The 57,671-nt window shown below is 59.7% G+C and carries 51 protein-coding genes and 1 tRNA gene (2 of these 52 cut by a window edge); 29 read left to right on the plus strand and 23 right to left on the minus strand.

The genetic code is table 11. The annotated features are described in order from the left end of the window. The 3 genes from dnaG to J7E41_RS27060 form a co-directional block, all read left to right on the plus strand. A protein-coding gene (gene dnaG, locus J7E41_RS27050) for a DNA primase (RefSeq protein WP_214997300.1) crosses the window boundary here: on the plus strand, positions 1 to 907 show its final stretch. The gene continues 1,055 nt to the left of window position 1, outside the view; only the last 907 of its 1,962 coding nucleotides appear in the window; the start codon falls outside the window, past its left edge; the stop codon is at positions 905 to 907. Positions 908 to 974: 67 nt separating this feature from the next. Next, complete coding sequence (gene rpoD, locus J7E41_RS27055; RefSeq protein WP_214997301.1) at positions 975 to 2,825, plus strand: RNA polymerase sigma factor RpoD; 1,851 nt, start codon at positions 975 to 977, stop codon at positions 2,823 to 2,825. A 219-nt stretch (positions 2,826 to 3,044) separates the two neighbouring features. Then, positions 3,045 to 3,121, plus strand: a tRNA-Ile gene (locus J7E41_RS27060). A 95-nt stretch (positions 3,122 to 3,216) separates the two neighbouring features. On the opposite strand, the gene J7E41_RS27065 is transcribed toward J7E41_RS27060, so the two are convergent. Together J7E41_RS27065 and J7E41_RS27070 are read right to left on the minus strand one after the other, a co-directional pair. Further along, positions 3,217 to 4,500, minus strand: coding sequence for an amidase (locus J7E41_RS27065; RefSeq protein WP_214997302.1), 1,284 nt, complete (start codon positions 4,498 to 4,500; stop codon positions 3,217 to 3,219). Between the two features lie 10 nt (positions 4,501 to 4,510). Continuing rightward, entirely contained in the window at positions 4,511 to 4,936 is a 426-nt protein-coding gene (locus tag J7E41_RS27070) for a VOC family protein (protein WP_214997303.1), read from the minus strand. Positions 4,937 to 5,048: 112 nt separating this feature from the next. Here J7E41_RS27070 and J7E41_RS27075 point away from each other — a divergent pair, with 112 nt between their 5' ends. Beyond that, entirely contained in the window at positions 5,049 to 5,921 is an 873-nt protein-coding gene (locus J7E41_RS27075) for a LysR family transcriptional regulator (protein WP_214997304.1), read from the plus strand. Positions 5,922 to 5,998: 77 nt separating this feature from the next. Here J7E41_RS27075 and J7E41_RS27080 read toward each other — a convergent pair whose 3' ends face one another. The 3 genes from J7E41_RS27080 to J7E41_RS27090 form a co-directional block, all read right to left on the minus strand. Continuing rightward, entirely contained in the window at positions 5,999 to 6,400 is a 402-nt protein-coding gene (locus tag J7E41_RS27080) for a type II toxin-antitoxin system HicB family antitoxin (protein ID WP_169356678.1), read from the minus strand. Between the two features lie 55 nt (positions 6,401 to 6,455). Next, positions 6,456 to 6,623 carry a type II toxin-antitoxin system HicA family toxin gene (locus J7E41_RS27085; RefSeq protein WP_353049435.1) on the minus strand — a complete coding sequence of 56 codons (168 nt, stop codon included), beginning with the start codon at positions 6,621 to 6,623 and terminating at the stop codon, positions 6,456 to 6,458. Positions 6,624 to 6,874: 251 nt separating this feature from the next. Then, a complete protein-coding gene (locus J7E41_RS27090) occupies positions 6,875 to 9,235 on the minus strand; it encodes a glucose/quinate/shikimate family membrane-bound PQQ-dependent dehydrogenase (RefSeq protein WP_214997305.1) in 2,361 nt (786 codons plus the stop codon). A gap of 196 nt (positions 9,236 to 9,431) precedes the next feature. On the opposite strand from J7E41_RS27090, the gene J7E41_RS27095 reads away from it, so the two are divergent. From J7E41_RS27095 to pqqE, 10 genes are all read left to right on the plus strand, one after another. Continuing rightward, the gene (locus J7E41_RS27095) at positions 9,432 to 10,343 is read left to right on the plus strand and encodes a sugar ABC transporter substrate-binding protein (RefSeq protein ID WP_214997306.1); all 912 of its coding nucleotides are present in this window, start codon (positions 9,432 to 9,434) and stop codon (positions 10,341 to 10,343) included. 49 nt (positions 10,344 to 10,392) lie between these two features. Then, positions 10,393 to 10,875, plus strand: coding sequence for an Lrp/AsnC family transcriptional regulator (locus J7E41_RS27100; protein ID WP_214997307.1), 483 nt, complete (start codon positions 10,393 to 10,395; stop codon positions 10,873 to 10,875). Between the two features lie 146 nt (positions 10,876 to 11,021). Next, entirely contained in the window at positions 11,022 to 12,713 is a 1,692-nt protein-coding gene (locus J7E41_RS27105) for a flavin monoamine oxidase family protein (RefSeq protein WP_214997308.1), read from the plus strand. A gap of 11 nt (positions 12,714 to 12,724) precedes the next feature. Further along, positions 12,725 to 13,519: a carbon-nitrogen hydrolase family protein gene (locus tag J7E41_RS27110; RefSeq protein ID WP_214997309.1), complete on the plus strand. Its 795-nt coding sequence runs from the start codon at positions 12,725 to 12,727 to the stop codon at positions 13,517 to 13,519. Between the two features lie 50 nt (positions 13,520 to 13,569). After that, on the plus strand, positions 13,570 to 15,996 hold the full coding sequence (gene pqqF / locus J7E41_RS27115) for a pyrroloquinoline quinone biosynthesis protein PqqF (RefSeq protein ID WP_214997310.1): 2,427 nt from the start codon (positions 13,570 to 13,572) through the stop codon (positions 15,994 to 15,996). Positions 15,997 to 16,155: 159 nt separating this feature from the next. After that, a complete protein-coding gene (pqqA, locus tag J7E41_RS27120; protein ID WP_003194766.1) occupies positions 16,156 to 16,230 on the plus strand; it encodes a pyrroloquinoline quinone precursor peptide PqqA in 75 nt (24 codons plus the stop codon). A gap of 74 nt (positions 16,231 to 16,304) precedes the next feature. Continuing rightward, positions 16,305 to 17,216: a pyrroloquinoline quinone biosynthesis protein PqqB gene (gene pqqB, locus J7E41_RS27125; protein WP_214997311.1), complete on the plus strand. Its 912-nt coding sequence runs from the start codon at positions 16,305 to 16,307 to the stop codon at positions 17,214 to 17,216. Between the two features lie 11 nt (positions 17,217 to 17,227). Beyond that, complete coding sequence (pqqC, locus tag J7E41_RS27130) at positions 17,228 to 17,980, plus strand: pyrroloquinoline-quinone synthase PqqC (protein WP_214997312.1); 753 nt, start codon at positions 17,228 to 17,230, stop codon at positions 17,978 to 17,980. Next, positions 17,977 to 18,252, plus strand: a complete 276-nt coding sequence (gene pqqD / locus J7E41_RS27135) for a pyrroloquinoline quinone biosynthesis peptide chaperone PqqD (RefSeq protein ID WP_214997313.1) — start codon at positions 17,977 to 17,979, stop codon at positions 18,250 to 18,252. The genes pqqC and pqqD overlap by 4 nt, the downstream gene beginning before the upstream one ends. Then, a complete protein-coding gene (gene pqqE / locus J7E41_RS27140) occupies positions 18,245 to 19,375 on the plus strand; it encodes a pyrroloquinoline quinone biosynthesis protein PqqE (RefSeq protein ID WP_155584479.1) in 1,131 nt (376 codons plus the stop codon). The genes pqqD and pqqE overlap by 8 nt, the downstream gene beginning before the upstream one ends. A 5-nt stretch (positions 19,376 to 19,380) precedes the next feature. Here pqqE and J7E41_RS27145 read toward each other — a convergent pair whose 3' ends face one another. The 3 genes from J7E41_RS27145 to J7E41_RS27155 form a co-directional block, all read right to left on the minus strand. Next, positions 19,381 to 19,539 carry a YqaE/Pmp3 family membrane protein gene (locus tag J7E41_RS27145; RefSeq protein WP_214997315.1) on the minus strand — a complete coding sequence of 53 codons (159 nt, stop codon included), beginning with the start codon at positions 19,537 to 19,539 and terminating at the stop codon, positions 19,381 to 19,383. Positions 19,540 to 19,637: 98 nt separating this feature from the next. Next, complete coding sequence (locus J7E41_RS27150) at positions 19,638 to 19,946, minus strand: helix-turn-helix domain-containing protein (RefSeq protein ID WP_214997316.1); 309 nt, start codon at positions 19,944 to 19,946, stop codon at positions 19,638 to 19,640. A gap of 171 nt (positions 19,947 to 20,117) precedes the next feature. Then, complete coding sequence (locus tag J7E41_RS27155; RefSeq protein WP_214997317.1) at positions 20,118 to 21,398, minus strand: aspartate aminotransferase family protein; 1,281 nt, start codon at positions 21,396 to 21,398, stop codon at positions 20,118 to 20,120. Positions 21,399 to 21,607: 209 nt separating this feature from the next. On the opposite strand from J7E41_RS27155, the gene J7E41_RS27160 reads away from it, so the two are divergent. Beyond that, complete coding sequence (locus J7E41_RS27160; RefSeq protein ID WP_214997318.1) at positions 21,608 to 22,507, plus strand: LysR family transcriptional regulator; 900 nt, start codon at positions 21,608 to 21,610, stop codon at positions 22,505 to 22,507. Between the two features lie 227 nt (positions 22,508 to 22,734). Here the strand turns inward: J7E41_RS27160 and J7E41_RS27165 are convergent, their stop codons facing one another. The 10 genes from J7E41_RS27165 to bioB all read right to left on the minus strand — a co-directional run bounded on the left by J7E41_RS27165 (position 22,735) and on the right by bioB (position 35,158). Next, positions 22,735 to 24,513 (minus strand): acyl-CoA dehydrogenase C-terminal domain-containing protein, encoded by a 1,779-nt coding sequence (locus J7E41_RS27165; protein ID WP_214997319.1) that lies wholly within the window; start codon positions 24,511 to 24,513, stop codon positions 22,735 to 22,737. Positions 24,514 to 24,738: 225 nt separating this feature from the next. After that, a complete protein-coding gene (locus tag J7E41_RS27170) occupies positions 24,739 to 26,523 on the minus strand; it encodes an acyl-CoA dehydrogenase C-terminal domain-containing protein (protein WP_214997320.1) in 1,785 nt (594 codons plus the stop codon). A gap of 90 nt (positions 26,524 to 26,613) precedes the next feature. Continuing rightward, the gene (locus J7E41_RS27175) at positions 26,614 to 27,906 is read right to left on the minus strand and encodes a GGDEF domain-containing protein (RefSeq protein WP_214997321.1); all 1,293 of its coding nucleotides are present in this window, start codon (positions 27,904 to 27,906) and stop codon (positions 26,614 to 26,616) included. Between the two features lie 204 nt (positions 27,907 to 28,110). Next, positions 28,111 to 29,916 carry a phenylacyl-CoA dehydrogenase gene (locus tag J7E41_RS27180; RefSeq protein WP_214997322.1) on the minus strand — a complete coding sequence of 602 codons (1,806 nt, stop codon included), beginning with the start codon at positions 29,914 to 29,916 and terminating at the stop codon, positions 28,111 to 28,113. A gap of 260 nt (positions 29,917 to 30,176) precedes the next feature. After that, positions 30,177 to 30,458 (minus strand): pyrroloquinoline quinone biosynthesis protein PqqE, encoded by a 282-nt coding sequence (locus J7E41_RS27185; RefSeq protein WP_214997323.1) that lies wholly within the window; start codon positions 30,456 to 30,458, stop codon positions 30,177 to 30,179. A 106-nt stretch (positions 30,459 to 30,564) separates the two neighbouring features. Further along, positions 30,565 to 31,245, minus strand: a complete 681-nt coding sequence (bioD, locus tag J7E41_RS27190) for a dethiobiotin synthase (protein ID WP_214997324.1) — start codon at positions 31,243 to 31,245, stop codon at positions 30,565 to 30,567. After that, positions 31,242 to 32,054: a malonyl-ACP O-methyltransferase BioC gene (bioC, locus tag J7E41_RS27195; RefSeq protein ID WP_214997325.1), complete on the minus strand. Its 813-nt coding sequence runs from the start codon at positions 32,052 to 32,054 to the stop codon at positions 31,242 to 31,244. The genes bioD and bioC overlap by 4 nt, the downstream gene beginning before the upstream one ends. Then, positions 32,047 to 32,778, minus strand: a complete 732-nt coding sequence (locus J7E41_RS27200) for an alpha/beta fold hydrolase (RefSeq protein WP_214997326.1) — start codon at positions 32,776 to 32,778, stop codon at positions 32,047 to 32,049. The genes bioC and J7E41_RS27200 overlap by 8 nt, the downstream gene beginning before the upstream one ends. Further along, the gene (gene bioF, locus J7E41_RS27205) at positions 32,771 to 33,949 is read right to left on the minus strand and encodes an 8-amino-7-oxononanoate synthase (protein WP_214997327.1); all 1,179 of its coding nucleotides are present in this window, start codon (positions 33,947 to 33,949) and stop codon (positions 32,771 to 32,773) included. Before bioF ends, J7E41_RS27200 begins: the two co-directional genes overlap by 8 nt. 150 nt (positions 33,950 to 34,099) lie before the next feature. Then, positions 34,100 to 35,158, minus strand: coding sequence for a biotin synthase BioB (gene bioB, locus J7E41_RS27210; protein WP_214997328.1), 1,059 nt, complete (start codon positions 35,156 to 35,158; stop codon positions 34,100 to 34,102). 90 nt (positions 35,159 to 35,248) lie between these two features. Between bioB and J7E41_RS27215 the strand changes: the two genes are divergently transcribed. From J7E41_RS27215 to rarD, 5 genes are all read left to right on the plus strand, one after another. Further along, on the plus strand, positions 35,249 to 35,986 hold the full coding sequence (locus tag J7E41_RS27215; RefSeq protein WP_214997329.1) for a ComF family protein: 738 nt from the start codon (positions 35,249 to 35,251) through the stop codon (positions 35,984 to 35,986). A gap of 65 nt (positions 35,987 to 36,051) precedes the next feature. Continuing rightward, positions 36,052 to 36,816 carry a TOBE domain-containing protein gene (locus tag J7E41_RS27220; protein ID WP_214997330.1) on the plus strand — a complete coding sequence of 255 codons (765 nt, stop codon included), beginning with the start codon at positions 36,052 to 36,054 and terminating at the stop codon, positions 36,814 to 36,816. A gap of 69 nt (positions 36,817 to 36,885) precedes the next feature. Beyond that, positions 36,886 to 38,790 (plus strand): PhoX family protein, encoded by a 1,905-nt coding sequence (locus J7E41_RS27225; RefSeq protein ID WP_214997331.1) that lies wholly within the window; start codon positions 36,886 to 36,888, stop codon positions 38,788 to 38,790. A 114-nt stretch (positions 38,791 to 38,904) separates the two neighbouring features. After that, positions 38,905 to 39,879, plus strand: coding sequence for a serine/threonine protein kinase (locus tag J7E41_RS27230; RefSeq protein ID WP_214997332.1), 975 nt, complete (start codon positions 38,905 to 38,907; stop codon positions 39,877 to 39,879). 252 nt (positions 39,880 to 40,131) lie between these two features. Continuing rightward, complete coding sequence (gene rarD, locus J7E41_RS27235; RefSeq protein WP_214997333.1) at positions 40,132 to 41,016, plus strand: EamA family transporter RarD; 885 nt, start codon at positions 40,132 to 40,134, stop codon at positions 41,014 to 41,016. A gap of 223 nt (positions 41,017 to 41,239) precedes the next feature. Here rarD and J7E41_RS27240 read toward each other — a convergent pair whose 3' ends face one another. Next, on the minus strand, positions 41,240 to 41,758 hold the full coding sequence (locus tag J7E41_RS27240) for a glycine cleavage system protein R (RefSeq protein WP_214997334.1): 519 nt from the start codon (positions 41,756 to 41,758) through the stop codon (positions 41,240 to 41,242). 434 nt (positions 41,759 to 42,192) lie between these two features. Between J7E41_RS27240 and J7E41_RS27245 the strand changes: the two genes are divergently transcribed. Continuing rightward, positions 42,193 to 44,370 (plus strand): malate synthase G, encoded by a 2,178-nt coding sequence (locus J7E41_RS27245; protein ID WP_214997335.1) that lies wholly within the window; start codon positions 42,193 to 42,195, stop codon positions 44,368 to 44,370. Positions 44,371 to 44,433: 63 nt separating this feature from the next. Here the strand turns inward: J7E41_RS27245 and J7E41_RS27250 are convergent, their stop codons facing one another. Together J7E41_RS27250 and J7E41_RS27255 are read right to left on the minus strand one after the other, a co-directional pair. Continuing rightward, positions 44,434 to 44,859 (minus strand): hypothetical protein, encoded by a 426-nt coding sequence (locus J7E41_RS27250; protein ID WP_169356710.1) that lies wholly within the window; start codon positions 44,857 to 44,859, stop codon positions 44,434 to 44,436. 137 nt (positions 44,860 to 44,996) lie between these two features. Then, entirely contained in the window at positions 44,997 to 45,443 is a 447-nt protein-coding gene (locus J7E41_RS27255) for a response regulator (protein ID WP_214997336.1), read from the minus strand. Between the two features lie 247 nt (positions 45,444 to 45,690). On the opposite strand from J7E41_RS27255, the gene J7E41_RS27260 reads away from it, so the two are divergent. The 8 genes from J7E41_RS27260 to J7E41_RS27295 all read left to right on the plus strand — a co-directional run bounded on the left by J7E41_RS27260 (position 45,691) and on the right by J7E41_RS27295 (position 54,800). Then, positions 45,691 to 47,613 carry a putative nucleotidyltransferase substrate binding domain-containing protein gene (locus J7E41_RS27260; protein ID WP_353049436.1) on the plus strand — a complete coding sequence of 641 codons (1,923 nt, stop codon included), beginning with the start codon at positions 45,691 to 45,693 and terminating at the stop codon, positions 47,611 to 47,613. Then, on the plus strand, positions 47,610 to 48,317 hold the full coding sequence (locus tag J7E41_RS27265) for a 3'-5' exonuclease (RefSeq protein ID WP_214997337.1): 708 nt from the start codon (positions 47,610 to 47,612) through the stop codon (positions 48,315 to 48,317). The genes J7E41_RS27260 and J7E41_RS27265 overlap by 4 nt, the downstream gene beginning before the upstream one ends. Positions 48,318 to 48,652: 335 nt before the next feature. After that, positions 48,653 to 49,171, plus strand: a complete 519-nt coding sequence (locus J7E41_RS27270; protein ID WP_214997338.1) for an RNA polymerase sigma factor — start codon at positions 48,653 to 48,655, stop codon at positions 49,169 to 49,171. Beyond that, positions 49,168 to 50,148 (plus strand): FecR domain-containing protein, encoded by a 981-nt coding sequence (locus tag J7E41_RS27275; protein WP_214997339.1) that lies wholly within the window; start codon positions 49,168 to 49,170, stop codon positions 50,146 to 50,148. Before J7E41_RS27270 ends, J7E41_RS27275 begins: the two co-directional genes overlap by 4 nt. 220 nt (positions 50,149 to 50,368) lie before the next feature. Continuing rightward, positions 50,369 to 52,795 (plus strand): TonB-dependent siderophore receptor, encoded by a 2,427-nt coding sequence (locus tag J7E41_RS27280; protein WP_214997340.1) that lies wholly within the window; start codon positions 50,369 to 50,371, stop codon positions 52,793 to 52,795. Between the two features lie 63 nt (positions 52,796 to 52,858). Continuing rightward, positions 52,859 to 53,962: a PepSY-associated TM helix domain-containing protein gene (locus J7E41_RS27285; RefSeq protein WP_214997341.1), complete on the plus strand. Its 1,104-nt coding sequence runs from the start codon at positions 52,859 to 52,861 to the stop codon at positions 53,960 to 53,962. Then, the gene (locus tag J7E41_RS27290; protein ID WP_214997342.1) at positions 53,959 to 54,135 is read left to right on the plus strand and encodes a DUF4175 domain-containing protein; all 177 of its coding nucleotides are present in this window, start codon (positions 53,959 to 53,961) and stop codon (positions 54,133 to 54,135) included. The genes J7E41_RS27285 and J7E41_RS27290 overlap by 4 nt, the downstream gene beginning before the upstream one ends. A gap of 35 nt (positions 54,136 to 54,170) precedes the next feature. Next, complete coding sequence (locus tag J7E41_RS27295) at positions 54,171 to 54,800, plus strand: glutathione S-transferase (RefSeq protein WP_214997343.1); 630 nt, start codon at positions 54,171 to 54,173, stop codon at positions 54,798 to 54,800. A 262-nt stretch (positions 54,801 to 55,062) separates the two neighbouring features. Here J7E41_RS27295 and creD read toward each other — a convergent pair whose 3' ends face one another. Continuing rightward, a complete protein-coding gene (gene creD, locus J7E41_RS27300) occupies positions 55,063 to 56,439 on the minus strand; it encodes a cell envelope integrity protein CreD (RefSeq protein WP_214997344.1) in 1,377 nt (458 codons plus the stop codon). A gap of 52 nt (positions 56,440 to 56,491) precedes the next feature. Then, on the minus strand, positions 56,492 to 57,671 hold the 3' portion of the coding sequence (gene creC, locus J7E41_RS27305) for a two-component system sensor histidine kinase CreC (protein WP_214997345.1). The gene runs 260 nt beyond the window's last position; only the last 1,180 of its 1,440 coding nucleotides appear in the window; its start codon lies beyond the right edge, outside the window; it ends in the stop codon at positions 56,492 to 56,494.

The raw sequence follows: 57,671 nt of genomic DNA on the forward strand, positions 1-57,671 counted from the left end.
CCGCTCCGAAGGCACCGACGCATTCCGTGCGCGTATCAATCAGCATGCGCAACCCTTGGCCGATTACTTTTTCCAGCAACTGACCGAAGAGTCCGATCCACGCTCCCTCGAAGGTAAGGCCCACATGGTCACCCTCGCAGCACCGCTGATCGACAAGGTTCCAGGTGCAAACCTGCGCACACTGATGCGTCAGCGCCTGCTGGAAATCACCGGTTTGAGCGGCGAGGCCGTCAGCCAGCTGGTACACAGCGCCCCTCAAGAAGCGCCGCCAGCCTACGACCCAGGCATCGATTACGACGCCATGCCGGACTACACCGACTTTCACCAACCGCAGGAGGCTTACACGCCTCAGCAGGAGTGGACGCCGAAGAAACCTGGCGCTGGCGGCAAGAAATGGGACAAGAAACCCTGGGATAAAAACGGCAAGCGCGGCGGTGACCGTGACGAACCTCGCGGCCCGCGCGTCCCAGCAGCGGTAGAGCCACCCACGATGGCGGCGCTGCGCACTCTTTTGCATCACCCGCAGCTGGCACAAAAAGTTGAAGACGCCGGGCACTTTGCGGCCGAAGACCACACCAATACTCAACTGTTGGTGGCCCTGCTCGAAGCCGTGCAGAAGAATCCTAAGCTAAACTCATTCCAGCTGATTGCCCGCTGGCATGGCACCGAACAGGGCCGCTTGCTCAAGGCATTGGCGGAAAAGGAGTGGCTGATTGATGGCGACAACCTTGAACAACAGTTTTTCGACACCATTACTAGCTTGTCAGCTCGTCAACGCGAGCGAAATTTGGAACAACTTCTTCGAAAAGCACGTCAGAGCGAATTGACTGCCGAAGAGAAAAATCAACTGCGCGACCTTTTAAGTCGCAATGTTTCCGCATCAAACCCGACCTCAGCTGGCGTGTGAGGTCATAGCTCGGGTATAATCCTCGGCTTGTTTTTTGCCCGCCAAGACCTTCAGTGGATAGGGTGTTATGTCCGGAAAAGCGCAACAGCAGTCTCGTATCAAAGAGTTGATCACCCTTGGTCGTGAGCAGAAGTATCTGACTTACGCAGAGGTCAACGACCACCTGCCCGAGGATATTTCAGATCCTGAGCAGGTGGAAGACATCATCCGCATGATTAACGACATGGGGATCCCCGTACACGAGAGTGCTCCGGATGCGGACGCCCTTATGTTGGCCGACGCCGACACCGACGAGGCAGCCGCTGAAGAAGCAGCTGCCGCGTTGGCTGCGGTAGAAACCGACATCGGTCGCACGACTGACCCTGTTCGCATGTATATGCGCGAAATGGGTACGGTAGAGCTGCTGACACGGGAAGGCGAAATCGAAATCGCCAAACGTATCGAAGAAGGCATCCGTGAAGTGATGGGCGCAATTGCGCACTTCCCTGGCACGGTTGACCATATTCTGTCCGAGTACACTCGCGTCACCACCGAAGGTGGCCGCCTGTCCGACGTCCTGAGCGGTTATATCGACCCGGACGACGGCATTGCGCCGCCTGCAGCTGAAGTTCCGCCACCTGTCGATCCGAAAGCCGCTCCAGCTGCCGACGAGACCGAAGATGACGACGCTGAAGCCAGTAGCGACGACGAAGACGAAGTCGAAAGCGGTCCTGATCCGATCATCGCAGCACAGCGTTTTGGCGCCGTCTCCGATCAGATGGAACTGGCTCGTAAAGCCCTGAAGAAGCATGGTCGCGGCAGCAAGCAGGCAATTGCCGAGCTGCTGGCACTGGCTGAGCTCTTCATGCCGATCAAACTGGTACCGAAGCAATTCGAAGGCCTGGTTGAGCGGGTTCGTAGCGCCCTTGAGCGTCTGCGTGCACAAGAGCGTGCCATCATGCAGCTCTGTGTCCGTGATGCGCGCATGCCGCGTGCCGACTTCCTGCGCCAGTTCCCGGGCAACGAAGTTGACGAAAGCTGGACCGACGCACTGGCCAAAGGCAAAAGCAAATACGCTGAAGCCATTGGTCGCTTCCAGGCCGACATTGTTCGTTGCCAACAGAAGCTGACTGCGTTGCAGACCGAAACCGGTCTGACGATTGCCGAGATCAAGGATATCAACCGTCGCATGTCGATCGGTGAGGCCAAGGCCCGCCGCGCGAAGAAAGAAATGGTTGAAGCGAACTTGCGTCTGGTGATCTCCATCGCCAAGAAGTACACCAACCGTGGCCTGCAATTCCTCGATCTGATCCAGGAAGGCAACATCGGCTTGATGAAAGCGGTGGACAAGTTCGAATACCGTCGCGGCTACAAGTTCTCGACTTATGCCACCTGGTGGATCCGTCAGGCGATCACTCGCTCGATCGCCGACCAGGCCCGCACCATCCGTATTCCGGTGCACATGATCGAGACCATCAACAAGCTCAACCGTATTTCCCGGCAGATGTTGCAGGAAATGGGTCGCGAACCGACCCCGGAAGAGCTGGGCGAACGCATGGAAATGCCTGAGGATAAAATCCGCAAGGTATTGAAGATCGCTAAAGAGCCGATCTCCATGGAAACCCCGATCGGTGATGACGAAGACTCCCACCTGGGTGACTTCATCGAAGACTCGACCATGCAGTCGCCAATCGATGTTGCTACCGTTGAGAGCCTTAAAGAAGCGACTCGCGACGTACTGTCCGGCCTCACTGCCCGTGAAGCCAAGGTACTGCGCATGCGCTTCGGCATCGACATGAATACCGACCACACCCTTGAGGAAGTCGGTAAGCAGTTCGACGTGACCCGTGAGCGGATCCGCCAGATCGAAGCCAAGGCGCTGCGCAAGTTGCGCCACCCGACGAGAAGTGAGCATTTGCGCTCCTTCCTCGACGAGTGATCACAAAACCCCCAGGCCAAGGCCTGGGGGTTTTGCTTTGTGCAGATTAAAACCTCCCCATGCGCGCCCCGCCCAGCAAGCTTTCCTCGCAGATGCCAGACTGCACCGTCAGCCTGCCCTGCCCCCGACATCTTCACCGCCACCTTCCTTCACATGACCCTTTCGGATTTTTCGGATAGCACCGCGGAGAAACCATCGCTATAATCCGCGACCTACTGAGGGCCTATAGCTCAGTTGGTTAGAGCAGGGGACTCATAATCCCTTGGTCGTAGGTTCGAGTCCTACTGGGCCCACCATCTTGAAAGCCGCGCATTGCGCGGCTTTTGTCGTTTCTGGTCAGTCATCCCCGATCGGGCACCTTGCTTATGGCCCGTGGCGTACGCTGGTTGTTCTACACACCGCGCTTTTTGCTGCTTCCTGCCTCTCGATGCAAGCCTTGGCTGATAGCGTGTGCAACCCTCAATAACTGCGCATCATCCCTGAACGCCCCAACCACCTGCAGCCCCACTGGCAACTCCCCTTCCCCTGACCACAGCGGGATATTCATCTGCGGCCAACCAAACGCGCCCCAGAATTTGATGAAGTCCGAGGGTCCGGTCGATGCCAACCCTGTCGGCGCGAGCATGCCGCAACTGACACTCAACACACCATCAAACGGCCGGCAGATTTGCGTGAGCAACGGCGCCAGTTTCGTCAGGCGGGCCTTAGCCGCAGATTCTTGCTCCCACGTCGTAACCTTTGCGCGTTCGAACATTGCCAAAGTCGAATCACTGAGCAGTTCGGGGTGAGCCTGAAACTCCTTGGCCAATGACCGGGCGCCCTCGCAATCGTTGATCAATTGGTGGTCGTCGAACACACCGGCGAAAGCTTCCGGGAGTGTCACCTCGCTGATTTGATGCCCCTTGGACGCTAAAAGGTTGATCGCCTGTTCAATGGCTTTTGCCACCACGGGATCGACATCCTGCCAGCGATCGGTTCGGTAGAACCCAAGGTTTAATGGGCGCTCCACAGGTTCTACTGGAGGAAAACCAGGGATCAATACCCGGGCCAGTCGCTCAAGGTCTCGCACGGAGCGGCCGTACCAACCCACGGTGTCGAAACTCGGCGCCAACGGTTTCACGCCTTCCAGTGAGACCAATCCCAATGATGGTTTGAAGGCATACAACCCGCAATAGGCCGCCGGCTTGAGTAACGAGCCCGCCGTCTGCGTACCCAGCGCCAACGGGAAGAAACCGGCCGCCATGCCTGCCGCCGAGCCCGCGCTGGAACTGCCGGGGGTGCGGGACAAATCGCGTGGGTTGCGGGTCGGCCCAGTGTGCATGTAGGCAAATTCAGTGGTGTGGGTCTTCCCTATAATTACCGCCCCGGCCAAACGCAACAGCGCCACCACATGAGCATCTCGGGACGGGCGATTGCCCTGGTAAATCGGCGAATAGAATTCGGTGGGATGGTCGGCTGTATCAAAGATGTCCTTGATGCCTACGGGCACCCCCGCCAACGGCCCGTCAGTGCTTCGGAGTTGCTGGCGTACCGCTTGAGGATCAAAGGATGCAAATGCCTGAATAACCGGCTCATGGCGTTCAATCTGCCCAAGAAAATGCTCCGCGACCACCGCCGCTGTCGTGGCTCCAGAGCGCACCGCCTCGGCAATGGCCGTTGCGTCGAGGTGGTTCATGATCGCCTCCTCACTTGGCAAACAACTGCCCGAGATCCTTGAATGCCTTGAACTCCAGGGCATTACCGCAGGGGTCAAACAAAAACAGGGTCGCCTGCTCACCCACCTGTCCCTTGAAACGGATATGCGGCTCCAGCACAAACCGCGCTCCACGCGCTTGCAGGCGCTGCGCGAGGGCATGCCAATCGTCCCAGCCCAGCACCACGCCAAAGTGCGGGACCGGCACGTCATGACCATCTACCGCGTTGGTGTGGGCAGCCTCCTGAGAAGCAGTTTTCGGGTGTTCATGGATCACTAACTGGTGGCCGAAGAAGTTGAAGTCGACCCAATGCTCGCTGGAACGGCCCTCCTCCAGGCCGAAGAGGTCACCGTAGAACAGCCGTGCTGCGGCCAGGTCGAACACCGGGATTGCCAAGTGGAAAGGTGCAAGGGTCATCAGGTCAAACCTCTGGGGTATTAAGTCTGTCCGAGTCTAGCCTTGCCTTTTACGATGAAAAGAAGATAGTTTTTGTGCTGAGCTCAAATTATTTTGATTAATCGAGACACCGATGCTACGAGAGCTGAAAACCTTCATCGCCGTCACCCGCCATGGCACGTTTGCGGCAGCAGGGATGCATATCGGGCTGACGCAATCGGCGGTCAGTGCCCAGATCCGTCAGTTGGAACACGCACTCGGCGTGCAATTGTTCGACCGCACCGGGCGCCAGGCCATTCTCAATGCAGCGGGTATACGGGCGTTGCCACTGGCACGGGAAATCCTGGATACCTTCAATCGCATGGCCGTGCCGGTGGACGCCAATGAGTTTCGCGGAGAATTGAAAGTCGGCGCCATCACGACCGCCCAGACCGGCATGCTCCCTCAGGCCCTGGTGCACCTGCGCCAAATGGCTCCTGCGGTGGAATGCAAACTGGTTCCGGGCGTGTCCCTGGAGTTGCTCAGCCAGGTGGACGCTGGCGAGCTGGACCAGGCAATCATCATTCGCCCGCCTTTTGATCTGCCCAAGGAGCTGCACGTTAAGGTGCTGCGCAGGGAACCGTTTGTGCTGATCGTGCCCAACGCCGTCGAGGGCGATGATCCGCTGCAACTGCTCGACGCTCATCCCCATGTGCGCTACGACCGTACTTCATTTGGCGGACGGCTGGTCAGCCGCTTCCTGCGCGAACAAAAGCTGGAAGTGCAGGTAGCACTTGAGCTGGATGAACTGGAGGCCATTGTGAAGATGGTCGAATGCGGCCTGGGCATCTCGCTGATTCCCCATGCAGGCCTGTGGCTGGAGCGGGAAGCAAAGATCCGTGTCATCCCGCTGGACGAGCTGACTTTTCACCGGGAAATCATCCTGCTGAGTCGGTACAGTCAGCGCAAGCTGCCAGTACCGCAATTATTTGCCCAATGCTTGATGGGCGGTGCCGACGACACCTGAGCCACAAAAAAGCCGCACATCTGTGCGGCTTTTTTGCTGATTGCCTGAAGTGCTCGATCTTTCTTCTAAACGAGAGGCTATACCGCCAATTCCCTCAATGCAGCTGTCGCCAGAAATCCTGAACGTGAAGCGTAGCGGTGATCCTTTTGTACTCGCTCGTCAATGCGACTCAGCAGGTGCTCCGGCAACGAGGCGTTGAATCTAACCGACTTCCCCAAATACGGAGTCAGGTCAAAATCGATCACAGCCCACACACCGCCGGTGAAGTCCGGGTTTTCCAAGTGGGCATCAACTTCTTGCGCCTGAGGCAGCGCCTCCTCGTCGGCCACCAAGCCCTCCAAGTGCAATGCCAGCGCCTCGCGAACGTTATCCAGCGCTTCGGAAAACGAGGTGCCGGCAGAGAAGCAACCCGGCACATCAGGTACCGTCACGCTGTAATCTGAGTCAGCGTCTTTATGTACAACCACGGGAAATTTCATTTTTCCTCCAGCGAAGGCCACCCTGAGGCGCCTTCGAAAACATCTACTCTCGCCATCATTTGAGACCAGCGGATTTCAAAATACTGTGCAACGTGCCTTTTGCTATTTCTGACTTCGGGTGCGGAACGGTTACCCGGCCTGGCTTGGTTGAATGCTTGAATTGATGGTGACTCCCCTTGACCGCTACTTCAAACCATCCATCCACCAGTAATAAATCAATCACCTATCTACTTCGCATCCCCACCCCCCCCCAGTGTGTATATTACACACCACAGCTCCACTCGCAATTTTTATACACATCACACACAAAAGTCTGCTCAGTTTCTGAACAGGCTCGCAAGAAAACATCATGGCAACACACCGATCATTTCCGCCAACAGCGTCATGTGAGCTTTTGTGTAGTGAGGCTCGGACTCCGTCGCCAATAACAAAAAAAGCCGCACATCTGTGCGGCTTTCTCATGCCCATCACTCTCTATTTTTTGGGCAACGCATAAGCAATCACATAATCCCCACGATCCGGCGACTGCCGCGCGCCACCTGCTGTGAGCACGATGTATTGCGTGCCGGTTTTCGGCGAGACGTAGGTCATCGGGCCAGACTGGCTACCCACCGGTAAACGGGACTTCCAGATTTCGTTGCCGTTGGCGGTGTCGAAAGCGCGAAGGTAGAAGTCCTGGGTGCCGGCAAAAAACAGCAGGCCCGACTGTGTGGCCAGGGACGCGCCGAGGGTCGGCATACCGATAGGAATCGGCATGTGCATGCGGATGCCCAGCGGCCCGGTGTCTTCAACCGTACCCACCGGTACTTGCCAGACCAGCTTGTGGGTTTTCAGGTCGATGGCCGACATGGTGCCGAACGGTGGCTTCTGACACGGAATGCCGGCGGCCGAGAGGAAGCGCTCGCGCATGGCACCGAATGGGGTGCCTGCTTGCGGCACCACACCCATTTCGATGCCACTGGCGCCCGCTGCGATTTTGTCCCGCGGGATCATGTAGTTGGCCAGGCCCAGGCGCATGTCGTTGACGAACATGTAGTGGGTGTTCGGGTCCACCGACACACTGCCCCAGTTCATCCCACCCAGGGAGCCGGGAAATTGCAGCGCGCGGTCCAGGCCCGGCGGGGTGTACACACCTTGATGGCGCATGCCTTTGAACTGGATACGGCACATCAACTGGTCAAACGGCGTGGCGCCCCACATGTCAGACTCGGTCAGTTGTTGATTGCCGATCGAAGGCATGTCCACCGAGAACGGTTGAGTCGGCGAATAGCGTTCGCCGGGCACGTTGCCCTGAGGCACTGCGCGCTCTTCGACCCGGGCGATGGGCACACCGGTTTCGCGGTTGAGCAGGAAGATTTCACCTTGTTTGGTGACCTGGGCCAACGCCGGTTGCACCCCGCCCTTACCGTCCGGAATGTCATAGAGCAGCGGTTGTGCCGGCAGGTCGAAGTCCCAGAGGTCATGGTGCGTGGTCTGGAAGTGCCAACGTACCTGGCCGGTCTTCACATCGATGGCGACGATGGACGAACTCCATTTGTCATCAAGGGCCGTGCGCTCGCCGGCGAAGAAGTCTGGCGTGGCATTACCGGTCGGCATGTAGACCAGGCCCAGCTTGGCGTCATAGGACATGGCCGACCAGACATTAGGGGTGCCACGGGTATAGGTTTCACCCGGTGGCGGCCGCTTGGTGGTGTTCGGGTTGCCCGGATCCCAGGCCCAGATCAACTCACCGCTGTGTACATCAAAGGCCCGCACCACACCTGGCGGTTCGCCGGTGGAGAAGTTGTCCGCCACACGACCGCCAACGATCACCACATTGCCCGCCACAAGCGGCGTCGAGGTCTGCTGGTAATAGCCGGCTTTGACTTCACCCATGTCGGTTGTCAGGTCCACCGTACCGTGGTCACCGAAGTCGTCACAGGGCGCGCCGGTTTCGGCGTCGAGTGCAATCAGGCGAGCATCACCCGTGGGAAGAAACAGGCGTTTCGCACACGCAGCAGGCGCTACGGGCTGGGCGCTGAGGCTGCTGTCGAAGTAACCCAGCCCGCGGCAACGCTGCCAATTTGGCCCACTGCCCTGAGGATCGAACTTCCAGCGCTGGGCACCGGTGTCTGCGTCCAGGGAAAAGACTTTGCCGTAGGCGGTGCAGACGTAAACATTGTCGCCAATCTGCAACGGGGTGTTCTGGTCTTCGGCGCCGGAGCCGTTGCTCTCGGGAATGTCACCGGTGTGGAAGGTCCAGGCCACCTGGAGCTTGTCGATATTGCCTTTGTTGATCTGGTCCAGCGCGGCAAAACGATTACCGGCGGTGGTATTGCCCCAGTGGGCCCAGTCCTTTTGCTCAGCGCCCGGTGCAACCGGAGTGACGGCAGGCTCACTCGTGGCCTTGACCACATGGGTCGGCACAAACATATACGCTAACGTCGCGATCACTCCAACGCCCAGCAACCCGACCACACCATAGGCGCCGCGCCCAGGCGTTGCACCCGACGCACGGGCCAGCTGTGGATAAATCAGCGCGACCACCAAGCCGATGACCGCAAAAGTCAGCACTCTCGACACCAGCGGCCAGTATTCCAGCCCGGTGTCCCAAACCGCCCAAATGGCCGTCAAGATCAGCGCTACACCGTATAGCCACGCCCCCGCAGGTTTACGTTTAGCGATCAGCAGGCCAGAAACAAGCATGGCCAGGCCCATCAACACGAAATACTGACTGCCACCCAACGCAACCAGATAACCGCCACCGGCCACCAAGCCCAGGCCGATCAAGGCAATCAACAGCCCCAAGCCAACCAGCAACCATTTGCTGCCGACGGCAGCCCCAGAGTTATTCATCGAGCTAACGTCCTTCCAGTAGTCACATCGGGAAAGAATGTACCAAATAGTTACTTTTAACAATCTGACACAGATAAAGCCGTGCGATCATCGGCGGAAATAAATTCCAGCACTTGCTTGAATTGGAATTTTATTTCCAATAATGTTCATTTTAGAAATCCCCTCGCACTCATAACAATAAAAAGGAAACTCCCTGATGAAGCGTCTGTTCGGCTGCCTCTGTGCCCTGCTGCTGTCTACTGCCGCCCATGCCGAGTTGCGCATCGGGGTCAGCGTCGGACAGTTCGATAACTACGTTTCCTACCTGGTGCAAGCCATGCAGGACCGGGCCAAGGCCTCACCTGATGAAGTGAAGTTGCAAGTGGAGGATTCCGCCAGCGACGTGGTCCGCCAGTTGAACCAAGTGGAAAGTTTTATCAGCCAGAAAGTCGACGCGATTATCGTCAACCCGGCAGACACCGCCGCTACCCGAAAAATCAGCGAGAAAGCCAGTGCCGCCGGCATCCCGCTGGTGTACATGAACAGCCGGCCGGAAGTGGATTCATTCCCGCCAGGTGTAGTCTTCGTCGGCACCGACGAGCGCGCCATCGGCCGGATGCAGATGGAATACCTGGCCGAGAAGATGGGCGGCAAGGGCAACCTGGCAATCATTCTCGGCCGCCTCGCCCACAGCGACACCGGCAAACGCACCAGTGGGGTCAAGGACGTACTGGCCAAATACCCGGACATCAAAGTCGTCGAGGAACAGTCCGGCGACTGGCAACGAGAGAAAGGCATGGACCTGATGAACGACTGGCTGACCAAGGGCAAAACCATCAATGCCGTGGCCTCGAACAATGACGAAATGGGCATCGGCGCCGCCATGGCCCTGCGTCAAACCGGGCACCAGGAGATTCTGGTAGGCGGTATCGACGGCACACCGGACGGTTTACAGGCGCTGAAAAAGGGCCAACTGGCGGTCAGCGTGTTCCGCGACCCGGTGGCCATCGGCGCCGGCTCGGTGGACGCCGCGCTGATGCTGATCCAGCATGCCGCCCTGCAAGGTGACATCTGGGTTCCGACACAACTGGTCACGCCGGAAAACTACCAGCAATTTCTGCGCAAGTAGGCCGTTGCGAGCATCGATGAGGACGAGCCTGTAACATGTTCGCCCATTGATGCCCGTGCCGGAGAACACCTTGCCCGTCCACCGCCCTCCCGTCCTCGATGAAATCGATCGCCAGTTGATCGCCGCCTTGCAAATCAACGCCCGCGAGAGCGTGGCCATGCTTGCCCGGCAACTGGGGATCGCCCGCACCACCGTCACTTCGCGGCTGGCACGCCTGGAAAAGACCCACGTGATCACCGGCTATGGCGTGCGTCTGGGCCAGCGTGTGGTGGATGGCGGCTTGCAGGCCTATGTCGGGATCACCGTGCAAGCACGTTCCGGCAAAGAAGTGCTGCGTCGGCTCAGTGCCATGGCGCAGGTCCAGCAACTCTGCGCGGTCAGCGGCGAGTTTGATTACGTGGCGTGGTTGCGCACCGATTCGCCGGAGCAGCTTGATCAACTGCTGGACCAGATCGGCAGTGTCGACGGTGTGGAGAAGACCACCACCTCGATCATCCTCAGTAACAAATTGGACCGCGGACAACCAATCTGACCACCAATCTCGTCACTCCGACTAAAAACAACTCAATACGACGACACTTTGCGTCTTATTAACGAACGCTACGCTCCCTAGAATGGCTGCCATCTTTTCCTATACTCAGCGGGTCGTGCACCGCCGAGTTGCCAGCAAGGTCAGCCATGAACATTACCCACAAAAACAATCGCCACCCTGCAGACGGTAAAAAACCCATCACCATCTTTGGCCCGGACTTTCCGTTCGCCTTCGATGACTGGATCGAGCACCCCGTCGGTCTGGGCAGTATCCCCGCCGCCAACCACGGCGCCGAAGTGGCGATCGTTGGCGCCGGGATTGCCGGGCTCGTCGCCGCCTACGAGCTGATGAAGCTGGGACTGAAACCGGTGGTGTACGAAGCCTCGAAAATGGGCGGACGCCTGCGCTCCCAGGCCTTCGAAGGCGCCGAAGGCATCATCGCGGAACTGGGCGGCATGCGCTTCCCGGTGTCCTCCACGGCCTTCTACCACTATGTAGACAAGCTTGGTCTTGAGACCAAACCCTTCCCTAACCCGCTGACACCGGCGTCCGGCAGCACGGTCATCGACCTGGAAGGCCAAACCCATTACGCACAGAAACTTGCCGATCTGCCTGCGCTGTTCCAGGAAGTGGCCGACGCCTGGGCCGATGCCTTGGAGGCCGGCTCACAGTTCGCCGATATCCAGCAAGCTATCCGCGACCGCGATGTGCCACGCCTGAAAGAATTGTGGAATACGCTGGTACCACTGTGGGATGACCGCACCTTCTATGACTTCGTCGCCACCTCCAAGGCCTTTGCCAAGTTGTCGTTCCATCACCGCGAAGTGTTCGGCCAGGTCGGTTTCGGCACCGGCGGCTGGGACTCGGACTTTCCCAACTCGATGTTGGAAATCTTCCGCGTGGTGATGACCAACTGCGACGATCACCAACATCTGGTGGTCGGTGGCGTGGCACAAGTGCCTCTGGGCATCTGGCGTCATGTACCAGAGCGTTGCGCGCACTGGCCGGAAGGTACCAGCCTCAGCTCCCTGCACAACGGTGCGCCACGCACCGGGGTCAAACGCATCGCTCACGCCGCCGACGGCCGATTCGCCGTCACCGATAACTGGGGCGATACCCGGGAATATGCGGCCGTACTGACTACCTGCCAGAGCTGGTTGCTGACCACCCAGATCGAGTGCGATGAAACCCTGTTCTCGCAAAAGATGTGGATGGCCCTGGACCGCACCCGCTACATGCAATCGTCGAAAACCTTCGTCATGGTCGACCGGCCATTCTGGAAGGACAAGGACCCGCAAACCGGTCGCGACCTGATGAGCATGACCCTCACCGACCGCCTGACTCGCGGCACTTACTTATTCGACAACGGTGACGACAAACCCGGTGTCATTTGCCTGTCTTACTCCTGGATGAGCGACGCCCTGAAGATGCTGCCGCAGCCCATCGAAAAACGGGTGAAGCTGGCCCTCGATGCACTGAAGAAGATCTATCCGAAAGTCGATATCTCCGCGCGGATCATCGGCGACCCGATCACCGTCTCCTGGGAAGCCGACCCGCATTTCCTCGGGGCTTTCAAAGGTGCGTTGCCGGGACACTATCGCTACAACCAGCGTATGTACGCGCACTTCATGCAGAAGGATATGCCCGCCGAACAACGCGGGATCTTCATCGCCGGTGACGACGTTTCATGGACCCCGGCGTGGGTCGAAGGCGCGGTACAAACCTCGCTGAACGCGGTGTGGGGCATCATGACCCACTTCGGCGGCAGCACTCATCCAGAGAACCCGGGGCCGGGTGATGTGTTCGATGAAATCGGGCCGATCGCTCTCGCCGAATAAGGAGTCAAGCCATGCGTGTCGCCCTGTACCAATGCCCGCCGCTGCCGCTGGATGTGGCCGGTAACCTCAAGCGCCTGCACCAACTGGCTCAAGAGGCGTCCGGTGCTGATGTGCTGGTGTTGCCGGAAATGTTCCTCACCGGCTACAACATCGGTGCCGAAGCCGTTGGCGCGCTGGCCGAAGCGCAGGATGGGCCATCGGCGCAAGCCATCGCCGAACTGGCACACAGCGCGAAGCTGGCAATTCTGTACGGCTACCCGGAGCGGGCCGAAGACGGGCAGATCTACAACGCTGTGCAACTGATCGATGCCAATGGCCAGCGTCTGTGCAACTACCGCAAGACTCATCTGTTTGGTGACCTTGATCATTCGATGTTCAGTGCAGGGGCGGATGATTTTCCGCTGATTGAGCTGAACGGCTGGAAGTTGGGGTTTCTGATCTGCTACGACCTGGAGTTCCCGGAAAACACGCGACGCCTGGCCCTGGCCGGTGCCGAACTGATCCTGGTACCCACCGCCAATATGGTGCCGTTCGACTTTGTCGCCGATGTCACCGTGCGGGCCCGGGCGTTTGAAAACCAGTGCTACGTCGCCTATGCCAATTACTGCGGGCACGAGGGTGAGATTCAGTACTGCGGGCAAAGCAGCATTGCCGCACCGGATGGCCAGCGGATCGCCCGGGCCGGCCTCGATGAAGCCTTGATCGTCGGCACCCTGGATCGGCAGACGATGATCAATGCCCGAGCCGCCAACCACTACCTGCAAGACCGTCGCCCCGAGCTTTACAAAGCGCTGCACAAGCCCTGACGGGCCGGGTTTGCGCTAGCATAGGCACTTCCTACGTTTCGGAAGTGCTCATGCCTGCGGCCCACCCTCATCACCTTCATCTGACCCTGGCCAACGGCTTGCGGGTTTCCTTGCATCATGCGCCGCGCTTGAAGCGTGGTGCTGCTGTCTTACGGGTGGCGGCTGGCAGCCATGACGTGCCTTCGGCGTGGCCAGGATTGGCGCATTTTCTTGAGCATCTGTTGTTTCTCGGTACCGAACGCTTTCCCGCAAACGAAGGGCTGATGACCTACGTGCAGCGCCTCGGAGGCCAGGTCAATGCGAGCACTCGCGAGCGCATCACCGACTTCTTCTTTGAACTGCCCGTGGCGAACGTTGGTGACGCACTGGAGCGTCTGGCGGACATGCTGGCCCATCCGCGCCTGGCGCTGGAAGATCAACGGCGTGAACGCGAAGTGTTGCACGCGGAGTTCGTGGCCTGGTCCCAGGATGCCAAGGCGCAGCAGCAGATAGCGCTGCTGGAAGGTCTGGCCGCCGATCATCCAATACGGGCTTTTCATGCGGGCAACCGCGCCAGCCTGCCGGTGGAGCGTGAGGACTTTCAGCAAGCCTTACGGGGTTTCTACGAACGCTTCTATCAAAGCGGGCAAATGACCTTGAGTCTTGCGGGCCCGCAGCCCTTGGTCGAACTGGAAGCACTGGCGCAACGGTTCAGCGAGGATCTGACGTCAGGGCCTTTGCGCTCGCAAGAGGCTCCACCGGCATTGATGACCGGCCATGAAGGGCGTTATCAGCACACTGACACAGGCCACCTGCACCACGTCATCACCTGCGACATCCCTCGCGAGGCGCTGGACTTTCTCTGCACCTGGCTCAACGCTGCGGCCCCCGGAGGGTTACTCGCCGAACTGAGAGCACGACAACTGGCCACCGCGCTGCAGGCGAGCGTGCTCTACCACTTTGATGGGCAGGCGGTGCTGGATATCGACTTTACCCTCGGCACACAAAGCGAACCGGCGACGCAAATCGAAGCGCTTTTGCACGACTGGCTGAGCTTTTTCGCACACGGCGACTGGACTCCACTGCGAGAAGAGTTCGCCCTGTTGGTCGCTCGTCAGCAACAGACTCAAGGTGCCTTGGCATTGGCCAGGCGCGATAGCGAAGATCTGGAGCCGCAACTGTCCGAACACCACGCCGCAGCCCTCAAAGCCTGGCTGGGCTCGCTGCACCTGGAGCCTGCCCGGCACAGCTGGAGACTGCCGCCGAATAACCCATTCCTGCGTCCAGCCCCCAAGGAAGAACGAGCCGGGCTGATTCGCGGCCAGACCAGCGCCCATCGTGGCTTGCGTACCTTTGCCCAGGATCGCTCACGCGGGCGAAAAGATCTGTCAGCACTGACCTTCAGCCCCGCCTTGCCGGATAACACAGGAGAAGGCGTCCTGTACCTGCGCTGGCGCCTGGATTCAGCGCCACACACAGACCTTTTCCCACGCCTGGAAAGCAGCCTGCAGACACTGCGCGACGATGCTCGCCAAGCGGGTGTCGACCTGTCCTTCGAGACGCTGGGAAATGACTGGCAGTTAAAAGTGAGCGGCCTGCACGAACCCATGCCGGCGGTGCTGGAACAGCTATCGCGCAGCCTGGCTCAACCTGATCAACAGGCCTGGCAAGCAACGCTGCCGACTGCCGAGCCGCTGATCGCGATCCGCCAACTGCTCGCGCTATTGCCGGGCTTTTGCGCCGACAACCATCCCGTCGCCGCATTGCCCACCGCAAGCCTTGCGGACCTGAAAGACGCCTGGTCAACCGCGCGCTGGTACGGGTTTGCAGCCGGTTTGCCTACTGCCTACGAGATGGCGATCAAAAGCGTGGCGGGAAGCTTGCCGGGCCAGCCCACACACCGTGTCGATAAAACTGCTTCGGTCAACGGACAGTACCGTTGGCACTCGGTCGAGACGGACTCCAGCGAAGCCGCCTTGTTGCTGTTCTGCCCGACCCCGACGCAATCCCTGGCCGACGAAGCCGCCTGGCGACTGCTGGCGCACCTCGGGCAGGCACCGTTCTATCAGCGGCTGCGGGTCGAGCTGCAATTGGGCTACGCCGTATTCAGCGGTGTCCGACAAATCAACGGGCAGACCGGCCTACTGTTTGGCGTGCAATCTCCCAGTGCTTCGCTGGAAGAAATACTCGGTCATCTCCAGGCCTTCCTTCAAAGCCTCCCGACGTTGATCGCTGGATCTGACGAACAGGCAGCCCACACCCTGGCGAACCAGTTCTCTCCAGAGTCGTTACCAACCACCCAGGCCGCCGAGTGGCTGTGGCAGGCCCAACTGGCCGGCCATCCGTCGGATTACATGGAGCAGTTACAAAATTTCATCCGCAGCTGCACGCAAGAGAACTTATTGCACGCCGCCAAACAACTGAATCAGGCCGACGGCGGCTGGCATTGCTTGGCCAGCGGGCCTTGCCCGGGTGAGCCGTGGCAGCCGGTGAAATGATCATTACCAACCTTGCAACGAGCTTTCTTCGCCAAGCTGAAGCGAGCGCGGTGAAAAATTGAGTAACATAGCTGCCTAAGCATCTGAACATCTCCGACCGGAGGTGGACTATATGTATAGCTAGTAGTAAACGTCCCACCCATCCACAGGAGAATTCCCATGACTTGGTCCAAACCTGCTTACACTGATCTGCGTATCGGCTTTGAAGTCACCATGTACTTCGCCAGCCGTTAATTGATTTGTATTGCAACGCAACGCCTCGGCTCGCCGGGGCGTTTTTATTTTGAGTTTTGTGTGATGGAGCGAGCATGTTCGTCCAGATTCTAGGGTCCGCCGCCGGCGGTGGTTTTCCGCAGTGGAATTGCAATTGCGTGAATTGCGCCGGCTTTCGCGAGGGGACGTTGCGAGCCCAGGCGCGCACGCAGTCTTCCATTGCGATCTCCGATGACGGCGTGAACTGGGTGCTGTGCAACGCCTCGCCAGATATTCGCGCCCAGTTGCAGAGTTTTGCCCCGATGCAACCCGGCCGTGCCCTGCGGGATACCGGCATCAGCGCGATCATCCTGATGGACAGCCAGATCGACCACACCACCGGCCTGTTGAGCCTGCGTGAAGGCTGCCCGCACCAAGTGTGGTGCACCGACATGGTCCATGAAGACCTGAGCACCGGCTTTCCATTGTTCACCATGCTGACCCACTGGAACGGCGGCCTGGCCTGGAACCGTATCGAACTGGATGCCAGTTTCACCATCCCCGCCTGCCCCAACCTGCGCTTCACTCCGCTGCCGCTGCGCAGTGCCGCACCGCCCTACTCGCCCCATCGTTTCGACCCGCACCCGGGCGACAACATCGGCTTGATCGTTGAAGACCTGCGCACCGGTGGCAAGCTGTTTTACGCCCCGGGCCTGGGCAAAGTGGACGCCCCGTTGCTGGAGATCATGGCCGGCAGCGACTGCCTGCTGGTGGACGGCACGATGTGGGATGACGACGAAATGCAGCGCCGTGGCGTGGGCACCCGCACCGGTCGGGAAATGGGCCATCTGGCACAAAACGGCCCCGGCGGCATGCTGGAAGTGCTGGAACAACTGCCCAAGCAACGCAAGGTGCTTATCCACATCAACAACACCAACCCGATTCTGGATGAGGACTCGCCCGAGCGAGCCGAATTGGTGCGACGCAATGTGGAAGTGGCGTACGACGGCATGAGCATTGAATTGTAGGAGTGAGCCAAATGACTGACACACCGCTGACCACCGTCGAGTTTGAACAGGCCCTGAGGGCCAAGGGCGCCTTCTACCATATCCATCACCCCTATCACGTGGCGATGTACGAAGGCCGGGCCACCCGCGAGCAAATCCAGGGCTGGGTCGCCAATCGCTTTTACTACCAGGTGAACATTCCCCTGAAGGACGCCGCGATCCTGGCCAACTGCCCGGACCGGGAAATCCGCCGCGAGTGGATCCAGCGCCTGCTCGACCATGACGGAGCCCCCGGCGAAGACGGCGGCATCGAAGCCTGGTTGCGCCTGGGCCAGGCGGTCGGGCTCGACCCGGATCAACTGCGCTCCCAGGAACTGGTGTTGCCCGGCGTGCGCTTTGCCGTCGATGCCTACGTCAACTTCGCCCGCCGCGCCAGTTGGCAGGAAGCCGCCAGCAGCTCCCTGACCGAGCTGTTCGCCCCGCAGATCCACCAGTCGCGCCTCGACAGTTGGCCGCAGCATTACCCGTGGATCGACCCTGCCGGCTACGAGTATTTCCGCACACGCCTGGGCCAGGCGCGACGGGATGTCGAGCACGGTCTGGCGATCACGCTGCAGCACTACACCACCCGCGCGGGCCAGGAGCGCATGCTGGAAATTCTCCAGTTCAAACTGGACATCCTTTGGAGCATGCTCGATGCCATGAGCATGGCCTATGAACTGAACCGTCCGCCGTATCACAGCGTGACCAGCGAGCGGGTCTGGCATAAGGGAATCACTCTATGAGTTTCGATCGCAGCAAAAAACCGACCTGGCGCCAGGGCTATCGCTACCAGTACGAGCCCGCGCAAAAGGGTCATGTGCTGCTGTATCCGGAAGGCATGATCAAGCTCAATGACAGCGCCGCCTTGATCGGTGGTTTGATCGATGGCGAGCGCGACGTAAGCGCCATCATTGGCGAACTGGAAAAGCAGTTCCCAGGTGTGCCCGAGCTCGGTGGCGACATCGAGCAATTCATGGAGGTCGCCCGTGCAGAGCACTGGATCACCCTTGCCTGAAAAGCCTGAAATCGGCCTGCCGCTATGGCTGCTCGCCGAGCTGACCTACCGCTGCCCACTGCAATGCCCGTATTGCTCCAACCCGTTGGACTTTGCCCAGCAAGGCAAGGAGCTCAGCACCGAACAGTGGATCAAAGTGTTTCGTGAGGCCCGGGAAATGGGCGCCGCGCAACTGGGGTTTTCCGGCGGTGAACCCCTAGTGCGCCAGGACCTTGCCGAACTGATCGGCGAGGCCCGCAAGCTGGGGTTCTACACCAACCTGATCACCTCCGGCATCGGCCTGACCGAACAGAAGATCAGCGACTTCAAGAAGGCAGGCCTGGACCATATCCAGATCAGCTTCCAGGCCAGCGACGAACAGGTGAACAACCTGCTGGCCGGCTCGAAAAAAGCCTTCGCGCAAAAACTGGAAATGGCCCGTGCAGTGAAAGCCCACGGCTATCCGATGGTGCTGAACTTCGTCACCCATCGGCACAATATCGACAAGATCGACCGCATCATCGAGCTGTGTATTGCCCTTGAAGCGGACTTTGTCGAACTCGCCACTTGCCAGTTCTACGGCTGGGCGCAGCTCAATCGTGTCGGCCTGTTGCCGACCCAGGAACAATTGGTCCGCGCCGAGCGCATCACCAACGAATACCGTGCCAAGCTTGAAGCCGAAGGTCATCCCTGCAAGCTGATCTTCGTCACCCCGGACTACTACGAGGAACGTCCGAAAGCCTGCATGAATGGCTGGGGCAGCATCTTCCTGACGGTCACGCCGGACGGCACCGCGTTGCCATGCCACGGCGCCCGCCAGATGCCGGTGCAGTTTCCCAACGTGCGCGATCACAGCATGCAACACATCTGGTACGACTCATTCGGCTTCAACCGCTTTAGAGGCTATGACTGGATGCCCGAGCCGTGCCGCTCCTGCGACGAGAAGGAAAAGGACTTCGGCGGCTGCCGCTGCCAGGCGTTCATGCTCACCGGGGATGCCAGCAACGCCGACCCGGTGTGCAGCAAATCCGAACACCACGGCATGATCCTCAAGGCGCGCGAAGAAGCCGAACACGCCACCCAGACCATCGAGCAACTGGCCTTTCGCAATGAACGCAACTCACGGCTGATCGCAAAAGGCTGAACGCTTTAGCGTTTGGCGATGATGTACACCGCGTGCACGATGCCCGGGATATAACCGCACAAGGTCAGCAGGATATTCAGCCAGAACGCGCCGCCGAAACCTACTTGCAGGAACACACCCAGGGGAGGCACCAGAATGGCGATGATGATGCGAATGATGTCCACAGTGTCAGCTCCTTAAAATCGGCTCGTGTAAGCCGTACAGCTAATCGACCTTGGCCATTCGGCAGGGTTCAGTGGAATCTGGCTTGTGGCCATCTCCGTCAGGCCAGAATCTCCAACCCGTGCTTCTGCACGATGCTCAGTAGCTTGAGCGCCATACCACTGGGCTGTTTTTCACCCGACTCCCACTGCTTCACGGTGGAGGCGCTGGTGTTCAAGTAACCGGCAAACACCGGCTGGCTGACATGACTGCGCTCGCGGATCTGCTTGATTTGTTCAGCGGGTATTTGTACCGGGACAGGGGCCAGGCATGCCTCGTCGAACTGACGCAGAGTGGTCTTGCTGATAGCGCCGATTGAGTACAGTGCAGCGGCCGATTCGTGAATCGACTTGAGGCTGTCTTGGCTCATGATTAAACCTCTCTGACTTTTCAGAAAACTACCACTCAGTGGTAGATAAAGACAAAAGCATTCTCTCCGTACCAATCAAACTCAAACCGCCGAGACAAAAAAACGCCCCCAACCAAAAGAATCAGGCTGGAGGCGCCGCGTATACCGCGAGACGGTTCAGGGAATAAGGGCTTAAACGGCGATGCCCTTGCGGCATTGCAGTTGTGCGGTGTGTACACGAGCAAAGGCACGGGCCAGGCGCAGGAGCATTTCGTCGATGTTGCTCTTGCTGACGGTCAAGGCCGGGGTGAAACGCAGGCAGTTCGGCTGTGGGGCGTGGAGGATCAGGCCTTCGTAGAGCGCCGCCTTTACCACGGTATCGGCGGAATCATCCGACAGGGTCAACCCCCAGAGCAGTCCTTGGCCACGCAGCTCGCCTTGGTCGTAGCGATAAGCCAGGCGGGCGAGACCTTCCTTCAGGTAGTGACCGGTCTCGCGGATGTGTTCGAGAAAGCCACTGCCCAACACAGTGTCGAGTACCGCCGCACCGGCCGTCGCCATCAGCGCGTTACCGTGATGGGTGCCTTTCAGTTCGCCGAGTTCAAAACAACACGCCTTGCCTCGGGCCAGCAAGGCTGCCAGGGGTACACCACCGCCCAGGCCTTTACCGAGGGCGATGATGTCGGCGCGCACGCCATAACGTTGTTCGGCCAGCAAAGTGCCGCAGCGGCCGATGCCGGTTTGTACTTCGTCGAAAATCAGCAGGATCCCCAGCTCGCGGCACAGACGTTCGACGCCCTTGAGGTAATGCTCGGTCGCAGGAATAACCCCGGCCTCACACTGGATCGGCTCCAGCATGATGGCGACCGTTTGCGCATCCACTGCGGCATGCAACGCCGGCAGGTCGTTGAACGGGACATGGCTGAAGCCAGGCAACTGGGGTTCGAAGCGGTTTGCGCCAGCGGCGTCTGACGCCGACATCGTGGCAAAGCTGCGCCCGTGGCAACCGTTGCTGGCGGTGATGATGTGATAAGCGCCGCCGCGATGCAGTTGGCCCCATTTACGTGCCAGCTTGATCGCCGCCTCACAGGCTTGCGCACCGCTGTTGAGCAGGTAGGCCTGGTCGCTGCCAGTGCTGTGACACAGGCGGCTAGCCAGGTTCAACTGACTGCGATTGTGCAGACCGTTGCCGGGATTGAGCAGCGTGTATGCCTGGTCAGCGAGGGCTTTGGCCAATACTTGCGGGCTGTGGCCGAGGCTGTTGGCACCGCCGCCTTGGGTGAAGTCAAGGTACGCATGGTCGTCGCTGTCCCAAAGCCAGGAACCCTGGCCACGCACAAAAACCTGAGGCGGTCGGGCCACGCTGGGCATCAGGCAGTCACTGGACAGTTCGTCCCGCAGCATCGGCGTTTCAGGTTCCCGTATCAGGTCATCAAGGCTGGGGGCAGGACGGCGCAGATTGAACAGGTTCATGGGCATGACCTTTTGGCAACCCGACGTTTGTCGCTATCGCCGATCAACCTCTGCTTGAGATTTTTTGCATTGCCTATGTAAACAGCATCAACATAAACAGTATTCATCGTGCGCTCTGGCCCTGTAAGCCTTGTGAATAGGCGCTAGACTAGGCGTCTTGGGGTCACACGGCCATTTCGATTTTCCAGCTTTTTCGATAAGCATTACTTATGGATTTCAAGCAACTGCGTTATTTCGTCGCGGTGTATGAGGAAGGCCACGTAGGCCGTGCGGCGGAGCGCCTGTCGATATCACAACCGGCTTTGTCGCAGCAGATCCGCCAGCTCGAACAGAACCTCGACGTCAGCCTGTTCGAACGCAGCAGCAAGCGCCTGCTGCCCACACTAGCCGCCCACACGCTGTACAACCACGCCCTGCCCTTGCTCGATGGCATGCAGCAAGCGGTCGAGGCCCTGCGCAACTTCAAAGGCCAGGCCTTGCGCACCTTGGCCATCGGCGTACTGCAAACCGTGCACACCAGCCTGGTGCCGAAAATGCTGGAGCGGGTACGCAAGGCCCATCCGCACCTCGTGGTGCAGATCTACGAACTGACTGGCATTGAGATCGAGCGCCGCCTGCTCAACGGCTCGTTGGACATCGGCATCAGCTACCTGCCGCCGCGCCAGCCAGGCCTGCACGGCGTGCTGCTGTACGAAGATGAATTGAAGGTGGTGATTCCTGCCGACCACCCGTTGCGGGCGTTCAAGAAGGTCTCCCTGAAACAGGCCGCCGAGTTGCCGATGTTGCTGCTGGGAGAAGAGTTCCAGGTACGACAGATCTGGCAGGGCCAATTGGCCAACCTCGGTCGACGACCTCAGGTGCAGGCAGAGCTGAATACCATGGCAGGGATTCTCGACAGCCTGCCTCATACCAAACTGGCTACGGTGTTGCCCGGGCGCTCCCAAGATGAACACAACAGCAAGGCGTTGCTATGGAAACCCCTGAGCGAACCACGGGTTCCGTTGAAAGTGGGGCTGGTGTGTCGGGATGTGCAACGCCAGCAGGCAACACTTGAGTTGCTGCGCACGCTGCTGGAAGACGTGATGAATGCCCCGGACGTGCAGGCCTGAACTTTTTCGCAGGCAAAAGAAAACCCCGCCGAAGCGGGGCTTTGCAGACTGTTTCCCTGACATCCATTTCACTCCACCATCCTGGCAGAATCCTACGTGTCCCTGTTGTTGCTTTGCGCTTCCTGCGCGACGTCCATGTGAAGTAGATTATCCGTGGATCCAATCCAGCGATAGAGGACGATTAGCAGCACGTCATGTAAGAGAATGCTTACATGACCACTCCCCAATCAGAACTGTGCTTCATCCAGCAAATACAGCGATTCACTGCCTGCTCTCACCGACGCGCTAAGGGACTGAATCCGCGGCAACAAACGGGCAAAGTAGAAGCGCGCGGTTCCCAGTTTGCTGGCGTAGAAGTCTTCCTGCTGCTCTTTGCCCAACGCCGCCTTGGCCATCAGCGCCCACATGTAGGCATAGGCCATGTAACCGAACGCATGCAGATACTCCACCGAGGCCGCCCCAATTTCATTGGGGTTGGATTTGGCGCGGTCCAGTACCCAAGCAGTCAGCTCATCGAGGTCATCCACCGCCGCATTCAGCGGTTGGGTGAACTCGGCCAGTTCGGCACCGGCGGTCGCGGTAAAATGGCGAATCTCGTCAGCGAACAAGGTGTAGAACGCCCCGCCGCTGCCAACGATCTTGCGTCCCACCAAATCCAGAGCCTGAATACCGTTGGTACCTTCGTAGATCTGGGTGATGCGCACATCACGTACCAGTTGCTCCTGGCCCCACTCGCGAATGTAGCCGTGGCCGCCGAAAATCTGCTGGCCGTGAACGGTGGTTTCCAGGCCCAGGTCAGTCAGGAACGCTTTGGCCACCGGTGTCAGCAATGCCACCAGGTCATCGGCACGCTTACGGGTCGCCGCGTCTTCGCTGAACTTGGCGGTGTCCAATTGCATCGCCACGTAGGTGGAGAATGCACGGCCGCCTTCGTTCGAGGCTTTCATGGTCAACAACATCCGTCGCACATCGGGGTGGACGATGATCGGGTCAGCTACTTTGTCCTTGGCTTTTGGACCTGTCGGCGAACGGCTTTGCAGACGGTCACGGGCGTACTCGATAGCGTTCTGGTAGGAGCGCTCGCCGGACGCCAGGCCTTGGATGCCGACGCCCAGACGTTCGTAGTTCATCATGGTGAACATCGCCGCCAAACCACGGTTTGGCTCGCCCACCAGATAGCCCACGGCTTCGTCGAAGTTCATCACGCAGGTCGCGGATGCCTGGATGCCCATCTTGTGTTCGATGGAGCCGCAGGTCACCGGGTTGCGCGCACCCAGGCTGCCGTCGGCATTGACCATGAACTTGGGCACCAGGAACAGCGAGATGCCTTTGGGCCCGGCCGGTGCATCCGGCAGCTTGGCCAGTACCAGGTGGATGATGTTGTCGGTGAGATCGTGTTCGCCACCGGTGATGAAGATCTTGGTGCCGCTGACTTTGTAGGAACCGTCAGCCTGAGGCTCGGCCTTGGTGCGGATAATCCCCAGGTCGGTCCCGGCATGGGGTTCAGTCAGACACATGGAACCGGCCCACACGCCGGAGTACATGTTCGGCAGGTAAGTCGCTTTGAGCTCTTCGCTGGCGTGGGTGTTGATCGACACACACGCGCCGGACGTCAACATCGGGTACAGACCGAAGGCCAGGCCCGAGGAGTTGATCATCTCTTCAACCTGGGCCGATACCGCCTTGGGCATGCCCATGCCGCCATAGGCCGGATCGCCGCCAACACCGACCCAACCGCCTTCAGCGTAGGTTTTGTAGGCATCCTGGAAACCGGCTGGGGTGCTGACCGCGCCATTCTCCCAGCGGCAGCCTTCTTCGTCGCCGCCACGGCTCAGCGGGGCAATTGTTTTGGCAGTGACTTTGCCGGCTTCCTCAAGGATCGCCTCAACGGTCTCGGCATCGACCGTGTCCGCCAATGCCGGCAGTTGGGCCCAAAGTTTGGCGACCTCGAAAACTTCGTTAAGGACGAAGCGCATATCGCGCAGCGGCGCTTTGTAGTCAGCCATGGCAAACCTCGTGAGACTTTAAAGTGATTCGGGTAGTGTCGGTTTTATAGACCCTGAGTGTACCCGAACAACTTTTGAGACACATAGGGTCCAAACATGACCGCAAAGTATTTGTCGGTCACAATAATATCCTGTCGCCGATGCCGAATGCTGCGATAAGACCGAAGGTCTTCAGCGATCCTGAATCCTTGCGCCTCTGCGAGGCGATCGCAGCTTCGCCAGCGGCTACAAGGCAAACAACTCCGCCGGCAGACTCATCAAGCACTCACTCCCCGCCTCCACCGCCGCGCGATGCGTGGCCGTGCGCGGCAGCAGGCGCTTGAAGTAGAACTCACAGGTGGCCATCTTGCCCCGGGCATAGTCACTGTCGCCGCTACCGTCCTCGAGTTGCGACTGAGCCACCAGTGCCATGCGCAACCACAGGTAGGCCAGGATGATGTAACCGCTGTACATCAAATAATCCAGGGCCGCCGCACCGACTTCATCGGGGTTTTTCATGGCGGCCATGCCAACCTTCACCGTCAGCTCGCCCCACTGCTGGTTCAGCTCATTGAGCTGCGCCACATGGGCCTTGAGTGACGGGTGATCGGCATTGGCGGCGCAGAACTTATGAACGATTTTGGTAAAGCCCCGCAGCAGTTTGCCCTGGCTGCCGAGCACCTTGCGCCCCAACAAGTCCAGAGCCTGAATGCCATTGGTGCCTTCATAGATCGGCGCAATCCGGCAATCACGCACCAGTTGCTCCATGCCCCATTCGCGAATAAAGCCGTGGCCGCCAAACACCTGCATGCCGTGATTGGTCACTTCCAGACCGGTTTCGGTCATGAGGGCCTTGCAGATTGGCGTGAGGAACGCCAACAGGTCCTCGGCCTCTTGGCGCTGGCCTGCATCGCCGCTCAGGTGTGCGGTGTCGAGTAATTGCGCAGTGAAATAGGTCAGCGCCCGGTTGCCTTCGTTAAAGGCTTTCATGGTCAACAGCATCCGCCGCACATCGGGATGCACGATGATCGGGTCGGCGACCTTATCCGGGGCCTTGGCGCCGGTCAGGGAGCGCATCTGCAAGCGGTCGTTGGCGTACTTGATCGCGCCCTGAAAGCTCGCTTCTCCCAGGCACAAGCCCTGCATCCCGGTGCCCAGCCGTGCGTGGTTCATCATGGTGAACATGCAGTTGAGGCCCTTGTTGGCCTCGCCAATCAGGAAGCCCTTGGCGCCGTCGAAGTTCAGCACGCAGGTGGCCGAGGCCTTGATCCCCATCTTGTGTTCGATGGAGCCGCAGCTTACGCCGTTGCGTTCACCTGAATCGGGCAGGAACTTGGGCACGATAAACAGCGAAATGCCTTTGGTGCCGGCGGGCGCGTCCGGCAGCTTGGCCAGCACCAGGTGGATGATGTTTTCACTCATGTCGTGCTCGCCGGCCGAGATGAAAATCTTGCTGCCGGTGACCGCATAGCTGCCGTCAGCCTGGGGCACGGCGCGGGTCTTGATAATCCCCAGGTCCGTGCCGCAGTGGGCTTCAGTCAGGCACATGGTGCCGGTCCATTGGCCAGCGGTGAGTTTGCTCAGGTAGGTGCTTTTCTGCTCCTCGGTACCATGAGCGTGAATCGCCGACATGGCGCCATGGGTCAGGCCCGGGTACATGCCCCACGAGGTGTTGCTGGAGGCAATCATCTCGCTGAGCACCAACCCCAGGGACGACGGCAAGCCTTGCCCTCCATACGCCGGGTCTGCCGCCAAGCCGTGCCAGCCACCTTCCACGTACTGCGCAAAGGCTTCCTTGAAGCCCTTGGGCGTGGTTACCACGCCATTGTCAAAATGACAGCCTTCTTCATCACCCGGCCGATTCAGCGGTGCGAGGACGTTTTCGCAGAATTTCGCGCCTTCTTCGAGGATCGCGCTGACCATGTCCGGGCTGGCATCGGTCGCACCCAATTCAGCGTAATGGCCATGGAAGTCAAAGACGTGATCGATCAGAAAGCGCATGTCGCGCAGGGGAGCTTTATAGTCAGGCATGATGATTTCTCCGGCAGCAGATGGCTTCAAGCTACTGCTGCACGATGCCTCGGACAATCACTGTAGGGCCGCTGAATACAGCGCCATCACTCAACTGGCAGCGGTGTTCATGCGTACCGCGCCCCGGCGATTCAGCCCCGACGCCACCACGCAGTTACGCCCGGCACCCTTGGCGTTGTACAGCGCCTGATCAGCGGACTTGAGCACTTCCTCCGGGCTGCGCTGCTCGGCCTGGCGCTCGGCAACTCCGATGCTCACCGTCACCGAAACACTGGAGGCGCCACTGCCGATCCGTCGCTGGCGACCTTGCTGGTCGTCATGGGGACGGTTGTCCGGGTTGCGCAACTTGATGTCGTAGTTGGCGATGATCTCGCGAATCTCTTCCAGGTGCGGCAGGCACTCGTCCAGAGTCTTGCCGGCGAACACCACGGCGAACTCTTCGCCGCCATAGCGATAGGCACGACCACCGCCGTTGATCTTCGACAGTTTGCTGGCAACCAGACGCAACACCTGATCCCCGACATCGTGACCGTGGGTGTCGTTGAACCGTTTGAAATGGTCGACGTCGCTCATGGCCAGCACATAGTTGCGCCCCAGCCGCTGCATGCGTTCATTGAGAGCGCGACGGCCCGGCAAGCCGGTCAGTTCATCGCGGAAGGCCATTTGATAGGCCTCATGGGCAACACCGGCGGCGATCATCAGCATCACCTGGCTGCACATGATGTTCAGGGTAAAGGGCAGGATGAAGGTCTGGGGCAGCATCCAGAAAAGCCCCAGAAACCCCACCAGTTGCGCGGCGTGCAAGGGCCGTGGCTGACGCCAGTACTGTACCGCCAGCGCGAGAAATCCCATGAAAAACATCGGGTACGACAGCTGGATCAAACTCATCCAGTTGCCATGCAATGCCGGCCAACGGATCTGCGCCAACCAGTTCAATACTGCCTGGGGATAACTTTGCTCCAGCGCCAGCGCCACGCCACCAATCGCCAACAGCACCGCACACCGGGCAACGAAGTCACGAAACAGGTGGGTGCGCTCCTGCCACAGCGCATAGATGCTGAACAACAGCGGCAGCAACAACGAGCACAGGTGGAATACCACCGCAGCATCTTCTCGGACGCGGCCATTGTCGCGGTAGTAATCGGTCTGGGTGTCGAGCAGGAAATAAGCGACGTACACCGTGATCATCAGGAACAGCTCACGCTGGCGACGGTAAACCGCGCAATACGCGCCGCCCAACAACAGCACCAGCGTTGGCAGGACATTGAACAGCGAGGTGAAGAAGACGTTGAGGTCCTTGACGTACGCAGCCGATAACCCCGCCAGCAACAACAGCAGTGAGGGCAGAAAATGGCTGAAACGTACAACAGACACGCGTGACAAGGGTAAAGCTCCGGGACGACCATAAAAGATGGCACTGTGCCGTCATGCAGCACAGTTAAGCATACTCAATGTGACCTGTGTCACATTGCCATCACTTTAACGGCAGCCTGCGCCAATCCCTGAGCGTTGTGCCTGGTTTTTTATCGCGCATAAAAAAACCGCCGCTCCCGAAAGAGCGGCGGCTTCAGATGAATCCGATAAGGCTTAGTAGCCCAGGCCGAAGTTCTCTTCTTTCATGTCCATCAGGTTGTTGGCGCCCGACAGCATGGTTGCAACGTGAGTGCGAGTACGCGGCAGGATGCGCTGGAAGTAGAAACGCGCGGTCTGGAGCTTGGCGGTATAGAAAGCCTCTTCGCTGGTACCGGCAGCCAGTTTCTCGGCAGCCAGGCGGGCAATGTCAGCCCAGAAGTAAGCCAGGCAGGCATAACCGGAGTACATCAGGTAGTCCACCGATGCCGCACCCACTTCTTCACGGTCCTTCATGGCAGCCATGCCGACCTTCATGGTCAACTCGCCCCATTCCTTGTTCAACGCGGCCAGCGGTGCAACGAACTCTTGCACGGCTGCGTTGCCTTCGTTGGCCTGGCAGAACTTGTGGACGATCTTGGTAAAGCTCTTGAGCGCTTCGCCCTGGGTCATCAACACTTTACGGCCCAGCAGGTCCAGAGCCTGGATGCCGGTGGTGCCTTCGTACAGCATCGAGATACGGCTGTCGCGAACGTTCTGCTCCATGCCCCACTCGGCGATGAAACCGTGGCCACCGTAGATTTGCACGCCATGGTTAGCTGCTTCAAAACCGACTTCGGTCATGAACGCCTTGGCGATCGGGGTCATGAAAGCCAGCAGCGCGTCAGCCTGTTTCTTGGCTTCGTCGTCGGTACCGTACTTGACGATATCGACCTGTTTGGCGGTGAAGTACACCATCGCGCGGTTGCCTTCGGCGAAAGCCTTCATGGTCAACAGCATGCGGCGTACGTCGGGGTGCACGATGATTGGGTCAGCGGCCTTGTCCGGCGCTTTCGGGCCAGTCAGGGAGCGCATTTGCAGGCGGTCGCGGGCATATTTCAGGCCGCCCTGGAAACCGATTTCGGCATGGGACAAGCCTTGCAGCGCGGTCCCCAGACGAGCGGTGTTCATAAAGGTGAACATGCAGTTCAGGCCTTTGTTCGGCGGGCCAATCAGGAAACCCGTGGCCGCGTCGAAGTTCATCACGCAGGTGGCGTTACCGTGGATGCCCATCTTGTGCTCCAGGGAGCCACAGGAAACAGCGTTGCGTTCGCCAACCGAACCATCGGCGTTCGGCAGGAATTTCGGAACGATGAACAGCGAAATACCTTTGGTGCCAGCCGGTGCGTCCGGCAGGCGGGCCAGTACGATGTGGACGATGTTGTCGGCCATGTCGTGTTCACCGGCCGAGATGAAGATCTTGGTGCCGGAAACCTTGTAGGAACCATCAGCCTGAGGTTCAGCCTTGGTGCGCAACATGCCCAAGTCGGTACCGCAGTGTGGCTCGGTCAGGCACATGGTACCGGTCCACTCGCCCGACACCAGTTTGGTCAGGTAAGCGTCTTGCTGTTCGGGAGTGCCGTGCTCGGAAATGGTGTTCATCGCACCATGGGACAGGCCTGGGTACATGCCCCACGACCAGTTGGCTTCGCCGACCATCTCGCTCACTGCCAGGCCGAGGGACTCCGGCAGGCCTTGGCCACCGTGCGCCACGTCATGGGCCAGGCTTGGCCAGCCGCCTTCGACGAACTGTTTGTAGGCTTCTTTGAAACCAGTAGGGGTTTTAACGCCTGACTCGCTCCAGGTGCAACCTTCGATGTCACCCACGCGGTTCAGCGGTGCCAGCACCTGCTCACAAAACTTGGCGCCTTCTTCGAGAATGGCGTCAACCATGTCCGGGGTAGCGTCCTGGCAAGCCGGCAGGCTCTGATAGTGCGCTTCGTAGCCGAGCAGTTCGTCACGAACGAAGCGAATATCACGCAAGGGGGCCTTGTAGTCAGGCATAGCGATAAACCTCTGCTGATGTATCTGGAATGAACAACCGCGTGGATTTGTTGTGGCGGTCAAACAGTTGTTTGAAACATACGTTTACGACCTATCCTTGTCAAGCATCCGTCAGATGCCGTTTGTCATGACGCGGATCAACGCCAGGCACGGCAAGGCCTGCAGCGAAATGCCGCATAAGATTTTAGAGATCAAGGGAGCCGTGAATGATAACGCAGGGGATCAGGCGCCCTGTGGCGCCCAAATTTACAGGCGGGGGATCAAGCGTAGGTATCGATCAACGTACCCAGCATTTCATTGGAGGCCTTGGCGACTTTTGCCCCCAATTCCACCTGAAACTTGCCTTGGGCCATCTCGACCCTATTGCTGGCCGAATTCGATTGCTGATTACCATCCGCCGCCCGCAAGCGATCATTCAGAGCATCCGAGGGTTGGCTGGTGGCGGCGCTGGCAATTTTGCCGGCGGCGGCGTCCACACGGTTCTGCCCGGACTGAATACTGCTCAGCCCCGAATAAAACGCGCTGCTTCCAGAGATTTCCATGGCTTGAGCCTGCCTTCAGAGAATCGTGAACTGTTATTGAAGCAGACATCCTGGGAAAAGCCTCGTCAAAAACACTAATGGCATAATGCCTTATCCATAGGCAAAACTAGTCAAGCAGATCCAGTTGCAAGAACTCGGCGACCGCTGCGGCGCTTGGTTGCTTGAGTTTCGGCACCCTTCCCAGGCAGGGCGCAGGCAGTCGTTCGGCCAGGGTGGCGAGGTTTTCTTCCAGACGGGAGGTCTTGGGGTCGATGATGTTGGCCACCCATCCCGCCAGTGACAGGCCGTCTCGGGCGATGGCTTCGGCGGTCAGCAGGGCATGGCTGATGCAGCCCAGGCGCACGCCCACCACCAGAATCACCGGCAGTTGCAACGCCTTGGCCACGTCCGACAGATTGTCCTGATCAGCCAATGGCACACGCCAGCCGCCCGCCCCTTCAATCAAGGTGAAATCCGCCTGCTTGGCGAGAAGATGTTGCATGGGCTTGAGCAAGGATTGAACCGTCAGCAAAACACCGGCTTCACGAGCTGCCAGATGCGGCGCAATGGCAGGCTCGAACGCCACCGGATTGACCTCGGCATAACTCAGCGGCAATGAACACTCAGCCAGCAAGGCCAGGGCGTCAGCGTTGCGCAGGCCCTTGGGCGTCACCTCACAGCCCGAGGCGACCGGTTTGCCGGCTGCCGTGGTCTTGCCCTGTTGCCGGGCAGCATGCAGCAGGCCCGCAGCGATGGTGGTTTTGCCGACATCAGTGTCGGTACCCGCAATGAAGTACGCAGCATTCATAGTGGTTTCTCCAGCACGGCATACACCACCTGATAGGTGGCCGGCAGTCCTTGAGACTCGCGGAACTGCTCGTAGGCTTCAACCAGTGCAACAATTCGTGCCCGTCCGGTCAAGCCACCCGGGCGCCCTGGATTCAGATTGTGCGCACCCAACGCTTTCAATTCGTGGGTCAGGCTGCGCACGTCCGGGTAATGCAGTACGTGGGGACATTGCTCCAGGCTCAGCACTCGCAAACCACTGCTATCGCACAGCTGTTGATACATGCTGAACGGCCGGAAATGATTGACGTGAACCATGCCATCCGCAGCCCGCCAGCTTTCACGCAGTTCATCCAGCGTCCCCACACACAGGCTCGCAAACGCCAGCGCACCACCGGGCTGCAACACTCGCTGCGCTTCCCTCAATACGGCGGCGAAATCGGAACACCACTGCACCGCCAGGCTGGAGAAGATCAACTCGCAACTGCCATCCTGTAACGGCAACCGTTCGGCATCACCGGCAATAAAGTGCTCGGCGCCACCCAAGGGTCGGGCGTGGTTGAGCATGCCCTCGGCGATATCCAGCGCCAGGCCTTGGCTCGCTGGAAACGCCTGGCCCATGACCCGGCTGAAATACCCGGTGCCGCAGCCCAGGTCCAACCAGCGCCGTGGCGTAAACCCTTGAGGCAAGCGCTGCAACAACTCACCGCCGACCGCACGTTGCAACTCGGCAACGCTGTCATAACTGGCCGCCGCACGGGAAAAGGACGCCGCCACCTGGCGCTTGTCCGGCAAGGCGCCTGGCAGGGGAGGATGGGACAAATCAGTCATCACTGCACTCATGCAAAAAAGCCTGGATCGCCCCCGCCACACCGTGGGGATCTTCCAGAAGAAAAGCGTGACCGGCCTGTTCAATCAGACCGATTTCAACATCCGGCAGTAACTTCAGCAGATGACTGGCAGCCTCGGCAGGCACCAGGCCGTCCATCCCGGCAAACAGATGCAACTGCGGACCACGAAACGCATGCAAAGCGTCCCGTGTGTCCATCTGGGCGAGCAACTCAAGGCCGGTCATCAATACCGAAGACGGCGTATTCGGCGCACTGCTGACCAGCAAGCGCGCCAGCCCCCGTGGGTCTTCGGCACCCTTGGCACACAGCAGGCCAAAGCGCTTTAGGGTGACTTGGGAGTCGGCATGGCAGCCGGCGAGGAACGCGTCGAAGGTTTCGGCAGGCATTGCGCTCGGCCAGCCGTCGTAGGCGACAAAACACGGGTTACTGGCCAGGGTCAGCAAGCCGCAGCAACGATCTCCCCTGCGCGCCGCCAATTCGGAGGCGAGCATGCCCCCCAGAGACCAGCCACCGAGCCAGGCGTTATCCGGCAACGTGGCGTCCAGTTCATCAAGCCATTCGCCGAGGTCACTGGAGTCCATCTCCGGCAACGGTTCGACCTGCACCCGCAAGTGCTCGTCCAACCCTTGCAACGCCGCTGCCAGCGGTTCCATTGGCGATACACCGAGGCCCCACCCGGGCAGCAGTATCAGTCGATCACGCATGGTCGGGCTCCTCGCCTAACAAGCACAAACACGCTTCCAACGCGTTTAACAATAGCTGGACCTGGGCTTCACTGTGGGCTGCCGACAAGGTCACCCGCAGGCGAGCACTGCCGGCGGGCACGGTTGGCGGTCGAATCGCCGTCACCATCAGCCCGCGCTCGCGCAGCATCTGTGACAAACGAATCGCCCGGGCGCTGCTGCCAATCATGATCGGCTGGATCGGCGTGAAGCTGTCCATCAACTCCAGACCAATCTGCTCTGCACCTTGGCGGAACTGGCGGATCAAGCCATTGAGGTGCTCGCGACGCCAGTGCTCGGTGCGCAGCAATTCCAGGCTTTTGAGCGTCGCGCAGGCCAGCGCCGGCGGCTGGCTGGTGGTGTAGATGTAAGGACGGGCGAACTGGACCAGACTTTCGATCAGTTCCTCGCTGCCCGCGACAAACGCACCAGCGGTGCCAAACGCTTTGCCCAACGTACCTACCAACACCGGCACGTCCTCCTGGCTCAAGCCAAAATGCTCGACGATCCCGCCACCGTTGGCACCCAGCGGACCAAAGCCGTGGGCGTCGTCGACCATCAGCCAGGCACCCCTGGCCCGGGCTTCGCGGGCCAGGGCCGGCAAGTCGGCAAGGTCGCCGTCCATGCTGAACACACCGTCGGTCACCACCAGGGTATTGCCGGTGGCTTTCTCCAGACGCTTGGCCAGGCTGGCGGCGTCGTTGTGCAGATAACGATTGAAACGCGCACCGGACAACAGGCCCGCGTCCAGCAGCGAGGCGTGATTAAGACGGTCTTCCAGCACCGTATCGCCCTGCCCCACCAGCGCCGTGACCGCACCAAGGTTGGCCATGTAACCGGTGGTGAACAGCAGTGCGCGGGGGCGACCGGTCAGGTCGGCCAAGGCTTCTTCCAGTTCATGGTGTGGGGTGCTGTGGCCAATCACCAGATGCGAAGCGCCACCGCCGACACCCCAACGGGTCGCGCCGGCGCGCCAGGCTTCGATCACTTGCGGGTGATTGGCCAGGCCCAGGTAGTCATTGTTGCAGAACGCCAGCAGCGGTTGGCCATCCACCACCACTTCAGGACCTTGAGGGCTTTCCAGCAGCGGGCGTTGGCGATAAAGGTGTTCGGCACGACGGGCAGCGAGACGCGCGGCGAGATCGAAAGACATGCAGGCCTCGGTAGGTCAGGTTGACCGCGGTTAGAAATGTGGGAGCGGGCTTGCTCGCGAATGCGGTGGGTCAGTCAAATAAGTATCAACTGACCCACCGCATTCGCGAGCAAGCCCGCTCCCACATGTTTGATCGCGTTCCAAATGAAGTTATTGAACAGCCGCGTTGTAAAACTGCTCGCTGCTCTTTTGCTCCACCAGCGCCTGCTCGATCGCCGCCTGATGCACTTCATCGGCGTGCTCTTCACGCGCTTCCGGCAGGATCCCCAAACGCGAGAACAGTTGCATGTCCTTGTCAGCCTGCGGGTTGGCGGTGGTGAGCAGTTTGTCGCCATAGAAAATCGAGTTGGCGCCAGCGAAGAACGCCAGGGCCTGCATCTGCTCGTTCATGGCTTCACGGCCGGCGGACAGACGAACGTGAGATAGCGGCATCAGGATGCGCGCCACGGCCAGCATGCGGATGAAATCGAACGGGTCGATGTCTTCGGCATTTTCCAGCGGGGTACCGGCGACTTTCACCAGCATGTTGATCGGCACCGACTCCGGATGCTCCGGCAGGTTGGCCAGTTGGATCAGCAGATTGGCGCGGTCGTCGAGGGATTCGCCCATACCCAGAATGCCGCCGGAGCAGATCTTCATCCCCGAATCACGTACGTAGGCCAAGGTTTGCAAGCGCTCGCCGTAGGTGCGGGTGGTGATGATCGAGCCGTAGAACTCAGGCGAGGTATCAAGGTTGTGGTTGTAGTAGTCCAGGCCCGCCTGGGCCAGGGCTTCGGTCTGGTCCTGATCGAGGCGGCCGAGGGTCATGCAGGTTTCCAGGCCCATGGCCTTCACGCCTTTGACCATCTGCAGCACGTAGGGCATGTCTTTGGCCGACGGGTGTTTCCAGGCAGCGCCCATGCAGAAACGAGTCGAACCGATAGCTTTGGCGCGTGCAGCCTCTTCGAGGACCTTCTGCACTTCCATCAGCTTCTCTTTTTCCAGGCCAGTGTTGTAGTGGCCCGACTGCGGACAATATTTGCAATCTTCCGGGCAGGCGCCGGTCTTGATCGACAGCAAGGTGGAAACCTGGACCCGATTGGCGTCGAAATGCGCGCGGTGCACGGTCTGCGCCTGGAACAACAGGTCATTGAAGGGCTGGACGAACAGCGCTTTGACTTCGGCGAGAGACCAATCGTGACGCAGGTTGGCAGTGGTGCTGGCGCTCATGGGCGATTCCTTGATTATGCTTTGGCAAACGCTGTGGGAGGCAATACCCACAGGCACGACACGGATGCTCGGCATATTTAAGGAAGATTCATGCACTGTCAACCCAACTACAAACACGAAGTTTACATCTGGTTAAAAAGCAACCAAACCTGTTTAGTCTGCGATGAACACACAGAAACAGCCCATTCGATCTGTAACGCCTGCGAAACCGAACTGCCGTGGCTGATGGATCACTGCAACGTGTGCGCCCTGCCCTTGCCCATGGAAGGTTTGATCTGCGGCCAATGCCAACGGCAGCCACCGGCGTTTAAACAGGTCATCGCGCCATGGAGCTATAGCTTCCCCATCGACAGCCTGATCAGCCGTTTCAAGCATCAGGCCAAATGGCCTATGGGGCATTTGCTGGCGCACCTCTTGGGACAGTTCCTGCAAGACCATTATGAAAACGCCGAACTGACACGCCCTGATTGCCTGCTGCCGGTACCCATGGCCCGTAAACGCCTGCGAGAAAGAGGTTATAACCAGGCGTCGATGCTTGCGCGATGGCTGGGCAAAAACCTGGATTTACCCGTTGAAGAGCACCTGTTATTACGCCCTCATGAAACGGTGGCACAGCAGGACCTGGACGCCAAGGCCCGCCAACGCAACCTGCTCCACGCCTTTGCCTTGAACCACAGTGATCGGGTCAAGGGCCGCCACCTGGCCCTGGTGGACGACGTTCTGACCACCGGTGCCACCGCCGATAGCCTGGCCCGCCTGCTGATGAACGCTGGCGCGCGGCAGGTCGACGTGTACTGCCTGGCCCGCACGCCGAAACCCGGCACATGACTTGACTCCTACGCCCCCTGGCCGCAACGTCCCGTCCATTCCATCCCAGCGTGTAACCGTTCGCCATGCCTTTACCGACTCTGCTGAGCCAACACATCGTGCGTCGCCCCCAGCGTATTGCCTTGCTGCAACACATCGCCGAGCAAGGCTCCATCACTCGCGCAGCAAAAAGCGCCGGTTTGAGCTACAAGGCCGCTTGGGACGCCATCGACGAGTTGAACAACCTGGCGCAAAAGCCGCTGGTGGAACGCAGCGTCGGCGGCAAAGGTGGTGGAGGCGCGCGGTTATCGGCTGAAGGCGAACGGGTGTTGCGCCTCTATCAACGCCTGCAAGTGCTGCAAGCTCAAGTATTGGATGCCGCCGAGGACGCCAGCGACCTCGATCTGCTCGGCCGCCTGATGCTGCGCACCAGCGCCCGCAACCAACTGCACGGCAAAGTCATCGCCATCGACAACCATGGCCGCAATGACCTGGTGCGTCTGGAACTGGCCGCTGGATTGACCCTTGAGGCACAAATCACCCACGACAGCACCCTGCACCTGGAACTGGAGATCGGTACCGAGGTGGTCGCGCTGATCAAGGCCGGTTGGCTGGATGTCGTGGCGACCGAGCATCCTGCAACACTTGGACACAATTGTATGTGCGGCAACATTGAGGCAATTCTCGATGCCGACGATGGCCCCAGCGAGGTCAGAATCACCCTGCCCAACGGCCAGGTTTTATGTGCCCTGGCGCAGCCCGCCGAGCTCAAGGCGATTGGCGCCAAGCAAGGAAAAACCATTCAGGTGCAGTTCGCCCCCAGCAACGTCCTACTGGGCACGCCGGTATAGATTAAAACTGCAACAATTTGGTCACGAGCGCTCCTTAAGGTGTCTGCAAAAACCCGCAGGGAGCCTGATATGAGCCTATTAGAAGAAAACCAAGCCACCGACCTCGAACAGATGGTCGGCCTCAGCCGCCGTCGCTTTATCGGCGCCGGTGCCCTGTGTGGTGCCGCGATGTTCCTCGGCGGTAACCTGCTGACCCGCAGCGCTCTGGCCGCCGGTGTCAGCGCCGCATCCGGCAGCCCATTGCTGGGTTTTACCAGCATCGCCGCGGCCACCAGTGACACCATCACCCTGCCGCCGGGTTACACCTCATCGGTGCTGATCAGTTGGGGCCAGCCCCTGCACAAGAACGCGCCGGCCTTCGACCCCAGCGGCAATGGCACGGCCAAGGCCCAGGAACAACAGTTCGGCGATAACAACGACGGCATGAGCTTGTTCCCGTTCCCCGGCGACAACAACCGGGCGCTGATGGCGATCAACAACGAATACACCAACTACCGCTACCTGTTCGCCCACGGCGGTGCGCCGCAATCGGCCGAAGACGTGCGCAAGGCCTTGGCCAGCGAAGGCGTATCAGTCATCGAAATCAAGCGCCAGGGCGACAGTTGGCAATTCGTCCAGGACTCGCGCTACAACCGGCGCATCCACGGCAACTCGCCGCTGCGCCTGAGTGGCCCGGCGGCCGGCCATGCCTGGCTGAAAACCCGCGCCGACAAGAGCGGCAAAAAAGTCCTGGGCACGTTCCAGAACTGCGCCAACGGCAAGACGCCGTGGGGCACTTACCTGACCTGCGAAGAAAACTTCACCGACTGCTTCGGTAGCAGCAACCCACAACAGTCCTTCGACGCCGGGCAAAAACGCTACGGCGTAGTGGCGGCCAGCAAAGAGATCAACTGGCACCCGCACGACCCGCGCTTCGACATGGCCAAGAACCCCAATGAGCTCAATCGCCATGGCTGGGTGGTGGAAATCGATCCCTTCGATCCGCAATCCACTCCGGTCAAGCGCACCGCCCTGGGCCGCTTCAAGCATGAAAACGCCGCCCTCGCCGAAACCCGCGACGGCCGAGCCGTGGTGTACATGGGCGACGACGAGCGTGGCGAGTTCATCTACAAGTTCATCAGCCGCGACAAGATCAATCACAAGAACCCCAAAGCCAATAAAAACCTGCTGGACCACGGCACCTTGTACGTGGCGATCTTCGACGCGGGCGACGGCAATGCTGATCATCCCAAGGGCCAAGGCCAATGGGTCGAATTGACCTTCGGCAAAAACGGTATTGATGCCAACAGCGGCTTCACCAGCCAGGCCGAAGTACTGATCCACGCCCGTCTGGCCGCCAGCGTGGTGAAAGCCACACGCATGGACCGCCCGGAATGGATCGTGGTCAGCCCCGCCGACGGCCAGGTCTATTGCACCCTGACCAACAACGCCAAGCGCGGCGAAGAAGGGCAACCGGTGGGCGGGCCGAACCCGCGGGAGAAAAACGTCTACGGCCAGATCCTGCGCTGGAAGGCCAACGCCGATGACCATGGCGCCATGGACTTCTCCTGGGACTTGTTCGTAGTGGCCGGCAACCCCGGCGCGCATGCCGGAACGCCCAAGGCTGGCTCAGCCAACATCAACCCGCAGAACATGTTCAACAGCCCCGATGGCCTGGGCTTCGACAAGGCCGGGCGGTTGTGGATCCTGACCGATGGCGACTACAGCAACAAAGGCGATTTTGCCGGCATGGGCAATAACCAGATGCTCTGCGCCGACCCGAATACGGGTGAGATTCGCCGGTTCATGGTGGGGCCGGTGGCGTGTGAAGTAACGGGGATCAGCTTCTCGCCGGACCAGAAAGCCTTGTTTGTGGGGATTCAGCATCCTGGGGAAACCGGCGGGTCGACCTGGCCTGAGCATTTACCCAATGGCAAACCAAGGTCTTCGGTGATGGTGATTCGCCGGGAAGATGGCGGGATCGTCGGCGCCTGATCCCCTGTGGCGAGGGGGCTTGCCCCCTCGCCACAATAGCCGACCACCTATCTACAGCCGTGTGCGTTACCATACCGGGCCGGACGCGGCGCCCTGCTGCGCGCAGGAGTTCGCATGGCTCACCCGTTTGAAACACTTACCCCAGACCTCGTGCTCGACGCTGTCGAGAGCATCGGTTTTCTCAGTGACGCCCGCGTGCTCGCGCTCAACAGTTATGAAAACCGTGTCTACCAGGTTGGCATCGAAGACTCCGAGCCTCTGATCGCCAAGTTCTATCGTCCCCAGCGCTGGACCAACGACGCGATTCTGGAAGAACACCGCTTCACCTTCGAGCTGGCCGAGTGCGAAGTGCCGGTGGTTGCGCCCATGATTCACAACGGTGAAAGCCTGTTCGAACACGCCGGTTTTCGCTTCACCCTGTTCCCCCGCCGTGGTGGCCGCGCGCCGGAGCCGGGCAATCTCGATCAGTTGTATCGCCTTGGGCAACTGCTGGGCCGCTTGCATGCAGTCGGTTCCACGCGCCCTTTCGAACACCGCGAAGTCCTGGGCGTGAAAAATTTCGGTCACGATTCCCTGACCACCCTGCTGGAAGGCAACTTCATCCCCAAGAGCCTGCTGCCGGCCTACGAGTCCGTGGCCCGCGACCTGCTCAAGCGCGTGGAAGAGGTTTACAAGGCCACGCCCCACAAGAACATCCGCATGCACGGCGACTGCCACCCCGGCAATATGATGTGCCGCGATGAAATGTTCCACATCGTCGACCTCGACGACTGCCGCATGGGCCCAGCGGTGCAGGACCTGTGGATGATGCTCGCCGGTGACCGTCAGGAATGCCTGGGGCAGTTGTCGGAGTTGATGGATGGCTATCGGGAGTTCCACGACTTCGACCCACGCGAACTGGCGTTGATCGAGCCGCTGCGCGCCTTGCGCCTGATGCATTACAGCGCCTGGCTGGCGCGGCGCTGGGACGATCCGGCGTTCCCCCACAGCTTCCCGTGGTTCGGCACCGAACGGTATTGGGGCGATCAGGTACTGGCTTTGCGCGAGCAGTTATCGGCACTGAATGAAGAGCCGCTGAAGCTTTTCTGACCTGTAGCCGCTGCCGAGGCACGAGACTGCGATAAGGGCCGAAGGACCTTCGGCGGTTTCAAGATCCTGGCGACTGCTGCGCAGCCGATCGCAGGCTGCGCCAGCGGCTACAGGTGATCGACACATTCCCTGTAGCCGCTGCTGCGTTGCGTGTCCGCAGGACCGCCGCTACAAATCAAAAAATGCGTGACTCTTGTCTGACAAATATCCTTACAATCGTGGCTTTGTTAGCTGCCTAAGCAAGGATTCTGCATGCAAGCCGCCAACCCCCGTCGCGGGTACATATTGGGCCTGAGCGCCTACATCATCTGGGGCCTGTTCCCCATCTACTTCAAAGCCATTGCCAGCGTCCCCGCCGCAGAAATCATCGTCCATCGCGTGCTGTGGTCGGCGCTGTTCGGCGGCTTGCTGCTGATGGTCTGGAAACACCCGGGGTGGTTCCGTGAACTGCGGGATAACCCCAAGCGCCTGGCGATTCTGGCGCTGAGCGGCACCCTGATCGCGGCCAACTGGCTGACCTATGTGTGGGCGGTGAACGACGGGCGCATGCTCGAAGCCAGCCTGGGGTACTACATCAACCCGCTGGTCAACGTGCTGCTGGGCATGGTGATCCTGGGCGAGCGCCTGCGCCGTCTACAGTGGCTGGCCGTGGGGCTGGCGGCATTGGGTGTCGCGCAACAGGTGTGGCAAGTGGGCAGCCTGCCGTGGGTATCACTGGTGCTGGCGTTGACCTTTGGTTTCTACGGTTTGATCCGCAAGCAAGCACCGGTCAAGGCGTTGCCTGGGCTGGTGGTGGAAACCTGGATGCTGGTGCCCATTGCCGTCGCCTGGTTGTTGTTCAACCCGACAGCCCACAGTGCGCAAATGGAGTTCTGGAGCACGTCCGAAGCCTGGTGGCTGGTGGCCGCAGGCCCGGTGACCTTGATCCCGCTGGTGTGTTTCAACGCCGCCGCCCGGCATTTACCCTACACCGCCCTGGGCTTCCTGCAATACGTGGCGCCGACCCTGGTTCTGCTGGAAGCAGTGCTGCTGTTCAATGAACACCTGGCGCCGAGTACGCTGATCGCCTTCCTGTTTATCTGGGCCGGCCTGGTGGTCTACAGCATCGACGCCTGGCTGACGATACGCAAACGCTGATCAAATAACGTACAAATCTCTGCAAGCCATAGCCCACCTGGCTTGCAGACATCCACCCCAAGGTTATCCACAAGCTGATCCCCGGCGTTTGTGCACAAGCCCTTGAAACTGCTCGTTTTTTGTTCAACTAAAGCAGAGCCCCGGCGGGCGTGGCCTGGCGCCGGGTCTCTACAGGTTATCCACAGGCCCATGCAAGATTTCCATGCATAACCTCTGTGAAGCGTTACTCCTCGCTGCGTAACTCCAACTCCACCATCAAGTCGTCTGCCAGGGTTTCCAGGGCCGCCTGCAAGGTTTCCAGCGGCAAGGTCAGCGGCACCGCCAGCAAAGCCTCTGCGTGGAACAACAGGTCGCTGCTCATGGGTGCCGGGCGTACATCGGTGATCAAACGTTCCAGGTTGACGCCCTGCTTGCTCAGCAGCGCTGTGATATCGCGGACGATCCCCGGACGGTCATTGCCCACCAGTTCCATGGCAATGGGTTGCCACTCACTGCCAACGGCAGCACTGCTTTCGCCCAGCAAGACGCGAATGCCATGGGTCGATAAATCCTCCAGCGCCTCGATCAGGTCCTTACGGTTCTCAACGGGCATGCTCACGCGCAAGATCCCCGCAAACTGCCCCGCCATGTGGGCCATACGACTTTCCAACCAGTTGCCACCAAAGGAGGCAATGCACTGAGCGATGCGTTCAACCACGCCCGGTTTGTCCGCTGCGATGACGGTGAGTACGAGATGGTCCATGGTGTCAGCCCTCTTTTTGGTGGTTGATCAGCGAGTATAGGTCCCTGCCAATGGCTGGCCTTTAAAACAAATCGTGTACCATTTTTATATTTATCTGGAACAATCCAATAGTTTTTTGAGAACATCCAATACCCCACTGTGACCGGATAGCCAAAGTGGGTCGCTAAACGACGTATTTAGTCTAATTTTCACAACCGCAACTCATCATGTAGTATGCCGCAGCGCGCACTACATAACGTCAGGTCGATGTCTGCCAAGACGCCGTAGTAACCTCGAACACCCCGTCAGCAAGGCCTGTGCCGTTGATTGGAACCACCCAGCCGCCATCTATGGCATGTACTGGTGCCCAGGGTTTGTGGTTTAAATGGCCGAGGCTTCATTGGTAAATTGAGAAAGCTGAAAAGCGAATTAAGCTCCGCAGAGTGAGGCAAGCAATGACTGAACACGTTCAAGTCGGTGGCCTGCAGGTCGCCAAAGTCCTGTTCGACTTCGTGAACAACGAAGCCATTCCCGGTACCGGCCTCACCGCCGACCAGTTCTGGGCCGGCGCTGATAGGGTCATCCACGACCTGGCGCCGAAGAACAAAGCCCTACTCGCCAAACGCGACGATTTCCAAGCGCGGATCGATACCTGGCACCAGACCCACGCCGGCCAGGCGCATGATCCGGTGGCCTATAAGGCCTTCCTGCAAGACATTGGATACCTGCTGCCAGAAGCCGCCGATTTCCAGGCCACGACTCAAAACGTCGATGACGAAATTGCTCGCATGGCCGGCCCACAGCTGGTCGTGCCGGTGATGAATGCCCGTTTCGCCCTCAACGCCTCCAATGCACGTTGGGGCTCGCTGTACGACGCGCTGTACGGCACCGATGCCATCAGCGATGCCAACGGCGCCGAGAAAGGCCAGGGCTACAACAAGGTCCGTGGCGACAAGGTTATCGCCTTCGCCCGCGCCTTTCTCGATGAAGCTGCGCCGCTGACGGCTGGCAGCCACGTTGATTCCACCGCCTACAAAATTGTCGACGGCAAACTGGTCGTCAGTCTCAAGGGCGGCAGCAACAGCGGCCTGCGCAACGATGCCCAGTTGATCGGTTTCCTGGGCGACGCCGCCAAGCCGACCGCCATCTTGCTGAAGAACCACGGCCTGCATTTCGAAATCCAGATCGACGCCAGCACCCCGGTCGGCCAGACCGACGCTGCCGGCGTCAAAGACATCCTGATGGAAGCCGCGCTGACCACCATCATGGATTGCGAAGACTCCGTCGCCGCCGTCGATGCTGATGACAAAGTGGTGATCTACCGCAACTGGCTCGGCCTGATGAAAGGCAACCTGGCCGAAGATGTGGCCAAGGGCGGCAAGACCTTCACCCGTACCATGAATGCTGACCGCACCTACACCGGTGTCGATGGCAAGGACGTCACTCTGCACGGCCGCTCGTTGTTGTTCGTGCGCAACGTTGGTCACCTGATGACCATCGACGCGATCCTCGACAAAGACGGTAACGAAGTGCCGGAGGGCATCCTCGACGGCCTGCTGACCAGCCTGGCAGCGATCCACAGCCTCAATGGCAACAACAGCCGCAAGAACAGCCGCACCGGCTCGGTCTACATCGTTAAACCGAAGATGCACGGCCCGGAAGAAGCCGCGTTCACCAACGAGCTTTTCGGCCGCATTGAAGAAGTACTGAGCCTGCCGCGCAATACGCTCAAGGTCGGGATCATGGACGAGGAGCGCCGTACCACGGTCAACCTCAAAGCCTGCATCAAGGCGGCCAGCGAGCGCGTGGTGTTCATCAACACCGGCTTCCTCGACCGCACCGGCGATGAAATCCACACCTCCATGGAAGCCGGGGCGATGGTGCGCAAGGCGGCGATGAAGGCTGAAAAATGGATCGGCGCCTACGAGAACTGGAACGTCGATATCGGCTTGAGCACCGGCCTGCAAGGTCGCGCACAGATCGGTAAAGGCATGTGGGCCATGCCCGACCTGATGGCCGCCATGCTGGAGCAGAAGATTGCTCACCCGCTGGCCGGCGCCAACACCGCCTGGGTACCGTCGCCGACGGCTGCCGCACTGCACGCGCTGCATTACCACAAGGTCGACGTGTTCGCCCGCCAGGCCGAACTGGCCAAGCGCGACCGCGCTTCGGTGGACGACATCCTGACCATTCCTCTGGCCAAAAACACCGATTGGTCCGACGAAGAAATCCGCAACGAACTGGACAACAACGCCCAGGGCATCCTCGGTTACGTGGTGCGCTGGATCGACCAGGGCGTGGGTTGTTCGAAAGTGCCGGACATCAACGACGTCGGCCTGATGGAAGACCGTGCCACCCTGCGTATCTCCAGCCAGTTGATCGCCAACTGGCTGCGCCACGGCATCGTCAACGAAGCCCAGGTGCTGGAAAGCCTCAAGCGCATGGCGCCGGTGGTGGATCGGCAGAATGCCGGTGATGCCCTGTACCGTCCGCTGGCTCCGGACTTCGACAGCAACATCGCCTTCCAGGCGGCCGTGGAACTGGTGATTGAAGGCACCAAGCAGCCAAATGGATATACCGAGCCGGTGTTGCATCGTCGGCGTCGGGAGTTCAAGGCTAAGAATGGTCTGTGAATAAGTGCTGAAAGTGAAAAGCCCCAAGTCGAAAGACCTGGGGCCCTTTTGGAGAGGACAGACTTAATGCGATTCGGACGAGACTGTATATGTGCCATTGAGTCGTATGGTGGGCTCTTCATCGCTATAGGCCACGTCTTCCAAGCTGCCGATGTGCTTGAAGTCAGTACCGAACTCTGGGCGTTCAACAACTACATGAACTTTTCCTGATGTTGGCCGAAAGCGCTCGTGACCGTGCTGGTCCCGATACGTCAGCCTCAGGTCCGAGGCCTCAAATGTATGAGAGCCTGCCTTCAAATCGCTGCCATAGTGAATACGGATGCTAGTGGGCCATTCACCATCGAGGCCACTCCAGGACAGATACCCAAAAATATCCTGCACCGGATACAGATGAACTTCCTTCCCGATAGAAACTTTGATGTCTGCTTTGCCAGCTACCTTATGTTTTTTTATTTCTTCATCACTGATGGGAAACTGTTTATTACTCATGACGAACTCCTGTTCACAGGCCAATAAGGCGCTGATCCCCGACCAGCACTCTCCCAACCAGTAAACAACTCGAGTTCAACCTTCCGCCACTGTCAGAATTGACAGGTCTTGATGGGATCAGACCAACGGCAATCCGCCTAAGGCGCCATCCCCAACTCCCGCTTCACCATCTTCGCCAGCTTCACGCTGTCAATCGGCTTGAGCAGAAAATCAACCACGCTCAGGTGCATGGCGTCGATGACGTCGGGGGCTTCCGCATCCCCGGACATGATGATGATCGGCAGCGCCGCCCGGGGGGAGCCGCGTACCTGTCGTATCAATTGCAGCCCGTTGCTCGGCTCCATACGCAGATCAGTGATCAGCAAGCCGATAGAACTGCTGGTTTTCAACAAATCCCACGCCGCCTCGCCACTGTCGGCAGTCATGCAGCGAATACCATCCAAACCAAGAATCTCCGCCAGCAGTTCGCGTGCGTCCTTGTCGTCGTCCACGATCAAAACACGTTGTGGCGGTAAATCGGGCTCGAGCATCACGGCGCTCAGCGCCTCGCGCTCGGCATCACTCAAAATATCGTGGTCGGACATACGTCTCTCGGCAGTTCTAGTCAATCTCCCAGCACACTCGTCAGACATCACCAGAAGGGCGCTCAATGTGCACTTCGTCGGAAAGTTTTCCTAGTGGGCGCTTTACAGGGTTTGGACGATATTCATGTAAGGTTTTTCCCTAGTCGTGAATGGTGTAGTCGCTACCTAGACTTACGTCCAATGGGCACCCATCGCGCAGGAGCCGACCATGCAGGACGAAAACGACAAAAACACTGCGATCATGGTTATGAGTAAAGCTGATGCTTTCGCACAAGCGGGAAAAACCGCTGTGCTGCAGAACATCCACGGCACCCTGCAATTCCTGCAACGCTTCCCGCCGTTCAATCAGATGGAAAATGCCCACCTGGCGTTTCTGGTCGAACAGTGCCAATTACGCTTCTACAGCCCCGGCGAGAGCATTCTCAAACCGTCCGGCGGCCCGGTAGAGCACTTCTATATCGTCAAACAGGGGCGCGTGGTCGGCGAGCGAGCGGACTCGGCCGAAACCACCTTCGAAATCACCACCGGAGAATGTTTCCCCCTGGCCGCACTGTTAGGGGAGCGGGCAACCCGCACCGAGCATAAAGCCGCCGAAGACACCTTCTGCCTGCAACTGAACAAACCGGCCTTTATCAAACTGTTTGCACTCTCCAGCCCGTTTCGCGACTTCGCCCTGCGCGGGGTGAGCAGCCTGTTGGATCAGGTCAATCAGCAAGTCCAGCAAAAAGCCGTGGAAACCCTCGGCACGCAATATTCCCTGAACACCCGCCTGGGTGATCTGGCTATGCGGCACCCGGTGACCTGCAGCCCACTGACGCCTCTGCGCGAAGCCGTGACGCTGATGCATGAGCAACAAGTCGGCAGCATCGTGGTGGTGGATGAGCACAAGGCACCCCTGGGGATTTTCACCCTGCGGGATCTGCGTCAGGTGGTGGCCGACGGCACCAGCGATTTCAATCAGCGTATCGAGCGCCATATGACCCAGGCGCCGTTCTTCCTGACGCCGGATCACAGCGCGTTCGATGCGGCGATTGCCATGACCGAACGGCATATCGCCCACGTCTGCCTGGTCAAGGACCAGCGCCTGTGTGGCGTGGTCTCCGAGCGTGACCTGTTTTCCCTGCAACGGGTGGACCTGGTGCACCTGGCCCGGACCATTCGCAACGCGCTCCGAGTGGAAAACCTGGTGGCGATCCGTGGCGAAATCGGCCAACTGGTGGAGCGCATGCTGGCCCACGGTGCATCGTCGACCCAGATCACCCACATCATCACCCTGCTCAACGATCACACAGTGTGCCGCGTCATCGAGTTGACCCTGGCGGACAAGGGCGACCCCGGCGTGCCGTTCAGTTGGCTGTGTTTCGGCAGCGAAGGCCGCCGCGAGCAGACGCTGTACACCGACCAGGACAACGGCATCCTGTTTGAGGCCAAAGATGCTGCCGAAGCCGCCGCGATTCGCGCTCGTCTGCTGCCTCTGGCGCAGCACATCAACCAGAGCCTGGCGCAGTGCGGCTTTACCCTGTGCAAGGGCAACATCATGGCCGGCAACCCGGAGCTGTGCCTGTCTCGCGCAGAATGGGCACGGCGGTTTGCCGGGTTTATTCGCGAGGCAACTCCGGAGAACCTGCTGGGCTCAAGTATCTACTTCGATCTGCGCGTGGTCTGGGGCGATGAGCAAGGGTGTGAGCAGTTGCGCCAAGGAATTCTCGACCAGGTGGCGGATAACCGTGTGTTCCAACGCATGATGGCCGAGAACGCTTTGCGCCAGCGCCCGCCGGTGGGACGCTTCCGTGATTTCGTACTGACGCGCAAAGGCTCGGAAAAAGCCACCCTCGACCTCAAGGTCCAGGGCCTCACGCCTTTCGTCGATGGCGCCCGTCTGCTGGCGCTGGCCAACGGCATCAGCGCCAACAACACCCTGGAGCGTTTGCGCCAACTGGTGGCCAAGGAAGTCATCGAGCGTCTGGACGGCGCGGCCTATGAAGAGGCCTATCACTTTATCCAGCAAACCCGCATGCAGCAGCACCAACTGCAAACCCGCGAGAATCAGCCCTACTCCAACCGCGTCGACCCCGACAGCCTCAACCACTTGGACCGGCGTATCTTGCGAGAGTCCCTGCGTCAGGCCCAACGCCTGCAAAGCAGCCTGACCTTTCGGTATCAGCTGTGAGCCTGTTCAGTTGGCTGCGTAAACCCAAGCCTGGCCTGGATTCGGTGCAACAGCGGCGTGTCGAGCAATTGCCCAGGCCACGAGAGCTGGGCGAATGTTCGTTGCGGGACCAGCGTTGGGTGGTGGTGGACCTGGAAACCAGCGGCCTGAACCTCAACCGTGATCAGGTGCTGTCCATTGGCGCCGTAGTGATCGAGGACGGTGCCGTCGACTTTTCACAACTCTTCGAGCGCACCCTGCATCGAGCCGAGACCAAGCTCAACCCCAGTGTATTGATCCACGGCCTGGGCCCCAGCGCCATCGCCGCTGGCTGCGATCCTGCGCAAGCGCTGATGGACTTCATGGAGTTTGTCGGCGACAGCCCGTTGCTGGCGTTTCATGCGCCGTTCGATCAGCACATGCTGGGGCGGGCGCTCAAGGACAGTCTGGGTTATCGACTTGCCCACCCGTTTCTCGATGTAGCCGACATCGCCCCGCTGCTGTGCCCCGAGGCCACTATTCGTGAAGCCGGGCTGGATGACTGGATCGAGCATTTCACGCTGCAAGTGGGAGAGCGTCATCACGCCAGCGCCGATGCGCTGGCGACGGCGGAATTGATGTTGATTTTGTTCAGCCGGGCGCGGCAGCAGCAGATGGACAGTCCGTTGGCGCTGCAGCAACGGTTGAGCCAGTGGAAGCGCCGCAAGCAGGCACCCTCTTTTTAAGCGGTTAAACACAACCCTGTGGCGAGCGGGCTTGCCCGCGTTGGGCTGCGAAGCAGCCCCAATCGGACCTCTGAGCTCTTTCAGGTAGACCGAGATGGCAGGTTTTAGGGCTGCTGCGCAGCCCAACGCGGGCAAGCCCGCTCGCCACAACAAGCCCAATCACCACAATAAAACCCGCTCACCACAATAAAACCCGCTCACCACAATAAGCCCCCTCGCCACAACAAGGGTGCCCAGTTAGCCGATACCCGACCAACGCTAATTGCCACCACCCCGCACCTCTGACACAATCGCGAATAATTCTCGTTAGTTTAAACTTCCCGATCGGTGATGCCTTGTCGTCAGCCCAAAATCCGCACAGTGAGCTTGTTGGCGCGTTATACCGCGACCATCGTGGCTGGCTGTTGGCGTGGCTGCGACGCAATGTGGCCTGCCCCAGCCGTGCCGAAGACCTGAGCCAGGACACCTTCATGCGCCTGCTGGGCCGTGAAGAATTACACGAACCTCGCGAGCCCCGGGCGTTTCTGGTGGCCATCGCCAAAGGCTTGTTGTTCGACTACTTCCGTCGCGCCGCGTTGGAACAGGCTTACCTCACCGAACTGATGCTGATCCCGGAAAGCGAGCAACCGTCCCCGGAAGAACAACAACTGATCCTCGAAGACCTCAAGGCCATCGACCGCCTGCTGGGCAAACTCTCCAGCAAGGCTCGCGCCGCCTTCCTCTATAACCGCGTCGATGGCATGGGCCATGCCGAAATCGCCCAACGCCTCGGCGTGTCTGTGCCTCGGGTACGGCAATACTTGGCCCAGGGGATTCGCCAGTGCTACATCGCGCTGTATGGCGAGCCACTGTGAGTCAGGTCAGTTCCAAACCGGTGTCGGCGCGCGTTCTAGATGCAGCGATTGCCTGGCAACTGTCCCTGGATTCGGGTGACGGCAACGCCGTGGAGCGCGAAGAGTTCGATAAATGGCTGGGCAGCGACGAAGAACACGCCCGCGCCTGGCGCCAACTGGGCATGCTCGACCAGCGTTTCAGTGTGGCCTCCGGTCCGGCGCGTGCTGCCTTGTTGCAGTCACGCGAAGGCATTCGCCGGCGCGTGCGCAAACTCGGCAGCGGCCTGGCCAGTGTGGTGCTGGTGGCCGGTCTGGCGTTGTTCGCCGGCCAACGTTACGTACCGATCAACTATTGGCTGGCCGACCAACGCACCGCCACCGGCGAACAACGCACGCTGAAACTGGCGGATGGCACGGTGATCAACCTCAATACCCACAGCGCCATCGACGTACGTTTTGACGAAAAGCGCCGGCTGATCGTGTTGCAGGAAGGCGAAATCCTCGTCGAGACCGGCCACAACGACGCCCGCCCGTTTATCGTCGAAACCCGCGAAGGCAGCCTGCGAGCGCTGGGCACGCGGTTTATCGTCAAGCGCGAGGACGACGGCACGCGGCTCAGCGTGTTGCAATCGGCCGTCGCCGCCCAGCCGCAAGCGTTGCACCAGGAGCACATCTACAAGGAAGGCCAGCAAGTGCTGATGCGCAGCGACGGCCTCGGCCCGATGCTGGCCGTCACCCCCGGCAGCGATGCCTGGACCCGCGGCATGCTGGTGGTAGATAACGCCCGCCTAGGGGACGTGATCGAGGAACTGGGGCGCTATCGCACCGGGCATCTGGGCGTAGACAAGCAGGTAGCAGACTTGAGGATTACCGGCAGCTTCCCGTTGCACGACACCGATCTGGCGTTGAGTGCACTGTTACCGACCCTGCCGGTGCAGATCGAGCAGCACACACCGTGGTGGGTGACCGTCACCGCAAGAACCCCCACACAACCGTAAATACCGTCTTGAGTGGGTTAGGGTTGCCCTGCGTAGCAGCTCGTAGGACACGGCTCGGTTCAAGATCAATAGCGCGCCTGGCGCAGCCTCGCTGGCGCTCGACAGCTGCTACGCAACGTATGTTTTTCCGATGAGAAATTATTTTCATCTGGCCCTATCACTTTTTGATTCTCGTTCGGCACATAGGCAATTGCGAATTACTTCCATTCAGGAGCCGCCCATGTCCCGCTCGCTAGACACCCTGTTGCGCCCCAGCCTGTTGGCCGTGGCGATTGCCCTCAGCGCCCCGCTGGCCAGCACCCAGTTGATCGCCGCCGAACAGGCGTCCAGCGTACGCGCCTACAACCTGCCGTCGGCACCGTTGGCCAGCACGCTGAACCAGATTGCGAGCCAGGCGGGCCTCGCGCTGACCCTTAATCCGACGCTTGCCTCAGGGAAAACCTCGGCACCGGTCCAGGGCCAGTTCGATGCACCGGGTGCGCTGCGTGAAGCCTTGAATGGCACCGGGTTGCAACTGGAACAGAGCAGTGCGGGGACGTTCAGCCTGGTGGCGATTCCGGAAGGTGTGGTTTCGTTGCCGGAGACCAACATTACGGGCCAGGGAGATCTTGAAAGTGCATGGGGACCCGTCGAAGGGTATCTGGCGACGCGCACCGCTGCCGGCACCAAGACCGATACCGCACTGGTTGAAGCCCCGCGTTCGATTTCCGTCGCCACCCGCGAGCAGATGCAGGACCGTAACGTCCAGAACCTCGATGACGCCGTCAAGTACATGCCCGGCATCGTTTCCGCCAGCTACGGCAGTGATACTCGCTACGACTGGATGCGTGTGCGCGGGTTCGAACCGACGCAGTTCCTCGACGGCCTTCCGCTGCCTAGAGGTGTGTACGCCAACCCGAAAGCAGAAACCTGGAACCTTGATCGTATCGCGCTGCTACGTGGTCCAGCCTCATCGGTGTACGGCCAGACCCCACCGGGTGGTTTGCTGGACATGGTCAGCCGGCGTCCCAGCGCGGAGTCGAGCAGTGCCATTCAGGTGCAGTACGGCAGTGACAACTATCGCCAGATCAACTTCGCCAGCACCGGCAAGATCGATGATGAAGGTCAGTTTCTCTATGGCATCAGCGGCGTCGTACGCGATGCCGGCACCCAGGTCGATCATATCGACAACAAGCGCTACAACATTGCCCCCAGTTTGACCTGGAATATTGATACCGATACCAAGCTGACCTTGCTTTCGCAGTTCACTCGCGACGATACCGGTGCCACCAGTCAGTTCCTGCCGATACAAGGCACCAAGATCAAATCGCCCCTCGGCGATATCTCCCATCACAAGAACCTGGGCGACCCGGACTACGAATACTACGACCGCACTTACTACGCACTGGGCTACGCCTTCGAGCATCGCTTCAACGATGTCTGGCAGTTCAAGCAGAATTTGCGCTACACCAAATCGGAGTTGTCCTTCCAGCAACTAACCGTGGGCTCCTATCCTTACACTTTGGTTGACGACCAAGGCAATGTTGGCCGTACGTCTACCAATGTTGACGAGGACATTGGCCAACTGGCGCTGGACAACAATTTCCAGGCTGACTTCGCCACCGGCGCCGTCACGCATACCTTGCTGATCGGCCTGGATCATCAACGCACCGACACCACTTACACTTCTATTTTCGGCGACGGGCTGAAAACCAACGTCAACAACCCGATCTACGGTCAGCCGATCGTCCGTCCGGCAAGGTCCACGGCCTACTATGATTACAACCAGAAAACCATCCAGACCGGGCTCTACATCCAAGACCAGATGGCTCTGGATAAATGGCGCCTGACCCTGGGTGGCCGCGAGGATTGGGTGCATCAGGGCACCACTTACTTCAACAAGAACGACATCACCAACACCGACCGTAGCAAGAACTTCAGCGGCAACGCGGCCCTCAGCTATGTGTTCGACTCCGGTTTTGTGCCGTACCTGTCCTATGCCGAATCATTCCAGCCCGCAAGCAACGCCAATGCATCACCTACAGAGTCGTTGAAACCGACTGAGGGTAAACAATGGGAACTGGGGATCAAGTACCAGCCTCCTGGCTCGAATACTCTCCTGAGTGCGGCGATCTATGACCTGACCCAGAAAAATGTTTCCGTCACGACCACAGTGGCAAACATTCCGATCACCAGCCAGACCGGCGAAGTGAAGGTCAAAGGCCTGGAATTGGAAGCCATATCCGACGTAACCGAAAACCTGAAGATTATCGCCGCCTATACCCTGGCCAAATCCGAAGTGCAAAAAGGCGACTACAAAGGTAACCGTCTGCAACTGATGCCCAATCAACAAGCCTCTCTGTGGACCGATTACACCTGGCACAGCGGAGTACTCGACGGCTTCGGCATCGGAGCCGGCGCCCGTTACACCGGCAATACCTATGGTGATCAGGGCAACACCTGGCTGGGCAAAGCCAACGCGGTCACCGTGTTCGATGCCTCGGTGCACTACGACCTCGGACGCCTGGATAACAGCCTCAAAGGTGCCTCGGTGAAGCTGAACGCCACCAATCTGTTTGACAAGGACTACATTTCCACCTGTGACGGTTTCTACTGCTACTACGGCGATCAACGCAGCGTGGTCGCCAGTGCCACCTATCAGTGGTAATCGGCTGATTTAACAACCAGGCCGTCCCAAGGGGGCGGCTTTGGTTTGTCTGAAGGCAATGAAATGAAAAGCAAAACCATCCGCCGCTGGTCCTTCATCCACACCTGGACCAGCCTCGTGTGCACTGTGTTCCTGCTGATGCTTGCGCTGACCGGCTTGCCGCTGATCTTTCATCACGAGATCGATCACCTGCTGGGCAACGAACCCGAACTCAAGGAAATGCCGGCCGACACGCCGCAGCTCAACCTCGAACAGCTCGTGGCTAAAGCCCAAGCCCATCGCCCGGGCGAAGCCATGCAGTACCTGGCCTGGGACGAGGACGACAAGAACGGTGTGATCGCGATCATGGCCGCCACGGCCGGGACCGAGCCCAATTCGTCCCATACGTTCATGCTCGATGCACGCACCGGCGAAGCGGTGGAAACGCCGTCGGCCAACGGCGGGCTGACGATGTTCCTGCTGCGCCTGCATGTGGATATGTTCGCGGGTCTGCCGGGCAAGTTACTGTTGGCCTTCATGGGCATTCTGTTTGTGCTGGCGATTGTTTCCGGCGCGGTGTTGTACCTGCCGTTCATGCGCCGCTTGAAGTTCGCCACGGTGCGCCAGGACAAATCCACCCGCCTGCGCTGGCTCGACCTGCATAACCTGATCGGCGTGGTCACCCTGACCTGGGCCTTGGTGGTGGGTGTGACCGGCGTGATCAGCGCCAGCGCCGACCTGATCATCGCCGCGTGGCGTACGGACAGCCTGAGCGCGATGATCGAACCGTACAAAAACGCCCCACCGCTGACGCTGCGCGCACCGGCCACCGACCTGCTGAAGATCGCCGAGAAGGCCGCCCCCGGCATGGCGCCTGACTTTATCGCCTTCCCCGGCACGCGCTTTTCCAGCGAGCACCATTACGCAGTGTTCATGAAGGGCAGCACCCACCTGACCTCGCACCTGCTGACTCCGGTATTGATCGACGCCAGCAGCCTGTCCGTCACCGCCATCGCCGAACGGCCGTGGTACATGGACGCCATGGGCATGTCCCAACCACTGCACTTTGGTGACTACGGCGGCATGCCGATGAAGATCCTCTGGGCGGTGCTGGATGTGCTGACCATCATCGTGTTGGGCAGTGGCGTGTATCTGTGGCTGGTGCGGCGCAAGGCGGCTAAATCATGAAGCCTCGGCAGTCGAACTTCTGGAAGGTATTCCTTATTCCCCTGGGGATTGGCCTGCTCAGCGCGGCGGGTTTATTTGCCGCATTGTTGGGAGATGGGCTTTGGGATTCGTTGAGCTGGGTCGGGCTGGGCATACCGGCGGTGATTGGCAGTTGGGCGTTGCTCAAGCGTTGAGCTAGGCTAGGGCTGCCCTTTTCCGAGGAATTTCCATGTCCGCTCCCAGCATGACGTTGTTCCACAACCCCGCGTCCCCTTTCGTGCGTAAAGTCCTGGTGCTGCTCCACGAGACCGGCCAGCAGGACCGCATCACCCTGCAGACCGTGCTGGTCACGCCGATCAACCCTATCGAGCAGTTGAACGACGGCAACCCGCTGGGCAAGATCCCGGCCTTGCGCCTGGCTGACGGCAGCGTGGTACACGACAGCCGGGTGATCTTCGATTACTTCGATTACCAGCATGTTGGTAACCCGCTGATTCCTCGCGATGGTTCCGCCCGCTGGCGACGCCTGACCCTGGCCTCGATGGCCGACGGGATCATGGATGCGGCCGTGGTGGTGCGTTATGAAACCGCCCTGCGCCCGACGGAAAAACACTGGGAACAGTGGCTGGAGGAGCAGCGCAACAAGATCCGTCGTGCCTTGGACATGCTGGAGCAGGACGCGATCGCCGAGCTGGCCAGCCATTTTGACGTCGCCGCCATCAGCGTCGCCTGTGCCTTGGGTTACCTGGATTACCGCCACCCGGATCTGGAATGGCGGTCCAGCCATCCGAAGCTGGCCGCTTGGTACGCTGAAGTCAGCCAACGTCCGTCAATGCTGGCAACCCAGCCACCGGTTTGACCCCAAGCTTATTGTGGTGAGCGAACCTATTGTGGCGAGCGGGCTTGCCCGCGTTGGGCTGCGCAGCAGCCCCAGTAATATCACCGAGATTCTTTCAGATAAACCGCAGTGGTGGTTTTAGGGCTGCTTCGCAGCCCAACGCGGGCAAGCCCGCTCGCCACAATAAGCCCCCCGTCCGCGCTCTTCTGGTGGGGGAAACAACGCAGCAATCCTCGCCACCAACCGCTCCCTCACCCGATGATCCTCACGCAACCCCAATGACCTACTCATGCACCGCCTCCAGGTCAAACACCAGAGGTTCGGCGCTCTTGCGCTTGCCCACGCCGTACCAGTCCAGTTTGCGCGTCAACACCATCACCGTGCCCAACAGCCCGAACAGCAATAGCGACCCCATCAACAGCGCGTAATCCTCGGCACTCAACAACCCATACAGCAAGCCATACAACGCCGCCAACCCCGCCGAAAACCCCAGACCATGGGCCAGGCTACGCAACACATGGCAGACGTAAAAACCGATCAGCAACACGCACGCACTGGCCGACAACAGGTACGCCAAGGCGAAGCCGATATGCTCCGACAGTGACAACAGCAGCAGGTAGAAAAATGCCAGAGCCACCCCCACCAACGCGTACTGGATCGGGTGCACCGCCAAGCTCTTGAGCACCTCAAACAGGAAGAAGCCGGCAAAGGTCAGGGCGATAAACAGCAGCGCATATTTGATCGCCCGGTCGCTCTTGAGGTACTGGTCCACCGGGTCGATAAAGTTCACGCCAAAACTGCGGCCGTTGAAGTCTTCACAACCACGCTCCGACAGACAACCGCGCAAGGCTTCTTCCAGGTTGGTGGAGAAAAATGACGTCTGCCAGTTGGCGGTGAAGCCCTTGTCGGTGACCTCTCGCTGGGCCGGCAGGAAGTTGCCGATAAAGCTCGGATGCGGCCAGTTGGAGGCCAGCGTGACCTGGCTGGTCTTGCCCACTGGTACCACTTGCAACTGCTCGGTGCCTTGCAGACGCAGGTCGAAGGCGAAGTCCAAAGGTGCAGGCTTTTTGCTGTCCTGCTCGGGCAGCATCACGTGTACGCCCTCTCCCAGCCAATCCACTTGGGTTCCCGGTGAAAACTCCAGGCGCTGGGTGCCCACCTCCAGTTTCAACGCATTTTCAATGCCGCGAATATCGCTGATGCCCACCGCCAGAAACGCCGGGTCAAACTGGTAATCGGCAAAGTGTTCACTGATGCCCAACTGCGCCGGCAAAACAAAACGCCCGCTGATGCGGTTGTCGGCATGGAACAGCCGCGCCTGGTAGATTCCCCGGGCCCGCAGTTCGGTTTGCACCTGGCCGTCGAGTTCAAAGTGCTCCGGCAGGAAATACAAACGGCCACGCACCTCCCGGGTTTCTTCATAGCGTTTGTTGAGCTTTTCATTGAGCTTCCACTCACGAACGGTCTTGCGATAAGGCACCACCATCACCGGCCCGCTGAGGCGCTGGCTGTAACTGGAGCTGCGGGCAATGTCCATCAACACGCCGTCGCGCAGTTCCTGTCGGTCACTGATGATGCCGTCGATCATCAGCAACGGAATCAGTAACAGCAGGATCAGCAGCGCGATGGCGCCAAGTTTGGATAGCAGGCTGCGGTTCATGGATCTCTCCCTGTTTGAATGAGGGAGAGTCTGGGAGGGGCGTGTGGGGGGTTTATGTAGGGAATGTGGAGACTGTGTGGAGATGCAGCAGCACCTGCACCCCGCCCGGCACGTTGCCGATCTGCAATGAGCCGTCGTGCAGCTTCATCACTTCCTCGACAAAGTTAAGACCCAGGCCGGTGCTTTTACGGCCGCTGCCCGGGCGCGGCAGGGAATAGAATCGCTCGCTCAGGCGCGGCAAGGCGTACTCGGGAATCGGTTCGGCCTGGTTGAACAAGCGTAAGGCCACATCACCGTCACGCTCCTCGGCACTGAAACGCAGGGCGCCACCGGGCGGCGTGAAATCCAGGGCATTTTCCAGCAAGTTGCCCAAGGCCTGACGCAACAGGAAAGGCTCGCCGAATACCCGCACCTGTGCCGCAATCGACTGTTCGACCTGCAAGCCTGCGCCTTCAATCCGCGCACACTGGGCCTGCAGCACTTCGTCCACCAGCGCCGCCAACGGCACGCTGGCCTGGTCTTCCAGACCTTGGCGTTGCTCGACCTGGGCCAGGTTCAACAGCCGCTCGATCAACTGCTGCAAGCGCGCACTTTCACTGTCGATATTGCTGACGAAGCGCTGCTGCTGAGCGTGGGACATATCGCCCTGCAACAGCTCTGCCGCACCGCGAATCGCCGCCAGCGGGCTTTTCAGTTCGTGAGTCAACGTGTGCACATAACGCTCGACGTAGGCCTTGCCTTCCAACTGAGTGCGCATGTGCTCGACAGCGGTGGACAGCTGTTCCAACTCACCGCCGCGATAATGCGGCAACTCGGCGCGGCGCCCTTCACTCACGGCCTGGGCGTAGGCCGTAAGCCGGCCCAACGCAACACTCAGCCACCACGACAGCAGCGCGCCAAACAGCAGGCCCAGGCCCACCAGTCCGGCGCCGTACCACAACAGGCGGTTCTCGGTGCGATCCACATAAGGCTGCAGCGAGCTATTAGGCTTGGCCACTGTGACCACACCGATGATCTGCCCGTTATCGCGGATCGGCGCGCCGACGTGCATCACCGACGACGCCGGGTCATCGAGCTCGCTGCGGGTCGAGCGGGCTCCGTATTCGCCGCGCAGAGTCAGGTACACGTCGTTCCACTTCGAATAGTCCTGCCCCACCGCTTCGCCCGTGGAGTCCAGCAGCACCATGCCCTTGGCGTCGGTGACATAGATGCGATGGTTGACCTGATTCTTC

The organism is Pseudomonas fluorescens (assembly GCF_018614655.1).
In the GTDB taxonomy this organism is placed as follows: Bacteria; Pseudomonadota; Gammaproteobacteria; order Pseudomonadales; family Pseudomonadaceae; genus Aquipseudomonas; species Aquipseudomonas fluorescens_BX.

Coding starts and splice junctions, on each gene's coding strand:
- rpoD (WP_214997301.1), top strand. CDS start 975: ATGTCCGGAAAAGCGCAACAGCAGTCTCGTATCAAAGAGTTGATCACC.
- J7E41_RS27065 (WP_214997302.1), bottom strand. CDS start 4,500: ATGAACCACCTCGACGCAACGGCCATTGCCGAGGCGGTGCGCTCTGGA.
- J7E41_RS27070 (WP_214997303.1), bottom strand. CDS start 4,936: ATGACCCTTGCACCTTTCCACTTGGCAATCCCGGTGTTCGACCTGGCC.
- J7E41_RS27075 (WP_214997304.1), top strand. CDS start 5,049: ATGCTACGAGAGCTGAAAACCTTCATCGCCGTCACCCGCCATGGCACG.
- J7E41_RS27080 (WP_169356678.1), bottom strand. CDS start 6,400: ATGAAATTTCCCGTGGTTGTACATAAAGACGCTGACTCAGATTACAGC.
- J7E41_RS27090 (WP_214997305.1), bottom strand. CDS start 9,235: ATGAATAACTCTGGGGCTGCCGTCGGCAGCAAATGGTTGCTGGTTGGC.
- J7E41_RS27095 (WP_214997306.1), top strand. CDS start 9,432: ATGAAGCGTCTGTTCGGCTGCCTCTGTGCCCTGCTGCTGTCTACTGCC.
- J7E41_RS27100 (WP_214997307.1), top strand. CDS start 10,393: ATGCCCGTGCCGGAGAACACCTTGCCCGTCCACCGCCCTCCCGTCCTC.
- J7E41_RS27105 (WP_214997308.1), top strand. CDS start 11,022: ATGAACATTACCCACAAAAACAATCGCCACCCTGCAGACGGTAAAAAA.
- J7E41_RS27110 (WP_214997309.1), top strand. CDS start 12,725: ATGCGTGTCGCCCTGTACCAATGCCCGCCGCTGCCGCTGGATGTGGCC.
- pqqF (WP_214997310.1), top strand. CDS start 13,570: ATGCCTGCGGCCCACCCTCATCACCTTCATCTGACCCTGGCCAACGGC.
- pqqB (WP_214997311.1), top strand. CDS start 16,305: ATGTTCGTCCAGATTCTAGGGTCCGCCGCCGGCGGTGGTTTTCCGCAG.
- pqqC (WP_214997312.1), top strand. CDS start 17,228: ATGACTGACACACCGCTGACCACCGTCGAGTTTGAACAGGCCCTGAGG.
- pqqD (WP_214997313.1), top strand. CDS start 17,977: ATGAGTTTCGATCGCAGCAAAAAACCGACCTGGCGCCAGGGCTATCGC.
- J7E41_RS27150 (WP_214997316.1), bottom strand. CDS start 19,946: ATGAGCCAAGACAGCCTCAAGTCGATTCACGAATCGGCCGCTGCACTG.
- J7E41_RS27155 (WP_214997317.1), bottom strand. CDS start 21,398: ATGAACCTGTTCAATCTGCGCCGTCCTGCCCCCAGCCTTGATGACCTG.
- J7E41_RS27160 (WP_214997318.1), top strand. CDS start 21,608: ATGGATTTCAAGCAACTGCGTTATTTCGTCGCGGTGTATGAGGAAGGC.
- J7E41_RS27165 (WP_214997319.1), bottom strand. CDS start 24,513: ATGGCTGACTACAAAGCGCCGCTGCGCGATATGCGCTTCGTCCTTAAC.
- J7E41_RS27170 (WP_214997320.1), bottom strand. CDS start 26,523: ATGCCTGACTATAAAGCTCCCCTGCGCGACATGCGCTTTCTGATCGAT.
- J7E41_RS27180 (WP_214997322.1), bottom strand. CDS start 29,916: ATGCCTGACTACAAGGCCCCCTTGCGTGATATTCGCTTCGTTCGTGAC.
- J7E41_RS27185 (WP_214997323.1), bottom strand. CDS start 30,458: ATGGAAATCTCTGGAAGCAGCGCGTTTTATTCGGGGCTGAGCAGTATT.
- bioD (WP_214997324.1), bottom strand. CDS start 31,245: ATGAATGCTGCGTACTTCATTGCGGGTACCGACACTGATGTCGGCAAA.
- bioC (WP_214997325.1), bottom strand. CDS start 32,054: ATGACTGATTTGTCCCATCCTCCCCTGCCAGGCGCCTTGCCGGACAAG.
- J7E41_RS27200 (WP_214997326.1), bottom strand. CDS start 32,778: ATGCGTGATCGACTGATACTGCTGCCCGGGTGGGGCCTCGGTGTATCG.
- bioF (WP_214997327.1), bottom strand. CDS start 33,949: ATGTCTTTCGATCTCGCCGCGCGTCTCGCTGCCCGTCGTGCCGAACAC.
- bioB (WP_214997328.1), bottom strand. CDS start 35,158: ATGAGCGCCAGCACCACTGCCAACCTGCGTCACGATTGGTCTCTCGCC.
- J7E41_RS27215 (WP_214997329.1), top strand. CDS start 35,249: ATGCACTGTCAACCCAACTACAAACACGAAGTTTACATCTGGTTAAAA.
- J7E41_RS27220 (WP_214997330.1), top strand. CDS start 36,052: ATGCCTTTACCGACTCTGCTGAGCCAACACATCGTGCGTCGCCCCCAG.
- J7E41_RS27225 (WP_214997331.1), top strand. CDS start 36,886: ATGAGCCTATTAGAAGAAAACCAAGCCACCGACCTCGAACAGATGGTC.
- J7E41_RS27230 (WP_214997332.1), top strand. CDS start 38,905: ATGGCTCACCCGTTTGAAACACTTACCCCAGACCTCGTGCTCGACGCT.
- rarD (WP_214997333.1), top strand. CDS start 40,132: ATGCAAGCCGCCAACCCCCGTCGCGGGTACATATTGGGCCTGAGCGCC.
- J7E41_RS27240 (WP_214997334.1), bottom strand. CDS start 41,758: ATGGACCATCTCGTACTCACCGTCATCGCAGCGGACAAACCGGGCGTG.
- J7E41_RS27245 (WP_214997335.1), top strand. CDS start 42,193: ATGACTGAACACGTTCAAGTCGGTGGCCTGCAGGTCGCCAAAGTCCTG.
- J7E41_RS27250 (WP_169356710.1), bottom strand. CDS start 44,859: ATGAGTAATAAACAGTTTCCCATCAGTGATGAAGAAATAAAAAAACAT.
- J7E41_RS27255 (WP_214997336.1), bottom strand. CDS start 45,443: ATGTCCGACCACGATATTTTGAGTGATGCCGAGCGCGAGGCGCTGAGC.
- J7E41_RS27260 (WP_353049436.1), top strand. CDS start 45,691: ATGAGTAAAGCTGATGCTTTCGCACAAGCGGGAAAAACCGCTGTGCTG.
- J7E41_RS27280 (WP_214997340.1), top strand. CDS start 50,369: ATGTCCCGCTCGCTAGACACCCTGTTGCGCCCCAGCCTGTTGGCCGTG.
- J7E41_RS27285 (WP_214997341.1), top strand. CDS start 52,859: ATGAAAAGCAAAACCATCCGCCGCTGGTCCTTCATCCACACCTGGACC.
- J7E41_RS27290 (WP_214997342.1), top strand. CDS start 53,959: ATGAAGCCTCGGCAGTCGAACTTCTGGAAGGTATTCCTTATTCCCCTG.
- J7E41_RS27295 (WP_214997343.1), top strand. CDS start 54,171: ATGTCCGCTCCCAGCATGACGTTGTTCCACAACCCCGCGTCCCCTTTC.
- creD (WP_214997344.1), bottom strand. CDS start 56,439: ATGAACCGCAGCCTGCTATCCAAACTTGGCGCCATCGCGCTGCTGATC.